This window comes from Thermococcus waiotapuensis (assembly GCF_055384795.1).
Genome location: NZ_AP042429.1, coordinates 1588871 through 1642300, shown reverse-complemented (window position 1 = coordinate 1642300; position 53430 = coordinate 1588871). Strand labels below are relative to the sequence as shown.

61 protein-coding genes and 1 tRNA gene (2 of these 62 only partly in view) are annotated in these 53430 nt (G+C 53.8%); 23 read left to right on the top strand and 39 right to left on the bottom strand.

Annotation, left to right across the window (positions count from 1 at the left end; all coding sequences use genetic code 11):
* Positions 1-410 carry the beginning of an MBL fold metallo-hydrolase gene (locus ACZ47M_RS09065; RefSeq protein ID WP_315341664.1) on the bottom strand. Its footprint begins 490 nt before the window's first position, so the window shows 410 of its 900 coding nt (coding positions 1-410); it begins with the start codon at positions 408-410; its stop codon lies beyond the left edge, outside the window.
* A 126-nt stretch (positions 411-536) separates the two neighbouring features.
* On the opposite strand from ACZ47M_RS09065, the gene ACZ47M_RS09060 reads away from it, so the two are divergent.
* Complete coding sequence (locus tag ACZ47M_RS09060; RefSeq protein ID WP_315341666.1) at positions 537-1001, top strand: hypothetical protein; 465 nt, start codon at positions 537-539, stop codon at positions 999-1001.
* Positions 1002-1013: 12 nt separating this feature from the next.
* Here ACZ47M_RS09060 and gltA read toward each other — a convergent pair whose 3' ends face one another.
* Together gltA and ACZ47M_RS09050 are read right to left on the bottom strand one after the other, a co-directional pair.
* A complete protein-coding gene (gene gltA, locus ACZ47M_RS09055) occupies positions 1014-2459 on the bottom strand; it encodes an NADPH-dependent glutamate synthase (RefSeq protein ID WP_315341668.1) in 1446 nt (481 codons plus the stop codon).
* Positions 2460-3308 (bottom strand): sulfide/dihydroorotate dehydrogenase-like FAD/NAD-binding protein, encoded by an 849-nt coding sequence (locus tag ACZ47M_RS09050; protein ID WP_315341671.1) that lies wholly within the window; start codon positions 3306-3308, stop codon positions 2460-2462.
* A 182-nt stretch (positions 3309-3490) separates the two neighbouring features.
* On the opposite strand from ACZ47M_RS09050, the gene ACZ47M_RS09045 reads away from it, so the two are divergent.
* Positions 3491-4273, top strand: a complete 783-nt coding sequence (locus tag ACZ47M_RS09045) for a 4-phosphopantoate--beta-alanine ligase (RefSeq protein WP_315341674.1) — start codon at positions 3491-3493, stop codon at positions 4271-4273.
* On the opposite strand, the gene ACZ47M_RS09040 is transcribed toward ACZ47M_RS09045, so the two are convergent.
* The 3 genes from ACZ47M_RS09040 to ACZ47M_RS09030 form a co-directional block, all read right to left on the bottom strand.
* On the bottom strand, positions 4270-5001 hold the full coding sequence (locus ACZ47M_RS09040) for a helix-turn-helix domain-containing protein (RefSeq protein ID WP_315341676.1): 732 nt from the start codon (positions 4999-5001) through the stop codon (positions 4270-4272). The two genes, ACZ47M_RS09045 and ACZ47M_RS09040, sit on opposite strands and share 4 nt — an antisense overlap.
* Before the next feature lie 101 nt (positions 5002-5102).
* Positions 5103-5179, bottom strand: a tRNA-Thr gene (locus tag ACZ47M_RS09035).
* Between the two features lie 26 nt (positions 5180-5205).
* Positions 5206-5814, bottom strand: a complete 609-nt coding sequence (locus tag ACZ47M_RS09030; protein WP_315342238.1) for an RNA ligase partner protein — start codon at positions 5812-5814, stop codon at positions 5206-5208.
* A 52-nt stretch (positions 5815-5866) separates the two neighbouring features.
* Between ACZ47M_RS09030 and ACZ47M_RS09025 the strand changes: the two genes are divergently transcribed.
* Both ACZ47M_RS09025 and ACZ47M_RS09020 read left to right on the top strand, forming a co-directional pair.
* Positions 5867-7075: a hypothetical protein gene (locus ACZ47M_RS09025; protein ID WP_315341678.1), complete on the top strand. Its 1209-nt coding sequence runs from the start codon at positions 5867-5869 to the stop codon at positions 7073-7075.
* 56 nt (positions 7076-7131) lie between these two features.
* On the top strand, positions 7132-7305 hold the full coding sequence (locus tag ACZ47M_RS09020) for a class III signal peptide-containing protein (protein WP_315341680.1): 174 nt from the start codon (positions 7132-7134) through the stop codon (positions 7303-7305).
* Positions 7306-7317: 12 nt separating this feature from the next.
* Here ACZ47M_RS09020 and rbcL read toward each other — a convergent pair whose 3' ends face one another.
* The gene (gene rbcL, locus ACZ47M_RS09015; RefSeq protein WP_315341684.1) at positions 7318-8652 is read right to left on the bottom strand and encodes a type III ribulose-bisphosphate carboxylase; all 1335 of its coding nucleotides are present in this window, start codon (positions 8650-8652) and stop codon (positions 7318-7320) included.
* Between the two features lie 367 nt (positions 8653-9019).
* Between rbcL and hpkB the strand changes: the two genes are divergently transcribed.
* On the top strand, positions 9020-9223 hold the full coding sequence (gene hpkB / locus ACZ47M_RS09010; RefSeq protein ID WP_010480157.1) for an archaeal histone HpkB: 204 nt from the start codon (positions 9020-9022) through the stop codon (positions 9221-9223).
* A gap of 30 nt (positions 9224-9253) precedes the next feature.
* Here the strand turns inward: hpkB and ACZ47M_RS09005 are convergent, their stop codons facing one another.
* Genes ACZ47M_RS09005 through ACZ47M_RS08995 form a run of 3 tightly spaced genes read right to left on the bottom strand, consistent with a single transcriptional unit; the run spans position 9254 to position 10970 of the window.
* Entirely contained in the window at positions 9254-9748 is a 495-nt protein-coding gene (locus ACZ47M_RS09005; RefSeq protein ID WP_315341687.1) for a metallophosphoesterase, read from the bottom strand.
* Between the two features lie 4 nt (positions 9749-9752).
* Positions 9753-10664: a transcription initiation factor IIB gene (locus ACZ47M_RS09000; protein ID WP_315341690.1), complete on the bottom strand. Its 912-nt coding sequence runs from the start codon at positions 10662-10664 to the stop codon at positions 9753-9755.
* A 6-nt stretch (positions 10665-10670) separates the two neighbouring features.
* The gene (locus tag ACZ47M_RS08995) at positions 10671-10970 is read right to left on the bottom strand and encodes a Gar1/Naf1 family protein (RefSeq protein WP_315341692.1); all 300 of its coding nucleotides are present in this window, start codon (positions 10968-10970) and stop codon (positions 10671-10673) included.
* A gap of 240 nt (positions 10971-11210) precedes the next feature.
* Between ACZ47M_RS08995 and ACZ47M_RS08990 the strand changes: the two genes are divergently transcribed.
* Positions 11211-12545 (top strand): NCS2 family permease, encoded by a 1335-nt coding sequence (locus ACZ47M_RS08990; RefSeq protein ID WP_315341695.1) that lies wholly within the window; start codon positions 11211-11213, stop codon positions 12543-12545.
* On the opposite strand, the gene ACZ47M_RS08985 is transcribed toward ACZ47M_RS08990, so the two are convergent.
* From ACZ47M_RS08985 to ACZ47M_RS08970, 4 genes are read right to left on the bottom strand one after another with little or no spacing between them, the layout of a single operon-like run.
* Positions 12524-12976, bottom strand: a complete 453-nt coding sequence (locus ACZ47M_RS08985; protein ID WP_315342240.1) for a metal-dependent transcriptional regulator — start codon at positions 12974-12976, stop codon at positions 12524-12526. The two genes, ACZ47M_RS08990 and ACZ47M_RS08985, sit on opposite strands and share 22 nt — an antisense overlap.
* Positions 12977-13025: 49 nt before the next feature.
* A complete protein-coding gene (locus tag ACZ47M_RS08980; protein WP_315341697.1) occupies positions 13026-13400 on the bottom strand; it encodes a Mov34/MPN/PAD-1 family protein in 375 nt (124 codons plus the stop codon).
* A 24-nt stretch (positions 13401-13424) separates the two neighbouring features.
* Positions 13425-13808 (bottom strand): Rid family detoxifying hydrolase, encoded by a 384-nt coding sequence (locus tag ACZ47M_RS08975; RefSeq protein ID WP_315341699.1) that lies wholly within the window; start codon positions 13806-13808, stop codon positions 13425-13427.
* Positions 13809-13835: 27 nt separating this feature from the next.
* Positions 13836-14633: a DUF2666 domain-containing protein gene (locus ACZ47M_RS08970; protein WP_315342243.1), complete on the bottom strand. Its 798-nt coding sequence runs from the start codon at positions 14631-14633 to the stop codon at positions 13836-13838.
* Between the two features lie 128 nt (positions 14634-14761).
* Here ACZ47M_RS08970 and lonB point away from each other — a divergent pair, with 128 nt between their 5' ends.
* The 3 genes from lonB (at position 14762) to ACZ47M_RS08955 (ending at position 19536) form a co-directional block, all read left to right on the top strand.
* On the top strand, positions 14762-17938 hold the full coding sequence (lonB, locus tag ACZ47M_RS08965; protein ID WP_315341702.1) for an ATP-dependent protease LonB: 3177 nt from the start codon (positions 14762-14764) through the stop codon (positions 17936-17938).
* 272 nt (positions 17939-18210) lie between these two features.
* The gene (locus ACZ47M_RS08960) at positions 18211-18666 is read left to right on the top strand and encodes an Lrp/AsnC family transcriptional regulator (protein ID WP_315341705.1); all 456 of its coding nucleotides are present in this window, start codon (positions 18211-18213) and stop codon (positions 18664-18666) included.
* Positions 18667-18816: 150 nt separating this feature from the next.
* Positions 18817-19536, top strand: a complete 720-nt coding sequence (locus ACZ47M_RS08955; protein ID WP_315341707.1) for a DUF92 domain-containing protein — start codon at positions 18817-18819, stop codon at positions 19534-19536.
* A 112-nt stretch (positions 19537-19648) separates the two neighbouring features.
* Here ACZ47M_RS08955 and ACZ47M_RS08950 read toward each other — a convergent pair whose 3' ends face one another.
* Positions 19649-20710, bottom strand: a complete 1062-nt coding sequence (locus ACZ47M_RS08950; RefSeq protein ID WP_315342244.1) for an SPOUT family RNA methylase — start codon at positions 20708-20710, stop codon at positions 19649-19651.
* A gap of 105 nt (positions 20711-20815) precedes the next feature.
* Here ACZ47M_RS08950 and ACZ47M_RS08945 point away from each other — a divergent pair, with 105 nt between their 5' ends.
* The 6 genes from ACZ47M_RS08945 to ACZ47M_RS08920 all read left to right on the top strand — a co-directional run bounded on the left by ACZ47M_RS08945 (position 20816) and on the right by ACZ47M_RS08920 (position 25927).
* Entirely contained in the window at positions 20816-22093 is a 1278-nt protein-coding gene (locus ACZ47M_RS08945) for a C/D box methylation guide ribonucleoprotein complex aNOP56 subunit (protein WP_315341710.1), read from the top strand.
* Between the two features lie 5 nt (positions 22094-22098).
* Complete coding sequence (locus tag ACZ47M_RS08940; RefSeq protein ID WP_315341712.1) at positions 22099-22779, top strand: fibrillarin-like rRNA/tRNA 2'-O-methyltransferase; 681 nt, start codon at positions 22099-22101, stop codon at positions 22777-22779.
* A gap of 117 nt (positions 22780-22896) precedes the next feature.
* Positions 22897-23949 carry a hydroxymethylglutaryl-CoA synthase gene (locus ACZ47M_RS08935; RefSeq protein WP_315342246.1) on the top strand — a complete coding sequence of 351 codons (1053 nt, stop codon included), beginning with the start codon at positions 22897-22899 and terminating at the stop codon, positions 23947-23949.
* A gap of 10 nt (positions 23950-23959) precedes the next feature.
* Positions 23960-25126: a thiolase domain-containing protein gene (locus ACZ47M_RS08930; protein ID WP_315341718.1), complete on the top strand. Its 1167-nt coding sequence runs from the start codon at positions 23960-23962 to the stop codon at positions 25124-25126.
* Position 25127: 1 nt separating this feature from the next.
* The gene (locus ACZ47M_RS08925; RefSeq protein ID WP_315341720.1) at positions 25128-25532 is read left to right on the top strand and encodes a Zn-ribbon domain-containing OB-fold protein; all 405 of its coding nucleotides are present in this window, start codon (positions 25128-25130) and stop codon (positions 25530-25532) included.
* Between the two features lie 119 nt (positions 25533-25651).
* Complete coding sequence (locus ACZ47M_RS08920) at positions 25652-25927, top strand: PIN domain-containing protein (RefSeq protein ID WP_315341723.1); 276 nt, start codon at positions 25652-25654, stop codon at positions 25925-25927.
* A 148-nt stretch (positions 25928-26075) separates the two neighbouring features.
* Here ACZ47M_RS08920 and ACZ47M_RS08915 read toward each other — a convergent pair whose 3' ends face one another.
* On the bottom strand, positions 26076-26369 hold the full coding sequence (locus tag ACZ47M_RS08915; RefSeq protein WP_315341725.1) for a hypothetical protein: 294 nt from the start codon (positions 26367-26369) through the stop codon (positions 26076-26078).
* 12 nt (positions 26370-26381) lie between these two features.
* Entirely contained in the window at positions 26382-26879 is a 498-nt protein-coding gene (locus ACZ47M_RS08910; RefSeq protein ID WP_315341728.1) for a GNAT family N-acetyltransferase, read from the bottom strand.
* A gap of 70 nt (positions 26880-26949) precedes the next feature.
* On the opposite strand from ACZ47M_RS08910, the gene ACZ47M_RS08905 reads away from it, so the two are divergent.
* Positions 26950-27489, top strand: a complete 540-nt coding sequence (locus ACZ47M_RS08905) for a multiprotein bridging factor aMBF1 (RefSeq protein WP_315341730.1) — start codon at positions 26950-26952, stop codon at positions 27487-27489.
* Positions 27490-27653: 164 nt separating this feature from the next.
* Positions 27654-27791: a PIN domain-containing protein gene (locus ACZ47M_RS08900; RefSeq protein ID WP_464883398.1), complete on the top strand. Its 138-nt coding sequence runs from the start codon at positions 27654-27656 to the stop codon at positions 27789-27791.
* Here ACZ47M_RS08900 and ACZ47M_RS08895 read toward each other — a convergent pair.
* Positions 27777-28202, bottom strand: coding sequence for a DUF356 domain-containing protein (locus ACZ47M_RS08895; protein WP_315341732.1), 426 nt, complete (start codon positions 28200-28202; stop codon positions 27777-27779). The two genes, ACZ47M_RS08900 and ACZ47M_RS08895, sit on opposite strands and share 15 nt — an antisense overlap.
* Before the next feature lie 97 nt (positions 28203-28299).
* On the opposite strand from ACZ47M_RS08895, the gene ACZ47M_RS08890 reads away from it, so the two are divergent.
* Both ACZ47M_RS08890 and ACZ47M_RS08885 read left to right on the top strand, forming a co-directional pair.
* Entirely contained in the window at positions 28300-29142 is an 843-nt protein-coding gene (locus tag ACZ47M_RS08890) for an SDH family Clp fold serine proteinase (protein WP_315342252.1), read from the top strand.
* A 131-nt stretch (positions 29143-29273) separates the two neighbouring features.
* Complete coding sequence (locus ACZ47M_RS08885; protein ID WP_315341734.1) at positions 29274-29849, top strand: TATA-box-binding protein; 576 nt, start codon at positions 29274-29276, stop codon at positions 29847-29849.
* 21 nt (positions 29850-29870) lie between these two features.
* On the opposite strand, the gene ACZ47M_RS08880 is transcribed toward ACZ47M_RS08885, so the two are convergent.
* From ACZ47M_RS08880 to ACZ47M_RS08830, 11 genes are all read right to left on the bottom strand, one after another.
* The gene (locus tag ACZ47M_RS08880) at positions 29871-30680 is read right to left on the bottom strand and encodes a WYL domain-containing protein (protein ID WP_315342254.1); all 810 of its coding nucleotides are present in this window, start codon (positions 30678-30680) and stop codon (positions 29871-29873) included.
* A 2-nt stretch (positions 30681-30682) separates the two neighbouring features.
* Positions 30683-31732 carry an AmmeMemoRadiSam system radical SAM enzyme gene (amrS, locus tag ACZ47M_RS08875; RefSeq protein ID WP_315341736.1) on the bottom strand — a complete coding sequence of 350 codons (1050 nt, stop codon included), beginning with the start codon at positions 31730-31732 and terminating at the stop codon, positions 30683-30685.
* A 22-nt stretch (positions 31733-31754) separates the two neighbouring features.
* Positions 31755-32477, bottom strand: coding sequence for a polysaccharide deacetylase family protein (locus tag ACZ47M_RS08870; protein ID WP_315341738.1), 723 nt, complete (start codon positions 32475-32477; stop codon positions 31755-31757).
* Entirely contained in the window at positions 32474-33700 is a 1227-nt protein-coding gene (locus ACZ47M_RS08865) for a glycosyltransferase family 4 protein (RefSeq protein WP_315341740.1), read from the bottom strand. The genes ACZ47M_RS08870 and ACZ47M_RS08865 overlap by 4 nt, the downstream gene beginning before the upstream one ends.
* Entirely contained in the window at positions 33676-34554 is an 879-nt protein-coding gene (locus ACZ47M_RS08860) for a lysylphosphatidylglycerol synthase transmembrane domain-containing protein (RefSeq protein WP_315342256.1), read from the bottom strand. Before ACZ47M_RS08860 ends, ACZ47M_RS08865 begins: the two co-directional genes overlap by 25 nt.
* Positions 34555-34657: 103 nt before the next feature.
* Positions 34658-34939 carry a MazG nucleotide pyrophosphohydrolase domain-containing protein gene (locus tag ACZ47M_RS08855; RefSeq protein WP_315341741.1) on the bottom strand — a complete coding sequence of 94 codons (282 nt, stop codon included), beginning with the start codon at positions 34937-34939 and terminating at the stop codon, positions 34658-34660.
* Positions 34940-34944: 5 nt separating this feature from the next.
* Positions 34945-35325: an ArsR/SmtB family transcription factor gene (locus tag ACZ47M_RS08850; protein ID WP_315341742.1), complete on the bottom strand. Its 381-nt coding sequence runs from the start codon at positions 35323-35325 to the stop codon at positions 34945-34947.
* A gap of 32 nt (positions 35326-35357) precedes the next feature.
* Positions 35358-36296: a thiamine-phosphate kinase gene (locus tag ACZ47M_RS08845; protein ID WP_315341744.1), complete on the bottom strand. Its 939-nt coding sequence runs from the start codon at positions 36294-36296 to the stop codon at positions 35358-35360.
* The gene (locus ACZ47M_RS08840) at positions 36293-36703 is read right to left on the bottom strand and encodes a putative toxin-antitoxin system toxin component, PIN family (RefSeq protein ID WP_315341746.1); all 411 of its coding nucleotides are present in this window, start codon (positions 36701-36703) and stop codon (positions 36293-36295) included. The genes ACZ47M_RS08845 and ACZ47M_RS08840 overlap by 4 nt, the downstream gene beginning before the upstream one ends.
* On the bottom strand, positions 36700-36945 hold the full coding sequence (locus ACZ47M_RS08835) for an AbrB/MazE/SpoVT family DNA-binding domain-containing protein (protein WP_315341748.1): 246 nt from the start codon (positions 36943-36945) through the stop codon (positions 36700-36702). Before ACZ47M_RS08835 ends, ACZ47M_RS08840 begins: the two co-directional genes overlap by 4 nt.
* 31 nt (positions 36946-36976) lie before the next feature.
* A complete protein-coding gene (locus tag ACZ47M_RS08830; protein WP_315341750.1) occupies positions 36977-38233 on the bottom strand; it encodes a TIGR00375 family protein in 1257 nt (418 codons plus the stop codon).
* A 117-nt stretch (positions 38234-38350) separates the two neighbouring features.
* Here ACZ47M_RS08830 and ACZ47M_RS08825 point away from each other — a divergent pair, with 117 nt between their 5' ends.
* Entirely contained in the window at positions 38351-38821 is a 471-nt protein-coding gene (locus tag ACZ47M_RS08825) for a hypothetical protein (protein ID WP_315342259.1), read from the top strand.
* Between the two features lie 15 nt (positions 38822-38836).
* Here the strand turns inward: ACZ47M_RS08825 and ACZ47M_RS08820 are convergent, their stop codons facing one another.
* From ACZ47M_RS08820 to speB, 3 genes are all read right to left on the bottom strand, one after another.
* The gene (locus tag ACZ47M_RS08820; protein WP_315341753.1) at positions 38837-40156 is read right to left on the bottom strand and encodes a cation:proton antiporter; all 1320 of its coding nucleotides are present in this window, start codon (positions 40154-40156) and stop codon (positions 38837-38839) included.
* Positions 40144-40638, bottom strand: a complete 495-nt coding sequence (locus ACZ47M_RS08815) for a CBS domain-containing protein (protein WP_315341756.1) — start codon at positions 40636-40638, stop codon at positions 40144-40146. The genes ACZ47M_RS08820 and ACZ47M_RS08815 overlap by 13 nt, the downstream gene beginning before the upstream one ends.
* A 104-nt stretch (positions 40639-40742) precedes the next feature.
* Positions 40743-41609 carry an agmatinase gene (gene speB, locus ACZ47M_RS08810; protein ID WP_315341758.1) on the bottom strand — a complete coding sequence of 289 codons (867 nt, stop codon included), beginning with the start codon at positions 41607-41609 and terminating at the stop codon, positions 40743-40745.
* A gap of 95 nt (positions 41610-41704) precedes the next feature.
* Between speB and ACZ47M_RS08805 the strand changes: the two genes are divergently transcribed.
* Both ACZ47M_RS08805 and ACZ47M_RS08800 read left to right on the top strand, forming a co-directional pair.
* A complete protein-coding gene (locus tag ACZ47M_RS08805) occupies positions 41705-42304 on the top strand; it encodes a DUF8183 domain-containing protein (RefSeq protein WP_315341761.1) in 600 nt (199 codons plus the stop codon).
* On the top strand, positions 42305-43306 hold the full coding sequence (locus ACZ47M_RS08800; RefSeq protein WP_315341762.1) for a histone deacetylase family protein: 1002 nt from the start codon (positions 42305-42307) through the stop codon (positions 43304-43306).
* 34 nt (positions 43307-43340) lie between these two features.
* Here ACZ47M_RS08800 and ACZ47M_RS08795 read toward each other — a convergent pair whose 3' ends face one another.
* The 7 genes from ACZ47M_RS08795 to ACZ47M_RS08765 all read right to left on the bottom strand — a co-directional run bounded on the left by ACZ47M_RS08795 (position 43341) and on the right by ACZ47M_RS08765 (position 52918).
* Positions 43341-44432, bottom strand: a complete 1092-nt coding sequence (locus tag ACZ47M_RS08795) for an AAA family ATPase (RefSeq protein WP_315341764.1) — start codon at positions 44430-44432, stop codon at positions 43341-43343.
* Between the two features lie 60 nt (positions 44433-44492).
* Positions 44493-46751, bottom strand: a complete 2259-nt coding sequence (locus ACZ47M_RS08790) for an McrB family protein (protein WP_315341767.1) — start codon at positions 46749-46751, stop codon at positions 44493-44495.
* The gene (locus ACZ47M_RS08785) at positions 46748-48352 is read right to left on the bottom strand and encodes a DUF2357 domain-containing protein (protein WP_315341768.1); all 1605 of its coding nucleotides are present in this window, start codon (positions 48350-48352) and stop codon (positions 46748-46750) included. Before ACZ47M_RS08785 ends, ACZ47M_RS08790 begins: the two co-directional genes overlap by 4 nt.
* A gap of 56 nt (positions 48353-48408) precedes the next feature.
* Positions 48409-49017 (bottom strand): indolepyruvate oxidoreductase subunit beta, encoded by a 609-nt coding sequence (locus tag ACZ47M_RS08780; protein WP_315341771.1) that lies wholly within the window; start codon positions 49015-49017, stop codon positions 48409-48411.
* A gap of 1 nt (position 49018) precedes the next feature.
* Complete coding sequence (gene iorA, locus ACZ47M_RS08775; protein WP_315341774.1) at positions 49019-50962, bottom strand: indolepyruvate ferredoxin oxidoreductase subunit alpha; 1944 nt, start codon at positions 50960-50962, stop codon at positions 49019-49021.
* Positions 50963-51412, bottom strand: coding sequence for a type II toxin-antitoxin system VapC family toxin (locus ACZ47M_RS08770; RefSeq protein ID WP_315341776.1), 450 nt, complete (start codon positions 51410-51412; stop codon positions 50963-50965).
* Positions 51413-51544: 132 nt separating this feature from the next.
* Positions 51545-52918, bottom strand: a complete 1374-nt coding sequence (locus ACZ47M_RS08765) for an acetate--CoA ligase family protein (protein WP_315342261.1) — start codon at positions 52916-52918, stop codon at positions 51545-51547.
* 162 nt (positions 52919-53080) lie between these two features.
* Here ACZ47M_RS08765 and ACZ47M_RS08760 point away from each other — a divergent pair, with 162 nt between their 5' ends.
* Positions 53081-53430: the 5' portion of a metal-dependent hydrolase gene (locus ACZ47M_RS08760; protein ID WP_315341779.1), read on the top strand. Its footprint extends 328 nt past the window's final position; 350 of the gene's 678 nt are visible here — the first part of the coding sequence; it begins with the start codon at positions 53081-53083; the stop codon falls past the right edge of the window.

Sequence of the window (53430 nt, the reverse complement as noted above, 5' to 3'; positions counted from 1 at the left end):
AACTCTATTTTCTTCGCTATTGGCTCCGCGCTTTTGAGAAAAGCCCAGGCCCTCTCCCTCTGGCTGAAGTTGATGTTCTCCCGGGGATGCTTGACGAAGAGGAGCTTTCCACCGTAGATCTCCCTCGCGTATTCCTCGCTCGAGCTCTCGTAGAGGCCCTCGAAGAAGGGCGTATGGTGGTCGTAGTGGTAGTGGGAGACGGTCACCACGTCCGCCCTCCTCGCATAGCCCTGGAGCTTCCTCCTCATATGCTGAAGGGTCTCCAGCTCTATTTTCGCCGGGGGAAGGCCGTAGCGCTCCGGCCCGAGGGCGACGCCCGGGTCGATGAGGATTTTTAGGCCAGATGCTTCCACGAACGTCGCCAGGCTTCTCACGCCGAGGCTCTCGCTTGCTATGGGGATGACGCGCATCTTATCACCTGGGTATGGTTGAGCTAAAGGTTTAATAAGCCCTCTCCATTAGTGAAAGTTAGCCGATGAAGAGTGTCATCCCTCCTGATCCGAGATGATGACATTATCCCCACCTGAGGTGGTCCGATGTTTGGTTTCAGAAGGAATAGAGAAAGGCACGGGCCCTTCGTATACCTGAGCGAGCCGACTTTCCTGTACCACACCAGAACGGAGAAGGCCATAGTGGAGATTATAAGGGAAAAGCTTGACTCCACCAACGTCCTCGTGCCCTCAAAATACGGCCTAAAAGACACGAGCGAAAGAATTAAAGAGGCCAAATACTTCGTTGCGGTCGCGCCGCTCGGCAAATTTACCTCGCTCGTCGGCAGGGAAGTGAAGATGGCCCAGGAGCTCGGCGTCGAGGTTTTCACCCTTCTCATCGCCAGGGAGGAGGATGAGCTCGTCTACCTCTGGGTCGAGGGCATCCCGGAGGAGGTGGAGTGGCTCTCGCCCGAGGAGACAGAGGAGTTCATGAAGACATTCCTCAACAGCGAATTCATCGACTACATGAAGAACGCCTTTCTGCTCGGCTCGAGAAAAAGGGCATGGTAACAAAAGAAAAGCTCAAGCTCCGGCCTTTCTCTTCCTTTCTATGTAATCGCATATCGCCTTTGCCGCCTTCTTTCCGTCGCCCATCGCTAAGATAACCGTCGCCTCGCCCCTTATCGCGTCTCCACCTGCGAAAACCCCGGGAATGCTCGTCATGAGGTTCTCATCAACGACGAGCGTTCCGTCGGGGTTGACCTTCAGCCCGGTAGCCGCTTCGCTTATTATCCTGTTGGGCTCGAGGCCTATCGCTATTATCACGGTGTCAGCTTCAAGGGTCACGTACTCGCCGGTGCTGATTATCTTCCTCTTGCCTTTGGAATCCCTCTCCTCGAGAGGCTTCATCTTCTCGAATTTAACAGCCTTCACCCTCCCGTTTCCGTCGCCTATGAACTCCACGGGGTTGAGGAAGAACTCGAACTTCACGCCCTCCTCTTCAGCATGCTGGATTTCCTCGATACGGGCCGTCATGTCCTCCCTTCCGCGGCGGTATGCTATCGTAACTTCCGCGCCCAGCCTCAGCGCGGAGCGGGCGGCGTCCATTGCCGTGTTGCCAGCCCCAATAACGATGACCTTCCTACCAACGGCTATAGGAGTGTCATACTCCGGGAACTCGTGGGCCTTCATGAGGTTGACCCTCGTCAAGAACTCGTTGGCGCTGTAAATCCTGTCGAGGAGGATTCCCGGGATGTTGAGGAGCTTTGGCGTTCCAGCACCGGTTCCGATGAAGACCGCGTCGTACTCCTGAAGAAGCTCCTCCAGCGTTACAGTTTTCCCGACGACATGGTCGGTGAGTATTTTAACGCCGAGCTTCCTCAGCTTGTCGAGTTCCTTCTCAAGTATCTCCTTGGGGAGCCTGAACTCTGGAATTCCGTAGACTAAGACTCCGCCAGGCTTGTGGAGGGCCTCGAAGATTGTAACGTCATAACCCAGCTTCGCAAGCTCACCGGCGCAGGTGAGTCCGGCGGGACCGGCCCCGACGACGGCAACCTTACCCTTCCCGCACACCGAAGGCTTCATCTCCTCAAGGAGCTCATCCTCTATGCCGTGCTTCCTCGCGTAGTCGGCAACAAAGCGCTCGAGCTTGCCAATGTTTATTGGGTCGCCCACTTTGCCCATGACACAGTTCATCTCACACTGATCCTCCTGCGGGCAGACCCTACCCGTTATCGCTGGGAGGGTGTTGTCAGTCCAGATTATCCTCAAAGCTTCCTTGACGGCCCTGTCAGGGTCATCGCGGTGCTCAAGGAGTTTTCCAATGAAGCCAGGAATGTTGATGTGAACGGGACAGCCCTTGATGCAGGGCGCATACTCGGGCGGGCACTGCAGGCAGCGCTCCGCTTCCTTCACTGCGGAGGCAAAGTCATAACCGAGGTTGACCTCAACGAAGCTCTTAACGCGCTCCTCAACGGGTCTCTCAGGCGTTGGGACGCGCTCCTTGATGAGCTTCCTTTTAACGGCCATTCAGATCACCCCCTTTGCCCTGAGCTTCTCAAGATACCTCTCCCTGGCCAGGTTCTGCTGTTCGACGAAGCGGGAGTCCCTCCTTATCACGTCCGCCCAGTCAACCTTGTGGGCATCAAACATTGGGCCATCCCTGCAGGCGAACTTGATCTCGTTTCCGTAGAGTATCCTGCACGAGCCGCACATCCCTGTCCCGTCGACCATTATCTGCCTGACGGTGACGATTGTGGGGATTCCGTAGGGCCTCGTCAGCTCGGCCAGCTTCGCGAGCGTCCCGAGCTTCCCGCCGGCGAAGACTATGTCCACCTTGTCCTTCTCTATGAGCTCCTTGACCACGTCCAGGTAGTGGCCCTTTCTTCCAACGCTACCGTCCTCGGTGGTGAGGTAGTGCTCATCAGCCACAGGTTTCGCCAGGAACCTCTCCGGGTAAACGTTGTCCCTGTTCTCGAAGCTCTGTATTGCTATCGTGTAGTTGCCGGCTTCCTTCATTGCCTTAAGCGTGGCGTAGCACTCCGCCTGGGCACAGACGGCATCGGCCGCGAAGACAACGTTGCCGTAGTATTTCACATCAATCGGCCTTCCGAGCGGGCCCGCGATGCTTACTATCTCGTCTCCCACCTGCTTCTCGTACCAGAGCTTGAAGGTCGTGACCCCGTGGCGCCTTACGAACATGCCCACCTTTCCGTCCTCGGCGTAGTAGACCGACATCGGAACCCTTTCGCCCTTCTCGTCAGCAATCAAAACGACGAACTGGCCCGGCTTCCAGGAACGGGCCACGTGGGGTGCTTCAACCTCCATGAAAAAGTCAATCGCGGAGAGGTTCTCCTTCTTTGTTATCCTATACCCCATGGTGCACCACCCTGTGCATGTGGACAGCGTTGTTCACCACAAGTTTGAACCTCGGGTTTATACGGCTTTCTTAAACCAAAGGTTTGGAACCGCCCCACGCTAAGAAGGCGGGAGATTGCCCCTTCAGAGGCGTTTAGGAAGCTTTTTAGGGTGCATCCCCAAGGCGTTGGGGGTGATATGCGATGGTGAACATACCTAAGAGCCATCCACGCTACTGGAGCCTCTACTACAGGGAGAAGATTATCGGGGGAATGGAGAAAGGCATGACCGCGAAAGCGGGCCTGATAGCCCACGGCCGCGGCGAGGCCTTCGACTACATAATCGGAGAGAAGACGATAGAGCCAGCTGAAAGAGCCATGAAGGCCGCGGTGGCTAAGCTCCTTCTGGCAGAACATCCGGTCATCTCAGTCAACGGGAACGTCGCCGCTTTAGTTCCAAAGGAGACCATAGAGCTCGCCAAAGCCCTTAACGCAAAGATAGAGATAAACCTCTTTTACAGAACTGAGGAGAGGGTTAAGGCCATAGCAGAAGAGCTGAGGAACTATGACCCGGAGATAGAGCTCCTCGGCATAAACCCGACGAAGAGGATTCCGGGTCTGGAGCACGAGCGCGGGAAAGTTGACGAGAACGGGATATGGAAAGCTGACGTCGTCGTTGTACCCCTCGAGGACGGGGACAGGACGGAGGCACTGGTGAAAATGGGCAAGTTCGTGATAACGATAGACCTCAACCCGCTCTCGAGAAGCGCCAGGATGGCGGACATAACGATAGTGGACAACATCGTCAGAGCCTACCCGAGGATGATTGAGCTCGCCAGAGAAATGAAGAACCTTCCGAGGGAAGAGCTCGAAGGGATTGTAAATGGTTACGACAACGGAAAAACCCTGAGCGATGTTCTGATCCACATGAGAGACAGATTAACCAAACTGGCCGAAGAAGGGGTATGGAGGCGGAAAGAGCTTTAGACTTCTTTTTCCGTTCTTTCCGCAAGTTTTCTGAGGCTGTTTATAAGCTCGGGTTCCCCTTCGATCCTCGAGACTATCAGCGGTATCCTCTCCCTCTGGGCCAGCTTTACAGCCAGCTCATCCAGTTTTTTGACCCCGTGGAGGACTATAACAGCCGGTTTCAGACCCTGAACGCGCACCGCAACCATGGGGCTTCTTCCGGTGCTGACCTTCGTAAAGACCAGGGCCCTCTCGGTTGTCCAGCCGTAGAGCTTGAGGAACTCCTCGCTGCTCATCTCAAGTATGGCCTGGATGCTGTCGACGACGGTGTAGCCGTATATTACCCTGTTCACCGCTTCCTCGCAGGCGACGACTTCGCCTTTAACGGCTTCGATTAGCTCTTCAACCGTAATTGGAACTGCAAACTCCCTGATGTCGAGTATCGCTGATGTCGGCAGTTCAACGTCTATCGTCCTGCTGAAGGCCCTTATCACGTTGCCGCCGCGCGCCTCATCGATCTTTAGAAGGGCCTCGACAAACTTCTTTATCGTGCCCGCACCGGGGCTCTTTCTCCTCCCGCCCTCGTAGTCGCTTATCACCGAGGAGGAAACGCCGAGGTGCTCCGCCAGCTCCGTCTGGCTTACTCCGAATATCTCCCTCCACTTTCTCATCGTTTTGCCGGGGTCGGAGGAGAGGGTTATTTCGCCCGCTATTCTTCTCGCAAGGGCCTCTTTCTCTTTCTCAAGCATGGCACTGGTTACAGTCAAGCTGTTATAAACCTATCGTCAATTGCAGAGAATTCAAAGGTTAAAACCGAACTGTGAGAATCAAAACACGACGAGAAAGGTTATGGAGCCCCGGGCGGGGTTTGAACCCGCGACCTGCCGCTTACCAAGCGGCCGCTCCACCAGGCTGAGCCACCGGGGCGTCGATTACATCATGAGGTCAGGCATTTATAAATTTTTCTCTCGCCCGATTTTCTCCACGAGTTCTTCCAGGACATCCCTGAACCTGGCGGCGTCTACCCACTTTATTCCCATCTTCTGGGCCCACGTCAGTATTCCCACATCGGCAGACACTATTACCGCGTCAAGCTCTTTTGCCAGCAGGATAAGTTCAAAATCCTCTTTGCTATCAACAATGCCCTCACGAAGGGCCTTTCTGTAGTTTCTCCTTAACTTCTGGATGATTCTATCGACGTTGTCTGTCTCAAGGACGCTCTCCCTAACGGCTTTTTCCGCAACCCGGAGCCCCTTGTCAATCCTCCGGCGAATATCGTCTATTAGCTCATAGACAACGAAGGCCGGTATCTTGATGTTGTGCACATCGGGGGGCTTTTTGATGATGTAGAGCTCGATGTCGGGTGAGACTTCCTCCACATCTACGAAGTTCATGACCTCCCGGTATATTCCGGCGGGCATGTAAAACTCAACTCTCCCAAAGAGCTTCCCGGCATATTCAAGAAAAGCCTTCATGGCACTGGTCGGATCGCTTCCAAAAGAGGAGCGTATCTCGGGGTTTACAAAGATGCTGGTGTCCAGGACGAACTTTATCAGCGCCATGTTCACCACAAGGTTATTATAAGCCCCGGAATTTAAAAAGTTAGGTGAAAGTATGAAAGTGGGAGTTATTTTCGGGATCAGCGAACTCGCCAGCCCAAAGACCTTCGAGGGGAAGGTCTCCGGTTTTATAACAAAACTCGCCCAAGAGTTCGACGTTTCCGGGGGGTTTATCGTATCTACCAAGGCAGAATTCAAAGAGGCAAAAAACCAAGTCAACTTCAACGACGTTGATGTCCTTCTGCTGTACCCCCTAACCGGGGGAACGGAAGGCGTCCTTAAGGAGTTCGCTGTTTTCAGGAGGCCAACCGTGATATACGGAGACCCATACAACAACTCCCTGGCGGCGGGAATAGAGCTCAGGGAGTATTTCAGGGAAAGACTGATACCAACAACCTTAGTAAAGAGCTTCGAAGAACTTAAAGCGGCTTTTCTGGCTTACGATGACCTAAAAGAAACTCTCGAAAAGTTCCTACGAATGAGGATTGGCCTGATAGGCAGGATATCTCCGTGGTTGATCAACGAAAAGCTCGACATACCCTACACCGGGGTAAGCCTGAAGAAGTTTTACGAGTATTATGAAAAAACTACCGAGGAAGAGGGCCTGAAGGCCATCGAGGAAAAGGTGGAAAAGGCAACTGAGATAAAAGAACCGTCCAAAAAAGACCTTGCAATTGCAGGCAGAGTATATTTAGCCATAAAACGCATCCTTGAGGATTACAGGCTTGAGGGGTTCACAATCGGGTGCTTCGATCTCATTGAAAAGCTTGGGGGAACACCGTGTCTCGCTCTGGCCATGTTCAACGCCGAGGGAATTCCGGCAGCGTGTGAAGGAGAGCTGAACTCCCTACTCGGCATGATGATCATCAGAAAGTTCTTTGGCAAGCCTGCCTTCATGGGGAACGTTGCGGATTATGGCGAGGACTACTTGATATTGACCCACTGCACGGCTCCCCTCATTGGAAGATACGTTCTCAGGTCGCACTTCGAAAGCGGCAAAGGTGTCGGCGTGGAAGTAGAACTTCCCGGGGGTAAGGCCTCACTCTTCAAGATCAGGGGAAGAAGAGCCGTGGTTGCCGGAGTTGAGGTAACCGGCAGAGAAAGGAACGAAAACAGGTGTAGGACCCAGGTTAGACTAAAAATCGAAGATGCCCCGGAGTTCATAGACGGAACCCTCGGAAACCACCACCTTTTGGCTTATGTTGACAGCGAAGAACTTGCTGATCTGCTCAGCGAGCTTGGGTTCGATGTTATGCTCTATTGAAACGCGACCAAAGTTTTAAATATTTTTTCGCGAATTTAATAACAGGAGGTGATGATATGAGAAGGGCACAGGCCGCGATAGAGTACTTAATGATGGTAGCTGTGGCCCTTATGATGGTTGCATTGGTAATAAGGTACGTAAAGCAGGCGGCCGAGCAGGCCGGAAAGACAATAAATGAATCAACCAAAAAAATAGCCAGTTATGTAAACGAAAGCTGGAAGGACGTTTAAAAGGGAAAGAAATCAAACTGGAGTAACATGGCCCCACTTCTCCAGGGCCCTGGCGAGCTCTTTGTGAGTTTTAGCGTATTCATCAAGCGGTATTCCCTGCATTATAGCATCTATGGCCTGTCTGACGGCTCTGGCCCCTGCGGCAGGCCCATCGGGGTGGCCCAGGGTTCCACCGCCGAGCTGTAGAACTATGTCCTTTCCTAAGGCCTCTATAACAGGCTCGATGTTGCCCGGGTGAAGCCCTCCGGAGCTCGTCGGGAACGCTGGCTTTATACCATAGAACTTCTGCTCCAGGTGGAAGACGTCGTTCTCATCCGGCCTGTAGTGCTCCTCCTTTAGTATCCTGGCGTTCTGGATGACGTCCCACTTGCCGCCCTCGAGCTTGCCCGCTCCAGCGGTTCCTACGTGGAGCTGGTCTACACCAACGAGCCTGTAGAGCTTGGCCAAAACGAACATCGAGATGCCGTGGTAGGGGTTCCTCGTGAAAGCGGCATGCATCGCCCTGTGGCCATGGACAGCCAGGCCGTAGTCAGCTGCAAGCTCGGTTATGTACTCGAGCGCACCCCAGCCGGTAATGACGACATCCACCATCGCATGCTTGAGCCCGAGTTCGGAGAGGACCTCAAGCCTGCGCTCCATTTCAAGAAGCGGTGCCGTTATGTTGGCGAACCACGTCTTCTTTTCTCCGGTCTCGTTCTCGACCTTCTCTATGATCCTCGCCATTATCTCGGCCCTCTCGTCAAAGAGGTTATACCACGGGCTGGTGAGGTTCTCGTCGTCCTTCATGTAGTCTGCACCGTTCATGAGGAGTTCCGTGGCGAGCTTTTCAAATTCCTCGGGTGAATAGCCGACCTTTGGCTTTGGAACAACGCCGTAGATGGGCCTGTCCTTTATCTCAAGCATCCTCCTTACTCCCTCGATACCGAAGGCGGGGCCTCTGAACTCCCTTATGACCTTCTCCGGGAGGTAAAGGTCCTCGAGCCTTAACCCTTTGACGCGCTTCATGCCAAAAACGTTGCCAGCTATGCTCGCGACCAGTCCTGGCAGGTTTGCCTCTTCGAAGGCATGGAACGGGTATGCAATCCTGACTATCCAGCTTCCATCCTTCATGTCAACGAAGTCGTAGGCCTTGGCTGAAAGGTCCGCCCAGCGCTCCTCCTCGTACCAGGGATAGAGGGTCGTCCAGGTTCCGGTTGAGCTCTCCGCAGCAACTCCACCCGCTGCTTGCTCGATGGTATATCCTTCCGCCGGAGTAATGCGGAAAACGGCTATTATGTCCCTCTTTTTGTTCGGCTCGTAGCCCTTGTCTACGTAGTAGTCGTATATCTCGTCAAACCTCTCGGGCATTTTCCCACCTCCACTTTTTGGGTAAATAACAGCTTATCGGGGAGCTATAAAAAATTTATTGGTCAGATCTAGGCAATAAAGGACAAAAAATTGGGCAGGATTAAGGCAAGCTTACGCCGTTTCGGGCAACACGGAAGGTGTTTCCAAAACACGCAGAGATATCCCCCACCTCACCCCCAACAGGTTGAGGCCACCCAGTTCTAACCACCATCATCCAGCACGTCTTTTTGGCCTAAGTTCTAACTCACCAATCTAAAACCGGCTGAAATATGCTCTAAAAACAGCGCTTTTCCGAAAAGTTTATATATGCCTTTGCTCCTAATTTAAAACGCAGGTATCTGCAAACAATGGATGGGAGGTGTTGTGGATGGCCGAGCTTCCAATTGCCCCGGTTGACAGGCTTATAAGGAAGGCAGGCGCCGCCCGCGTTAGTGAGGACGCCGCCAAGGCCCTCGCCGAGCACCTTGAGGAGAAAGCCATTGAGATCGCCAAGAAGGCCGTCGACCTTGCCCACCACGCCGGCAGGAAGACCGTTAAGGCCGAGGACATCAAGCTCGCCCTCAAGGGCTGATGGTGCTTCCTTTTTTCTTCCACTATTTGGCTACCAGAACTCTATTCTTCTGACGCTGATGTTCTCTCCAGCCATCTCAAGGACGGCGAATCCTGAGGAGTCCAAACGGGGAAAGACTGGCGAACCGGGGTTTAGAAGATGAACAATTCTCCCATGGAGGGAGTAGGTGTCATAATAAAACCTATGGGTGTGCCCGAAAACGAGAACGTCGGCGCCCATCTCAAGGGCTTTAAGGGTGAGGAAATGGGCGTTTAGGGAGATGAACTGGTGACCGTGGATCATTCCAAGTGAGAAGTCACCAAACCTCTCAACCCTCTCCTCCGGTAGGTTCATTCTGTCGGTGTTCCCTCTGACTGCCAGTGTAGGAGAGATTTCCTCAAGCTTTTCAAGGAGCTCGGGAGCGGTAATATCGCCCGCATGAAGAATAACATCGGGAGAAATCTTTTTGAGATGATCAAAGAGAAAAAAGGGGAGGTTCTTTGTCTTATCGCCGTAGTGAGTATCGCTGACGACTGCAAGCTTCATATTCTCACATCGGCACATTTATGCCGAGCTTTTCAACGAGCTCTTTATAGCGATTTCTGACAGTTACCTCGGTAACGTTTGCAACTTCGGCGACTTCCCTCTGGGTCTTTTTCTCACCCTCGAGCAGGGAAGCAAGGTAAAGGGCAGCCGCGGCAAGACCCGTAGGCCCCTTTCCACTCGTGATGCCCACTCTTATAGCTTCCTGCAGTATCTCCTTGGCCCTTTTCTTTGTCCGTGCACTCACACCGAGAGCGTCCCCAAAGCGGTCAACGTAATCTATTGGATTAGTAGGATGGAGGTTCAAACCAAGTCCCCGGGCCATGAAGCGATAACTTCTTCCAATCTCCTTTTTGGTGACCTTCGAAAACCGCGCTATCTCATCCAGTGTTCTTGGAATGCCCTCCATCCTGCAGGCCGCGTAAAGTGCAGCAGACACCATTCCCTCAATAGAACGGCCCCGGATGAGCTTTTTCATGACGGCCTTTCTATACAGTGCGGCCGCCTGCTCCTTTACTCTCTTTGGAAGTCCCATCTGAGCGGCCATTCTGTCGAGCTCGCTGAGTGCGAAGGCAAGGTTCCTCTCGGCGGCATCGTTTATGCGCATCCTTCTCTGCCACATTCTGAGGCGTCTCATCTTGTTTCGGTACATGCCGGTTATCGGGTTCCCGTGTACGTCCTTATCACGCCAGTCTATGTCGGTGGAGAGACCCTTATCGTGGATCATCAGGGTCGTTGGGGGGCCAGTTCTGGCGCGCTTTTCCCTCTGCTCCGGCTCAAATGCCCTCCATTCTCGCTTTTCATCGACTATGTTATACTCAATAACGTAGCCGCACTTGGCGCAGAAGATTTCCCCCACGTGGGGGTCGTATATAAACTCCGTTGAACCACAATTGGGACACACCCATATATCAGCCAAAGGCCTTCACCCCCTCTTCGCGGGGGCGGGGCGTTTCTTAACGTGCCTGGATTGCTTTTCCTTCCCCTGACCCTTGGCCTTCTTGGTATCAACGTAGAGCACAGCACCAACGTAATCGGAGGGATTCCTGACACTCGGCTTAACCGCTATAAACGGAGCCTCCACTGGACCAAAAACATCCTTAACGACACCCACAAAGTTCAGGTTCTTATCAACAACTCGATCGTTGAGATTGGGCACCCAGGAACTGCGAAGGATCAAAAAGCCCTGCCTGGCATAGTGAGAAACCTGGCCCAGTCTCTTCATGGCCCCACCCCAGAAAGACATACCCTCATAAATTTTATTGGTTAATGACCTTATAAACGTTTCGGCCCCCTGCAAAAAGTTTTTAAGAGGTAAATAGATAGCAATGAAATTTAGACCACCCATACAGAGGCAATTTTCGCTTTGTACACGGGTGGCGCTGAGTTTAACAAATTTATGTCAAAAAAACGCTTATAAATCGATTCTATTATCAGCAACCAGTCAACACGGAGGGTGAAACCCATGGGATGGTTTGAAAAGTACTTCGAATTTGAAAGGTACGGCACCGACATGAAGACCGAGGTTTTAGCCGGGGTTACTACTTTCATGACGATGGCCTACATCCTCTTTGTCAACCCCAGTATACTCAGCAATGCCATGGGGAAAGAGGCCTTCAACTCTCTCGTAGCCGTCACCGCCCTTGCGGCCGGAATAAGCACCATTATAATGGCCCTCTACGCCAGGAAGCCCTTTGCACTGGCACCGGGCATGGGCCTGAACGGTTATTTCACCTACAGCGTCGTTCTCGGCATGGGCTACGACTGGCGCGTCGCCCTGGCAGCGGTTTTCGTTGAGGGCGTGATATTTATCCTTCTCAGCGTCACCAGGGTCAGGAGCGCGGTAATTCACGCCATTCCGCTCAGCCAGAAGTACGCCGTTGGAGCTGGAATAGGCCTTTTCCTGACTTTCATAGGCCTCAACGACGTCGAACTCATAAATGCGGCAACAGATAAAGGTGTTCTCCTCTTTACGGAACTCAACGCTCACGCCCTGATAAGCAAGCCCGGCCTGCTCTTCCTCTTTGGCCTTCTCTTTGCTGCCATTCTCATAGCCCACCGCATAAAGGGCGCCCTCCTCATTTCGATCCTCACCACCGCGGTGCTCGGGTGGGTAACGGGTGTCGCACCCTGGCCCAGCCACCTGTTTTCAACCCCGGACATAAGTTACACCTTCCTACAGCTCGACTTCAAGGGACTCCTAAACATCGGAGCACTGGGAGTCATCTTCGCCTTCTTCATGGTGGACTTCTTTGACACCCTCGGAACCGTTACCGGGCTGAGCGCCAAGGCAGGCTACCTGACGAAGGACGGAAAAGTCCCGGACGCCGAGAAGGTTCTCCTCACCGACGCCATAGGAACTACCCTGGGAGCGCTCCTCGGGACTTCCACGGTGACCACTTACATAGAGAGCGCCGCGGGAATAGAAGAGGGAGGAAGGACGGGAATGACTGCGCTCGTTACGGGACTGCTCTTCCTCGGCATAGGCCTCTTCATAGCGCCCCTCGCCGGGGCAATACCATCCTTTGCAACAGCTCCAGCGCTCGTCATAGTGGGTTACTACATGATGAGCACCATAAAAGAATTAGACTTCAGCGATCCAGCCGAGGCTATCCCCGCCTTCCTCGTGATCATGTCGATACCCCTCACTTACTCTATCTCAGTCGGAATAGGCCTTGGGTTCGTAAGCTACGCCGTGATAAAAGCCTTCAAAGGAGAATGGAGGGACGTGCACCCGCTTATGTGGGTGCTCGCTGTCATCTTCGCCCTCTACTTTGCCTACCTCGGGGGAGCTTTCTGATTTTCGCTGTTCTTTTCTAACTTCTCTTTCAGAAACTGCTTGAGAACGTATGGACACTGTTCACGAATAAACTGGGCGAATTCCCGGATCCTCTCAACGGTTATATCGTGAACATAGTGCTCAAACTGACAGGCGTCATGTTCGGCTATCTCGGGCGGGATCCCAAGAACTTCAATGAAAAACTCCGTTAGAAGCCCATGTTTTAGATAGGTACTTTCCGCGATCTCCCTACCCTTGTCCGTCAGCAGTATGCGGTCGTACTTCTCGTATTCAACTAACCCTTTTTCGCTGAGCTTTTTGAGGGCGTCAACAACGCTCGGGGGCTTCACGCGAAGGGCCCTTGCTATGTCCTTGACCCGGATTACTCCCTTATTCCTGTGGAGCAGGTAAATGGTCTCAAGGTACTCCTCTTCCCTCTTGGTTATTTCCAATCCCACCACCTGGATTTAGGATAGCCAAAAATGTTTAAGTAGTTTTCGTTCACGGGACTACCTCAATCTCCACCGGATTGCCCTCGCTGTCGTATGCCCTGACGTCCTCCGGGGAATAGGGGTAGCATATTATGAGGTGAAAGCCCCCGAACTTCGAGAAGAACCAGAGGTCCTGCGGCGATGGCTGACAAACGTGGTCCGGGTGGGAGTGGACGGTTCCCTTTATCTCCCCGTCCAGAGGCAGGAGCCAGGTGTTGAAGAAAGCAGAAGCCGGGCCGAAATGTCCTCCTGGCGCTATCAAGACCTCTTCTAAGATACCATCTTTCTCCCGGAGAAATCCAGCAAACTCGTTCGGGTAAAAGTCCCTGGATAGTTCCAGAAGGTACTCCAAAAGCTCCCCACGGATTCGCACTTTAACGACCATCAGCTTCACCTTCAAAAATAGAAATCAAAACACCGCTATGGCCTCCACCTCGATGTCCACACCCCTGGGAAGGTTTGAAACCTCAACTACCGCTCTGACGGGCTTGGATTCACTGAAAAACTCTGAGTAAACCCTGTTGAACTCATCGTACTTCCCAATGTCCCTGAGGTATACCGTTACCTTTACCACGTTCTCGGCACTCCCTCCAGCACCTTCAACGACCGAGAGGAGGTTTCTCAGAGTCTGTCTGACTTTCTCCTCAAAGCTGCCCTCAACGAGCTTTCCTGTTGCGGGGTCAACTGGGATCTGGCCCGAAACGAAGAGAAGCCTCCCGGAGGCAAGGATCCCCGGACTGTACGGCCCGATGGGAGAGGGGGCCCCGGGAGGGATCACGATTTGCTTCTCCATTTTCACCACCTCAGCGCATTCCTGGCGTCATTTCTTTTCCAGATACTTCTCAAGGCTCTTAGCCGGAACGTCCAGGGGGAGGTCTATAACCTCAAGTGCCTTTCTGAGGGCATAAACCCTCGCGTGCCCTTCAAATTCCGCCGAAGCAAAGGATGAGGGCTGGAAGTGAAGGTATTTCTCAATAACGGCTGGGATCTCCGACTTTTTAACCTTCTTAAGGCCGCCAAACCACTCCTCGATCCCCTCAAGGTCTATATTGGCATATACAGGTATTTTAAGGGTCGTTGTCTCGTTTATGCTGGCGAGGAGCCTCGCGACTTCAACCATGGGCGTTGCGTCGTCTATTATGAGCCTTTTAACGACTATCCACTCCCCGTGTTTGACCGTGAAATTAACGTGATCATCCGGGAAGGGAAAGACAACCTTGACCTCTGCCAGCTCCCCCTCTGGATAAGAGACCGGGGCGAACTTGGAAAGCGTCATCCTGACGAGAACAGCCCTGGCCACGTCCACCAGGAGCTTCTTGAGAGTCTTATCGTCCTCAAAGACAAGGTCACCGAGCTTCTTGGAAGTTCCCGGAGACTTAAGGGAAGAGACCACCTTCGTAAGGTCACCCCTCGCCAGCTCCTCGGCAAGGCTCATTATCCCGGCGACGTTCACAACCCCGGTGAGGTACTCCGGGATCTTCGAGTTGACGGTGTTGGAAACCATCGCCAGGAAGTGGGCAATCTTGGCCCTATCGTCTACGTCCAGCAACTTATCGGCGACCTTCCAGCTACCGTGTTTCGCGGTGAACATTACGTGATCTTCAACGCTCCTTGACATTGTCTCCACCAACTAAACCTTGACCGCCGAGGTATTTTAGCTTTTTTCGCTGGTCATCAAAAGATAAAGTTATAAGCCTGCCCGGGCATCCACCATCAGTGTGAGAAATGAGCTTAAGAGGGATGCACATGGAGGATGAGAGGGCCGTCACCTCCAGTCAAAGCGGTGAGAGCCTGGATTTAGGTCTCGAGTTTTCAACGACGGAGGAGATAAAAGTACCCGAAAAGCTTATCGATCAGGTTATTGGCCAGGAGCATGCCGTTGAGGTCATAAAGACCGCCGCTGGTCAGAAGAGACACGTACTCCTCATAGGCGAGCCAGGAACAGGAAAGTCCATGCTCGGGCAAGCCATGGCAGAGCTATTGCCAACGGAGAACCTGGAGGATATCCTCGTCTTCCCGAACCCTGAAGACGAGAACATGCCGAAAATAAAGACCGTTCCCGCCTGCCAGGGGAGGAAAATAGTCGAGCACTACCGCGAGAAGGCCAGAAGCCAGGAGAACATAAAGTCCTACCTTCTAATGGCCGTAGTTTTCATGGTCATGATGGCGATTCTCATAGACTACAGCACCACGAACTTCCTAATGGGTCTCTTCGTAATAATCCTCACAATGATGGTTCTCTCCAACATGAGGATGAGGACCAGCGTCCTCGTCCCAAAGCTTCTAGTGGACAACTGCGGAAGGACAAAAGCACCATTCGTCGATGCAACCGGGGCACACGCCGGAGCCCTGCTCGGAGATGTGAGACACGACCCCTTCCAGTGCTTTAGCGGAAAAGAGAGTGTCATCGTCAGGGAAGACGGCAAAATAAAGGCCCTCAAGCTCGAAGACTTCGTGGAGGAGGCCCTAAAAACCCCCTCCGGTGAGGGAATGGACGGGGAAATTAAGGTCATTTACCATGACTTCAGGAGCAAAAATGTCGAGATCCTCACAAAGGAAGGCTTTACGAAGCTCCTCTACGCCAACAAGAGGCTCGGAAAGCAGAAGCTAAGGCGCGTGGTGAACTTGAATAAGGACTACTGGTTCGCGCTGACACCGGAGCACAAAGTTTACACAGCTGAGGGCCTCAAAGAGGCAGGCGATATAACAGTAAAAGACGAGCCCATCAGGGTTCCGGTTAATGTTCTCGACGAGTTCGCAATAGCGAGAACCTACGACGAGGAGGAAAAGCTCAGGGAGTACCCCAAACGGTTGGGGAAGGGAGCAACGCCGAAGTCTCTGAAGATGATCGAAGAACTTAAAGCCCTCAACCTGCTCCCGCTCACGAGCGATGATGAGAGACTTGAGAAGGCCGCACTCCTCCTCGGCGCTCTATTTAGGGGTGGCAACATAGACGGGAACCTTAGAACTTTAAGCTTCGCCTCCAGCGAAAGGGAAGCCGTTGAAAGGTTCGTCGAAACACTCAAAGAGCTCTTCGGCGAGTTCAACTACGAAATCAGAGAAAACCGCAAGGCAGGGGGAAGCATACTCTTCCGGACCCGGGACAGGAGGATAATCAGTTTCTTCGTGGCTTTAGGGGCCCCCGTCGGAAAAGAGATAAAGCCGGAACTCCCGTGGTGGATCCGGCTCAAGCCCTCGCTATTCTTAGCCTTCTTCGACGGCCTTTACAGCGGAGATAATGAGGAGGGCACAAAATTCAGTGGGCCCCTTGAGGTTGCCCGGCCGACGGATGAACCCGAAAAGGAGCTGCCCTTCTTCCAGGAGCTCGCATGGCATCTTAACATCTTCGGCATCGAGGCAGAGGTCCGGGTTGATGAAGCTACCGAGGAGCACAGAGTCGGATTAGTCCTTTCCCAATCGGTAGACAGCCTCTTGAACCTCCTCGAATTTGTGCCCATGACTCTCTCGCCGGCAAAGAGGGCAAAACTCCTGGAGGATGTCAAGAAGGCCCTCGAGGAAGCGGGAGGGGGGGCAGAGAGGCTCGAGAGGATACTAAAAGGCGAGAGAAGGGCCTTCATAGAGAGCTGGGAAGAAGTTGAGGTAACCTACAACCTCACCACGGAGGAAGGCAACCTGCTCGCCAGCGGCCTCTTCGTCAAAAACTCAGGCGGGCTCGGCACGCCAGCCCATGAGCGCGTTGAGCCAGGCATGATCCACCGCGCCCACAAGGGCGTCCTCTTCATAGACGAGATAGCAACGCTAAGCCTGAAGATGCAGCAGAGCCTTCTCACTGCCATGCAGGAGAAGAAGTTCCCGATAACCGGCCAGAGCGAGCTCTCAAGCGGCGCAATGGTGAGAACGGAGCCAGTGCCCTGTGATTTCATACTTGTGGCTGCTGGAAACCTTGATACGGTTGATAAGATGCATCCCGCTTTGCGCTCCCGCATCAGGGGCTACGGTTACGAGGTCTACATGAGAACGACAATGCCGGACACACCAGAAAACAGGAGAAAGCTCGTCCAGTTTGTGGCTCAAGAGGTAAAGCGCGATGGCAAAATACCCCACTTCACCCGCGATGCAGTCGAGGAGATAGTTAGAGAGGCCCAGAAGAGGGCAGGAAGAAAGGGCCACCTCACCCTGCGCCTTAGGGATCTCGGCGGAATAGTAAGGGCCGCTGGAGACATAGCCATCAAGAAGGGTAAAAAGTACGTTGACAGGGAAGACGTGCTGGAGGCAATGAAAATAGCCAAACCCCTTGAAAAGCAGCTCGCCGACTGGTACATAGAGAACAAGAAGGAGTATCAGGTCATAAAGACCGAAGGCGGCGAGATCGGGAGGGTCAACGGTCTGGCCGTAATAGGTGAGCAGAGCGGCATAGTGCTTCCGATTGAAGCCGTCGTTGCCCCCGCCGCCAGCAAGGAAGAGGGGAAGATAATCGTCACCGGAAAGCTGGGCGAGATAGCCAAGGAGGCCGTACAGAACGTTTCGGCAATAATCAAGCGCTACAAGGGGGAAGACATAAGCCAGTACGACATCCACGTCCAGTTCCTCCAGACATACGAGGGGGTTGAGGGCGATTCAGCCAGCATAAGCGTTGCCACAGCCGTCATCTCCGCCCTGGAGGAGATACCGATAAGACAGGACGTGGCCATGACGGGCTCCCTCAGCGTCCGCGGCGAGGTTCTGCCAATAGGAGGTGCCACACCCAAGATCGAAGCGGCCATCGAAGCGGGCATAAAGACGGTCATAATACCTAAATCCAACGAGAAGGACGTCTTCCTCAGCCCGGATAGGGCGGCGAAAATAAGGATAATGCCAGTGGAGACCATTGACGAGGTACTCGAGATAGCGCTCGCGGACTCGCCCAAGAAGGAGGAACTCCTGAGGAAGATCAGGGAGAGCCTTCCGCTGAAGAAGGCCTGACCTCTTATTTCTTTCATTCCCCGGGCAGGAGGTGCCTATTTTTTACTAATTACGAAGGTAATACACAACTCAGCAAAGTTTTTTGAGCTAATTACATTGCAATTTTGGTACATAATGGCGCAGGCATATCCCAAAAAGTCAAGAATTTCCCTCACTATTCATAACGTTGTGGGACATGAAAAGTGGGACAACACCAACATGTTGAAAATTTTCCGAAAGTCTTATAACCCCTCCCGGGTTAGCACAATGGAAGATTACCGGAGGGATATGACATGAAGGGTAGGGCTAAAATTGACCCAATAGACCTCAGGATAATCGAGCTCCTGTCCAAGAACGCGAGGATGACTTACAAAGAGCTCGCAGAAGCTCTCGGGACGACCCGGCAGAGGATTTCACGCAGGATGGAGAAACTCGAGCGCATGGGCGTTATCCAGAAGTACACGGTGGTTCCGAACTTTGACCTCCTGGGCTACTCTTACGTACTGCTCGGCATAACCCTGAAAGCAGGGGTCAGCATTGACGAGGCCATAGGGAAGCTGAAAGAGGTCAAACACGTAACAATAATACAGAAGGCCCTCGGAACTCACAACCTCGTGGTGCACGTGGTCGCTCCCAAGGACATGAAGGAGATACAGGCCATAATAGAGGAGATATCAAAAGCCGTGCCTGGCGTGGAACACATGGACGTTACTTTCATCACAGAGACCTGCAAATACGAGCTTTTCTGAACCCCGCTCATTCTTGCTCTTTCTCTTCAAAGCCCCTCCCCCAAGGCAGGAGGAACGGCCTTTCGGCGATGGTCGATGGAAAGAGTAATAAACGGTTACTCCCTCTTAGTCCAACAAAGGCACCGTTTCATTCAGCCAGGGGTGGCAGTAATGCAGGACGCAGTTCACCCGCTCATCACAGGGATTTTGATATCCCTGCTTGGGATCGCCGCCTATAAGTCCCGGGCCCTCGACGGCAGGGGAGCCCTGCTCTCGACAGTCTTAGGTATAGTGGTTATCCATCTAGGCGGGATTTACACATTCCTGGCACTGTCAATATTCCTGGTTCTCGGTGTCCTGGCCACCAGGCATCGCTTTGAGGAGAAAGTCCGGCTCGGCTTTTCATCCAGGAGCGAAAAAACGAGAGGTGCGGGCAACGTTTTGGGAAACGGGCTTGCCGCTCTCCTTTTCCTGGTGGTTGAGGCCATAACACGGCAGGACATCTTCTGGGCGGCAACTTTCTCGGCCATAGCAACAGTCAACGGTGACACCCTTGCCAGCGAGCTGGGGAAAGTCTATGGAAAGAGGCCAAGGCTCATAACGAACTTTAAGCCGGTCACGCCCGGTACAAACGGGGGGGTCTCCTTAGCGGGTGAGGTATTCGCGCTACTTGGATCCCTGGTGATAGCGCCCTTTGCCCTTCCCCTCACCTCCTACAGGCTTCCCATGGTAGTGGCCATAACACTCGGGGGATTTATTGGCGTCAACCTCGACAGTTTAATAGGCGCAACCCTGGAGAACAGGGGGATAACAGACAATAACTCTACAAACTTCCTGGCTTCTCTCCTCGGCGGTATAACAGGTGCCGGCCTCTTTTATCTAATCGCGTGAGGGTTCTGGAAACTCCCAGCGGATGATGACTACGGCGGATTCCCGAGGGGTGAGGACGACCTTAGGGTCTGACGCTGGCTCAAAACTCAAGGATAAGCAGTAAAAGCCAGAATCACTCCCCCTTTTCCCTGCCCCTCAAGTACTCTTCATAGACCTCCCAGAGCGAGACAAGCGCCGCGGGAATGCCATGCTCGGTTGCAAACGTCATGTATGGGGCCAGGTCGACCACGTAGTCCGCGAACCGGAAGAGGCCGCGCGGGATGCCCTCCCGTGAACCGATGAAGACAACGATTTCCTTCGCGTAGAACATATCCCTCGCAAGCCGGTCCTTAACCTCAGCCAGCGTCGGCCCCTTTGGATCCGTGATTATGAGCAACCTTTTGTCCCTCTTCTTATCCCTAACGACCTGGTGGAGATCCCACACCGAAACGGGAACCTTATCGACTTTCCATGGGTATGCCTCCCTCTGGATCTGATGTCTGCTCTCCTGACCTATCCTCACACCCTTTATGAACTCGGCCAGTTCGAAAGCGTCCATCTTCTCCTTCGGGGCTATGATAAGCTCTTTAACCTCAAAGGCCTGTGCGGCCCTGCCTATTTTCTCGCCAAAGGAGCGGCAGGCTTTGTAGTCGCCCCAATAGGGCATCTGGACTACGGTGAGCTTGCGGAAGAGCTCCCTGGCGTCTATCTTATCCGGAGTAAACTTCCTGAACTCTTCCCCCGGAACGACGGAGATGTACGCTTTATCCCCTATTATCTCAACCTGAACAACCTTATCGGGCCAGCTTAAGTCCACGTCAGCCTTCGTTAGCTCCTGGATTCTGGCCCCTAAAGCGCGGTTAACATCGATGCTCGAGAAGTCATGCTTTCCTCTCCGCGTAGTTTTGACTGCAAAAGTCTCGTTCTCACCTATCATAGGGGCCGCTAACTCTGCAGTCTTGACTATTTCATCGAGAACCGCAGGAACTTCGGCAACAACCGGGATCACCCTCTCGACCTCAGGAATCCCCTCTATCCTCTCCAGGGCTGTTTCATCCCCGCTCTCGACCAAAACAAGACCGGAATAGCCAAGTGGAGAAGCCCAAACTTTGGCATCGCTCAGAGCTTCCCTAATATAATTGGCGGCAACGCTTTCCATGCCCTTCTGGGTTTTCACTATAAACTTCTTTCCCATACCCACCACCGGAGCGAGTTGAGGAACAAGCTTATAGCCTTTGTTCCGCAACGTTTAAGTTCATAGGACCCAACAACTTACAGCTACAAACCGGAGGGAGAGCTGATGAAAGCTTACATAGGAGAAAACGTGAGGGGCATTTACGCCTTTGACGAAAGCGGAAAGCCCATCTCAAGCAGGCCCTTCAGCGGGAAGCCCGAGGAGAGCCTGGACAAGCTCCTGAAAGGCGAGCCGAGTGACGAACTTCTCGCACTGCTTGACGAGCTTAAGAAAAAAGGCTACGACGAGTTCATCGTTGAGGACGCCGAGCTCAGCAGAAAACTGAAGGATCTCGGCTACAACGCTACCGCCGAGCTCCCCAATTTAGCCGGCGAAAAGCTCCGCTCAAATCCAGAAGAGTTCCTCGGGAAGGACTGGTTCAGCGAGTACTATAATGCCGGCGTAGCCTTAACGAGACTCCGCATACAGGAGCAGAGCGGGGCAAGGGACAAGATGATAATCCAGGCCATTGAGGCTCTGGACGACATCGACAAGGTCACGAACCTGCTCGTTTCAAGACTAAGGGAGTGGTACGGCCTCCACTTCCCGGAGCTGGACGAGATTCTGCCGAAGCACGAGCAGTACGTCGCCTTCGTCAAGGAGATAGGCCCGAGGGAAAATGCAACGAGAGAAAAGCTGGAAAAGCTGGGCTTCCCCGAGGGAAAAATCGAGAGTATACTCAACGCGGCGGAGAAGTCAATGGGCGCTCCCCTCGGAAAGTTCGACAGCGAAATCATAAGGAAGCTCGCGAGCGAGATAAACGACCTCTACAAGCTGAGGGACCAGGTGGAGGACTACCTTGAAACAGCGATGGACGAAGTCGCTCCAAACCTTAAGGCTTTGGTCGGTGCCAAGCTCGCGGCGAGGCTCATGAGCATTGCCGGCGGGCTTAAAGAGCTGGCCATGATGCCTGCCTCCACGATACAGGTTCTTGGAGCTGAGAAGGCCCTCTTTAGGCACCTCAGGAGCGGGGCAAAGCCGCCCAAGCATGGGGTTATCTTCCAGTATCCTGCAATCAACCGCTCGCCCTGGTGGCAGAGGGGCAAGATAGCGAGGGCCCTGGCTGGAAAGCTGGCCATTGCAGCGAGGGTTGACTACTTCTCGGGCGAATACATAGGCGAGGAGCTCAAAAAGGAGCTCGAGCAGAGGATACAGGAGATTAAAGAGAAGTACCCGAACCCGCCGAAGAAGAAGGCCAAGCCCGAGAAGAAGGACAAGGAGAAGTTCAAGGGAAAGACGTTCAAGGGTGGGAAGCACGAAAAGGGCAGGGAGTTTGAGAAGAAGGGAAAGGGTGGCGGGGACAGGAAGTTCATGAAAAAGAAACACAAGGGCGAGAAGAGGTGATGTGAATGAAGGTTAAAAAGCACAGGTTCCCAGGCGTTTACATAGTTGTTGAGGACGACGGGAGCGAGAGGATAGCCACAAAGAACCTCGTTCCCGGGCAGAGGGTTTACGGTGAAAGGACCGTCAAGTTCGAGGGGGACGAATACAGAATCTGGAACCCGAACAGGTCGAAGCTGGGTGCGGCAATTCTCAACGGGCTGGAGAACTTCCCGATTAAGCCCGGTTCAACAGTCCTCTATCTCGGAATAGCGAGCGGAACCACAGCTTCACACGTCAGCGACATAGTGGGCTGGGAAGGCAAAATCTTCGGTGTCGAGTTCTCGCCGAGGGTTCTGAGGGAGCTGGTTCCAATCGTCGAGGAAAGGAGGAACATCGTGCCGATACTCGGCGACGCCACCAGGCCCGAGGGCTACCGCGCGCTCGTTCCGAAGGTGGATGTCATCTTCGAGGACGTTGCCCAGCCGACCCAGGCGAAAATCCTCATAGACAACGCCAGGGTTTACCTGAAGAGCGGTGGCTACGGAATGATTTCGGTCAAGAGCAGGAGCATCGACGTGACGAAAGAGCCCGAGCAGGTCTTCAAGGAGGTTGAAAAGGAGCTCTCCGAATACTTCGAGGTCGTTGAGAGGCTTTCACTTGAGCCCTACGAGAAGGACCACGCGCTCTTCGTCGTCAGGAAGCCCTGAGCTTCCCGCCCTTTTATCGTTTATCGTCGAAAGGCATTTTTACTCTCACCGAAAGGCTTTTATAACCGCCCCCTGAACCTTAGGCGGAGCTACCTTCAACTTTTGCGGGTGATGTCCATGGGAAAACTGTTGAGGCCAAACCGCGAGGTTGGTATCGCTGGCTACGGGGCCTATGTCCCTATGTATAGAATCAAGGCGGAGGAAATAGAGAGGGTCTGGGAAGTCTCGGACCCCCCGATTCAGGAGAAGTCCGTTCCCGGCTTAGATGAGGACGCAATAACGATAGGCATTGAAGCGGCCAGAAACGCCCTCAAGAGGGCTCAAATTGACCCCAAACTTATCAGGGCCGTTTGGTTTGGAACCGAGAGCAAGCCATACGCCGTCAAGCCGAGCGGAACGGTTGTGGCGGCCGCCATCGGAGCAACCCCCGATGTGAATGCAGCTGACTTTGAGTTTGCGTGCAAGGCAGGAACTGAAGCTATTCAAGCTGCCATAGGCTTCGTCGGCTCCGGAATGGCCGACTACGCCATGGCCATCGGCGCCGACACCTCCCAGGGAAGGCCCGGGGACCACCTCGAGTTCACCGCTTCCGCCGGAGGTGCCGCGTACATCCTTGCCCCGAAGAGCTCTGAAACGGTCGCCTACTTCGAGGCGAGCTATTCCTACGTTACAGACACGCCGGACTTCTGGAGGAGGCAGCACGAGCACTACCCAAGGCACGGCAACCGCTTCACCGGCGAGCCGGCGTACTTCCACCAGATACTGAGCGCCGCCAAGACGCTCATGGAGGAGCTCAACTACTCCCCGGGCGACTTTGATTACGCGGTCTTCCACCAGCCCAACGTCAAGTTCCCGCTCACCGTTGCCGAGATACTGGGAATCCCGAGGGAGAAGGTTCTCCCGGGACTGCTCAGCGGGATAATAGGAAACACCTACAGCGGGGCAACTCTCGTCGGTGTTTCGGCAGTCCTCGACATAGCGAAGCCAGGCGACAGGATCCTCTGGGTCTCCTTCGGTTCGGGAGCGGGGAGCGACGCCTTCAGCCTCGTTGTGCAGGATGCAATTGAGGAGAAGAGGGATCTGGCACCCAGAACCATGGACTACGTGAACAGGAAGAAGTACCTTGACTACGCGCTCTATGCCAAGCACAGGGGCAAGTACATAATGTGAGGTGGTCGGAATGGAGAAACCCGTCATTATTGGAGTTGGCATGGTTCCTGTCGGCGAGCACTGGAGGGTGTCACTTAGGGACATGGCCGTGGAGGCCCTGCTCAATGCAATGGACGATGCTGGAATAGACAGGGTGGATTCCCTCTACGTCGGAAACATGGCCTCCGGTTCCTTCATAGAGCAGGAGAACCTTGGAGCTTTAATAGCAGACTGGGCTGGCTTGGGCAACATACCGGCCATTAAGGTTGAAGCGGCATGCGGTAGCGGGGGTGCGGCAGTTCAGGAGGGAGCGAAGGCAGTCATGTCGGGCCTTGAGGACGTTGTTGCGGTAGTTGGCGTCGAGAAGATGACCGACGCCTGGCCGAGCGATGCGACACGCTATTTAGCTTACGCCGCCGATGCCGAGTGGGAGCTCTTCCACGGGGCCAGCTTTGTGGCTTTGAACGCGCTCGTCATGAGGCTTTACATGAAGGAATACGGCTACACTGAGGAGGATTTTGCCCTCTTCGCCCTCAACGCCCACAGGAACGGGGCTAAAAACCCGTACGCGATGTTCAAGAAGGAGATAAAGCTCGACACTGTTCTCAAGAGCCCCTACGTCGCCGACCCGATAAAGCTCTTTGATGCCGCACCGATGTGCGACGGTGCCGCGGCCGTCATAATAACCTCAAAGGAGAAGGCGAAGGAGCTCGGCATTCCGAAGGAGAAATGGGTTGAACTGGCAGGCTTCTGGAGGGCCACGGACACCATCAACCTCGCCAACAGGAAGGACTTCCTGACTTTGACGGCGGCAAAAGTGGCCGCTGAAAAAGCCTACAGAATGGCAGGGGTCACTGCCAGGGACATCGACTTCTTTGAGGTTCACGACGCCTTCACGATAATGGCCGCTTTAAGCTTGGAAGCCCTCGGCGTTGCCGAGAAGGGCAAGGGCGTAATGCTCGCCAAGGAGGGCCAGATTGCCATAGACGGTGATTACCCGATACAGACTATGGGCGGACTTAAGGCCAGAGGACATCCAGTTGGGGCCACCGGCGTTTACCAGACGGTTGAGGCTGCTCTCCAGCTCCGCGGCGAGGCTCCGGAAGGGATACAGGTGCCCGGGGCTGAGGTAGGCCTGACCCAGAACATAGGTGGAACTGGCTCGAACATAACGGTTACAGTCCTGAGGAGGGTCTGAAATGGGGAAGCCGATGCAGGTTGCGAGGCACTGGAGGCACTTTGAAGAGAAATACGCCCTGATTGGAGGTAAGTGCGAGAACGGTCATCTGATGTTCCCGCACAGGGAGGTCTGCCCGGTCTGCGGTAGCAGGAACGTGGAGAAGTACAAGTTCAGCGGAAAGGGTAAGGTGCTGAGCTGGACAATAGTGAGGAACCCGCCGAGCGGCTTCGAGTACTACAAGCCGTATCCCCTGGCCCTGGTTCAGCTCGAGGAAGGGCCCGTCGTTATGGCCCAGCTCACGGACGTTGAGCCCAACGAGATAGACTTCGGCATGGAGGTCGAGATGGTAACGAGGAAGGTCAGGGAGTTCGACGAGGACGGGATAATTCTCTACGCCTACAAGTTCAGGCCGGTTTTGAAGTGAGCGCAAGCCTTGTCTACTTTTTCTTTCAACCTTTAATGGTGGGATGATGGAGGTAGTTGAGATTAAAGCTCCCCTCAGCGAGGAGGATCTCAAGAGGATTCTAAAGGGAAAGAAAAAGCATGGAGTCTGGTCAAATAGTCATCCCCGACACCTCAGCTATCGTTGAACTGATCAGGGGCAGCGACACGGGAAAAGCAGCCAAGGAAATCTTAAACGGTTCTGAGCTTGTGCTGATCCCTACTCTTGTCTTGGCAGAGTTGCAGAGCTTCCTTGAGCGGAACAATTTAGATGCCTCGATAGTTGATATCGTAGCGGAGAGCGGTTTCGTCGTCCCACTGGAGAAAGACGTTGCGATAAACGCAGGAGCGCTCCATGCAAAGGTCAAGAAAAAATAAGAACGTGTCCCTCGCCTGATTGCATAATAGTGGAAACCGCAAGAAAATACGGTGCAGTAGTCCTAACGACGGACCACCACTTCAAGCTCCTCGGAAACGCGATAATACTAGAACGCTGAGGGACTGAAGTCTGAAAAATCAAGAGGCCTCAGGCCTTCTCTATTCTCATCTTATCTCCGTTCTCGAACTCCATTTCGAGCTTTCCGCGTTGCATCAGGATTTTCACTCCATCGACAGTGGCCTCTATCCTGTCGTTTTCGGCCTCGACGCCGAGCATCCCGGCAACTTCCTCAACGCTCTTCAGCGAGCCGCTGATGACAGCTTCAAGCCTCTCATTCCCGCTCTCGATGACCACTCTGAGCTTACCTTTGCCCCCACGTATGAAGCTCTCTTCCCTCAATCCCTCGACATCCTCCGGCTGGGGCGGCTTTATGCACGGCATTTTTTCACCCGCCTAACTTTCCCCCTGGCCCTTATCATCCTTTCGCATAATCATTCTCACCCATATCCCGCTCCGGCCCACTTTCCTGAAGCCGTACTCCTCGTAGAAACGCATGGCCCCTTCGTTCTTCTCTCCCACCCAGAGCTCTATCCTGTCGCTTGATTCCCCCAGGTACTCAAGGCATTTTTCCATTAACTTGTGCCCTATTCCCTGTCCCTGGAACTTCTTGTCCACCACGAACTCGTGGATGGCCCCAACTTTTCGTCCCTCGTATCTGCTGTACCAGTCTTTGTCGCAGACGATGAAGCCAGCTATCTCATCCCCCACCTTCGCCACGAAGAAGCCGTCCTTGGCCTTTCCCCAGCACCACCTGAGATAGCGCTTCGCGTAGCTTTCGCCCTCGCCGCCGTACTCCCGCAGCCCCTCGTAGCCGCGCATGTAAATCTCTACCAGCCTCTCAAGGATCTCCTGGTTGAACTCCTGGAGCTTCTCCACTTTTACCTCGGTCATCGGTATAAGCTCATCGTGGGGTTTAAAAAGCCTGACCCCGAGCTTTAAATGGAGCAAGAGGGTGGTAAAGATGGGAAAGGAGACGCCAAGCTACTGCGAGATATGCGGTGCACCGATAAAAGGGCCGGGCCACAGGATAAGGGTTGAGGGTGCGGAGGTTCTCGTCTGCGATAGGTGCTATGAGAAATATGGAGGCAAAAAGCCCGGCACGTTCAGCATCATGCCAACCGGGAGACAGCCAAGAAGAACCGAGAGACCCGTCTCAAGGCCCAAGCCCCAGCCAAAACCCCAACACGAGAGGCCACTCGTCACCGAGGAAATAGTGGAGGACTACGCTGAGAGGGTTTACCAAGCAATACAGAAGAGCGGAAAGAGCTACGAAGAGCTGTCCCACGAGGTAGGTCTTTCGGTCAACGACCTCCGCGCGATAGCCCACGGCTACCGCGAGCCAACCATAAAGGAGGCCAGGAAGCTCGAGAAGTACTTCAGGATAAAGCTCATTGAGAGCGGAACCGAAGAGCCCATCGAGGAGAAAAGGACGCTCCCGCGGGACTACGAGCCAACCCTGGGGGACATCGCCAACATAAGGATCAAGAAGCGGGAGAAGTGAAGGTTTAAATTTCCCTTACCTATTCACTAGTGGCGAGGGTAGGGGAGAGATAGTGATAAACGTGCCCAACGGACTTGAGAAGGTCATTTGGCGGAAGATAGCCATACTCCTTAAAGGAGGGCAAAAAAGGTGTCAAAAGGCAAATCCTGGAAAAGTACCTGGGAATGATGCGGGCACACAATCTCCTGCCAAACGACGCGATTATCCTCGCATCATGCAAGATAAACGAAATTAAAACACTGGCAACATTAGACGAAGACCTGAAGAGAGCTGCTTTGAAAGAAGGATTAAAACTCCTCTAACTCCCGCTCTCCATCCGCCTTTTTCTCCTGTTTCCGCTTGAGATCCTCTGTCTTTGTTCTCTTAGGCGGATGAAAGCCCCTGAGCTTCTCAAAAGTTCCCCACAGGCGCATCAGCTCCCCCCAGACTCCGGTATCGGGGGGGATTACGAGGACGTGGGCGGGTGGATGTATGTCCATCAGCCTGCCTATCGCCTTAGCGGGCGGCAGGTCTATCTGTGCGGCAACGTGCGCCCTGAACTTCTTCTTCGGTTTCTCACCCATTATCTGCTCAAAGGCCCAGTCAGACAAAGCCGGAGGGATTATCCTGGGGTCACCGCGAATCCTCATACCTCCATAGCGGACGAGGTCGGCTAAAGCCACGCTCGCCTTCTGAAAGCTGTCTGTCCTCACCAGAACGATCGTGTTTCTCATTGTTTCACCGGAACTTGCTCGGACGCTCCGACTTATAAACGTTGGCGGGCAAAAGGTTTAATTGTCACTAAACATCAAACCAAACCGGGTGAAAAACATGGACCCCCTCAGCGGGTTTTTTGGCTCCCTGCTGTGGTGGCTGTTCTTCCTCTACCTGCTGATGTGGCCCCAGCTTCAATTCAGGGCGCTCCAGGCGGCAAGGATTAAGCTCATGGCCCAGCTCGCTAAAAAGAGGAACTCAACGGTAATAGCCATGATACACAGGCAGGAGAGCGTCGGGCTCTTCGGAATACCGGTTTACAAGTTCATAAGCATTGAAGACAGCGAGGAGATTCTGAGGGCAATAAGGATGGCACCGAAGGACAGGCCGATCGATTTAATAATCCACACACCGGGCGGACTCGTTCTCGCCGCAACCCAGATTGCCAAGGCACTGAAGGAACACCCCGCCGAGACCCGCGTCATAGTTCCCCACTACGCCATGAGCGGAGGAACCCTGATTGCCCTGGCCGCTGACAGGATCATAATGGATCCGCACGCTGTTCTTGGGCCCGTTGACCCGCAGCTCGGCCAGTACCCAGCCCCGAGCATACTAAGGGCGGTAGAAAGGAAGGGCCCGGAGAAAGTGGACGACCAGACCCTCATCCTGGCTGACGTGACGGAAAAGGCGATAAAGCAGGTTAGGGACTTCGTTTACAGCCTCCTTAAGGACAAATACGGCGAGGAGAAGGCCAGGGAACTGGCTCAAACACTCACCGAGGGCAGGTGGACACATGACTATCCGATAACCGTTGACCACGCCAGGGAGCTGGGCCTCCACGTCGAGACAGATGTTCCAGAGGAAGTTTACGCCCTCATGGAGCTCTACAAGCAACCGATCAAACAGAGAGGTACGGTAGAGTTCATGCCCTATCCAGTAAGGCAGGAGGGCAAAAAGTGACCCTTTCCCTTTTTTCAATGGACAAAAGAACGCATTGGAACGATTTTTCATGCACCTCTGACCTAAACCTTTAAAAACTTCGCCCTTCATTTATAAAGGGGTTTTAAACCCACCACCCGGAGGTGTAAGCCTTGGTAGACATGAGCAGGGTCAAACTAAGGATTGAAAATATAGTCGCTTCTGTGGATTTGTTCGCCCAGCTGAACCTTGAGAAAGTTATAGAAATCTGCCCGAACTCCAAGTACAACCCGGAGGAGTTTCCAGGCATTATCTGCCGTTTTGATGACCCTAAGGTCGCTCTGCTGATATTCAGCTCAGGCAAGCTCGTCGTTACCGGGGCAAAAAGTGTTGACGACATAAAGATGGGTGTCAACAAGCTTATAGAGCTGCTCTCGAAGAAGGTTGGCACAAAATTCACAAAACCGCCCCAGATAGACATTCAGAACATGGTTTTTAGTGGGGACATAGGAATGGAGTTTAACTTAGATGCTGTTGCTTTAAGCCTGCCCAACTGTGAGTACGAGCCCGAACAGTTCCCGGGAGTTATATACCGCGTAAAGGACCCGAAAGCCGTGATCCTGCTGTTCTCATCGGGTAAGATAGTCTGCTCCGGGGCCAAAAGCGAAAACGATGCCTGGGAAGCCGTAAAGAGGCTCATACGCGAGCTCGAGAAATACGACCTCATAGAAGAGGAAGAGGAATGGTAAACTTTCCCTGCCTTTTAAGTTTCATTTCAGGTTAGGTGAAAGACTAAAGGAGAAGACGTCCTTTTCGTAGGCATCCCCCAGATCCTCCCTCATTCTAATTGAAGAGACAAAGGAGCCCACATCACTGAGACAGTTCTGGAGTTCCTGTGCGGTTATGTCCACGATCCCCGGTTCCAAAACTTTAACCGACTCAGGCAGATACCTTAGGAGCAACCCCACCAGCGACTCCAGGGGAGAAACCGCCTCCACTTCCGCCACCAGTCCTCCGTCCCCGGGATAAAGCTCCACTGAATTAACTCCCGCTCCTTCCAGCAGAAAGAGCTTTGGGATTATCTCTCTGGCCAGGGTTTCGTTCCCGGTCGAGAACCTAAGTCTGACCGAGTAGAGCAGGCTCCTTCCCTCATCAATCAGCTCCCACAGTTCCTCATCGTCAAACCCAATCTTTGGCTCGGGCAATTCCTTAACGTCAGGAACTGCAGGAACGTAACCTTTTTCCTTCGCGACCTTCCTGATCTCCCGTATCAGGTCATTCAGCAGGGAAGAAAGTTCCTCTGCCGGAAGCTCAATTTTTCCGGGCGAGAGGACTTCAACCATCGTCGGAGAGTACTCCGCCACCCTCTTAAAGAGGGCATCCAGCGGTGCTTTCAGGGTGACCTCCACAAGGGAGGAGAAGCGAAGTGGATCCATTGAGGGATCCTCGATTATCTCCCCCACCTCAAGTCTCTCCCCGGCCAACCCGCGCTTGACACGCTCAAGCCTCTCCTCAACGGCCTTTCTGCTTCTGCCTAAAATCTCCAGGTAGAGCTTTGCCTTGACCTCGGGAAGGGCCATGTTCACCACCACATGCCGGGATAACGCTTTTTCTGGTAAGTTCCAACGATCGGGATCTTCTCACCACAGTATCTGCACCTTCCATCGTTGGTAAGGTTGTACTCAGCTATCTCAAACCCATAGCGGACTATTAAAGGTTTGCCACACTTCGGGCAGTATGTGTTCTCCCCCTCGTGGCCCGGGACGTTCCCGATGTAGACGAACTTTAAGCCCTCCTCCTTAGCGACGCGGTGGGCCATTTCAACGGTCTCAAGCGGCGTTGGTGGAAGGTGTGTCAGCCTGTAGTGCGGGAAGAAGCGCGAGAAGTGGACGGGGGTATCATCACCGAGTTCTTCAACCACCCAGCGGGCGAAGGCGCGTATCTCCTCTTCCCCGTCGTTGAGCGTCGGAATTATAAGGTAGGTGAGCTCGACGTGGATTCCAAATTCTTTCTTCGCTATCACAGCAGTCCTCTTGCTGGGTTCCACGCCTGGAACGCCCGATATCTTCATGTAAAACTCGTCGCTGAAGGCCTTGATGTCTATGTTCATGGCATCTATGTAGGGAGCCAGCCCCCTGAGGGGTTCCTCGTTGATGTAGCCGTTGGTTATGAGGAGGTTGTATATCCCCTCCTTCCTGGCGAGCTTTGCCGTATCGAGCACGAACTCGTACCATATCGTCGGCTCGTTGTAGGTGTAGGCTATGCTCTCGCAGCCGTAGCGCTTTGCCATTGAAACTACCGTCTCCGGGCTCATGTCGTGAAGGTAGGGAAAGCTCTCATCCGCCTGGCTTATCTCCCAGTTCTGGCAGTGCTTGCAGTGCATGTTGCAACCGACGGTGCTTATCGAGAGGGCGCAGGAACCCGGCCAGAAGTGGAAGAGGGGCTTCTTCTCTACCGGGTCAGCCGCGATAGCGGAGACTTTACCATAGTTGAGCGTGTAGAGCTTTCCCCCGATGTTCTTCCTAACCCTGCAGGAGCCGCGCTTTCCCTCGTTGATTATGCAGTTGAGGGGGCAGAGTTTACAGCGGACCTTTCCCCCATCGAGCGGCTCCCAGTACATGGCTTCTCTCATGCTCTCACCAGTGAAAATAGGCTCAATCACGTTTAAGGTTTCCGTAAAGGGGGTAATACTCACGCATGGTGAGGAACTTTGCATTCTGAGACTTGTAGTGGTCTATGAGCATCCCGAGGAGCTCTATGGCCTTATCCCCGGTGTTGAACCTGCAGTCCCACCGTATCTTTTCCTTCCTCATCGACACGAACTCCCAGGGGTGGGCGAAGTAAACCCTGGGCTCCCTGAGGCGGGAGTGGATTATCCTCTGGAGCCTCCAGGGGAGCCTTATCACGGAGCTGGTCGTGGAAGCAGGCACCTCCAGAACGCTCCCGAAGAACTTTACACCGTCCCCGTAACCTTTATAGGTTGCCCTGGAGGAGTCGACGAGGACGCCGTTCTTCTCGAGGACTCCGTAATAGTAGTCGGGGAACTGCAGGTTGGGGGCGCGGAAAGAGACCACATCGCCAAATTCCCTGAGGACTTTGAGGGACTTCTCTATGGCTTTGGCTCCTTCATCCCTGGACAGCTTGTCGAGCCTTTCGTGGTTGTAGTTGTGGCTCCCGAGCTCATGCCCCCCGTCAACGACTCGTTTCGCTAAGTCAGGAAAGCGCTTCGCAACCTCAGCGGTGAAAAAGAAGGTCGCCTTTACCCGCTTCTCCTCCAGGAGGTCGAGGAGCTTCGGGAGGCCCTCTTCCATGCCCTTCGTCGTCGTTAAGTACGGCGGGCAGTCCTGCTCCACGTCGAAGGTTATTGAAACGATCATCCAGTGGCCCTCCTCCAGAGCTTATACAGAAGGTACCTCTTGTCGCTTCCATCGGCCATGTCGAGGGTTAGCCTGTAGACGTCGAGGATCCTCTTCAAAACGACTTCCCAGGAGAACTCCCTGGTAACGCGTTCCCTGGCTTTCTTGCCTATCCTTTCAATGAGCTCCGGATCAGCAAGAACATTCCCAAGCTTCTGGGCGATTTCCCCTTCGCTGTTCCCGAGGAAACCGGTTGTTCCGTCCAATACGATATCCGAGAGACCGCTTCCGTTCCTGCCAACCACCATCCTCCCTGTTGCCGAGCCCTCAAGACCGACTATCGAAAAGGCCTCAAGTATGCCTGGTATCAGGACCACGTCGGCCGCCCAGTAGAACTCAAGGAGCCTCTCACGGGGAATGAAATCGAAGACATTTGCACGGGAATCCAGACCGGTCATTTTGAGGTTCTTCTCAAACTCAGCCCTCATCTCCCCGTTGCCAACCGCTATGAGCTTTATCCTATCCTTTGAAACCCCGGAGCTCTTCAGCGCTTGGGCTACTATGAAAGGAATCCTGTGGGCCTGTTTTCTCTTCGTCATCCTGCCGGTGTAGAAGATGACTATCTCATCGGAAAGCCCGAGTTTTCTCCTGGCTTTTTCCCTCTCCTCGGGCTCCGGCGGGCGCCACTTCTCCACGTCGATACCGTTTGGAACAACCAGCACGGGCCTACCGTTCAGTCTCTTCCCGAGCAACCGCTTTGTATCCCTCGCCACTGGAGTGCTCACCGCGACGAAGAAATCCACGCGACTGAGGGAATACCTGAGCATGGGGCCTACTATCCGGTCAGCCCTGGGGTTTCCGTAGAAGGAGTGGTTGGTGGCAACGACCGGCACGTCGCGTATACCCCTGGACAGATTCGCCACGGCTATCGAGAAGGGGGAGTATATGCTGTGAACGTGGGTTATATCGAAGTGAACCTCCTTGTAGAACTGGTTTATCTTCCAGAGCTGGGAAGGGCCGACGCTTATGTGGTGCTTCTTCAGGTATATGGACGAGCCGAACCTGATGACTGGGTAAGGGAACCCGTCGTCCTTCGGGCCGAGGTGGCGGTAGTCGTGGGTTATAACGTAGGGTTCATGCCCGGCCTTTAGCAGGTTGCGGGCGAGCTCATCCATGTGGGTCTCAATTCCACCGATTTTAGGAAAAAACCAGTCACTGGCTATGGCGATTTTAAGGCTCTCCATATCTCCATTCCTCCGGAAGTAACCAGCACAACGAAACCAACGACCGTGCTGAGCACGTAGGACACCAAACGCTCCAAAAGGGTCACCGAGACCGCCATGGCCGGGGGAAGGCCAAAGTGCACCAGAGTACCAACCAGGCCGCCTTCTATGATGCCGACTCCCCCCGGGGTCAAAGCGACTAGGCCAAGGAGAAGGCTGGCTATTGAGATGATGACCAGGACGAGCACCCCCAGGTGAAGCCCGAGGGCGAGGGTTATAAGCTTAAGCCTGACTACATCGAGGATCCATATGACCGAGCTGAGGAGGATCCCCGCGAGGGTTACGCCGTGGCACCTCTTGAGGGACAATATTTGACCCAGCTCCTCCTCGCTCACGGGAGTCTTAAACACCCTGAGCGAGACCCTCACAAAGTCCTCCCATCTTATCCACACGAAGGCAATCCCGAGGAGGCCCAGAACAAAGAGGAAGCCCGGCATTGAGGAGAAGCAGAACATCCCCACGAGGAACAGGATAAACACCGGTACGGCCTCCAGGATGCGCTCGTAGACGATGCTCATAGCGGACAGCCCGGCGGGAACCTTTCCCCTCCGGCTTATCCACGCTATCCTGAGAACTTCACCGCCGCTGCGGCTCATAGGGGTTACGTTGTTCATAAAGATCGACGCGAGGATGGATTTGACGAGTTCGAGGAAGGGAACATCCTTCCCCATACCCCTGAGAACCAGCTTCCAGCGGAGGGCGTAGATTAGAACGCTGAGGTAGTAAACGAAGATAGCGAGCAACAGGTAAGGGAGGGAAACCTGTCCGAGAACTGTGAAGTACTTGTGGCCATCCCCCAAAACGCCCCCAAGCATCAAATTTCAAACCCCCGGGCATTCTCACTTTCTCCTCTGGGGAGGTAATGGATCGGGGGGTTATAAGCTTTATTTCCATAGACATCGAAACGAAAACAAAAGCTCAATCCCCGAGATCCCTGGAACGGTACTTCCCGACGGTTTTCCTGAGGGCCTCCGCCAGGTTTATCCCATAATAGTTGGCGATGGAGGAGAGGGCAAAGAGGACGTCGCCGAGCTCCTCCTCAAGCCTTTCCCTCCCGGCGCCCCCTTTAACGCCCTCCAGTGCAAGCATAACATCGGCCAGCTCGCCGACTTCCTCAACAAGGGCCGCCAGCATCTCGAAGGGCCTCCAGTAGCCACCCATGGACTTTATGAGTTCGTCCACTTCCTTCTGGCCTTCCACCCCAATCACCCGAGGAGCTCTTTCCTAAGGGCCTCGAAGTACCTCTCAACGACGTCCTTCTTTGTGCGGTAAAAACGGAGCTTCCCTTCCCTCCTCTCCTCAAGGAGGTCGAGGCCCTTCAGGGCGCGGAGGTGGTGGCTTACGAGCGTCTGATCCTGCTCAAGCGCCTTGGCGATAAGGCACACGCAGAGCCAGCGACCCCGGAGCATGCGGAGGATGCTGAGTCTCAACGGGTTCGATATGACCTTGGAGAACTCAACGACATCCTTCGGAACCTCCGTGGGGATGTCCTCGTCCAAGTTGACAAGGCCACACTTCTCAGTGCACTTCCCCACGCTCTCCTTCTGCTTTTCCGGAAGCCTCTCTATGAGTTCCCTAACCTTCATCCCCCATCACCTTAGACTAAAACCCCGCTTCACTATTTAAAAATTTCATTTGAAGCCAGATGCTCCCAGCCCCGAGGCCGAATGGGCCTCCCGTCTAAATAGACCCCGCTACCTTCAACGACCCGCCCTATAACTGAGAACTCGAAGTCAACCCCGGAAACCAGCTCTGGGGGGAGCGTGAAGACGAGCTCAAACTCCTCCCCGCTGGCTATGGCTATCTCGATGGGGTTCATCCCGAGGAACTCCGCCGCCTCAAAAACGCTCCCGTGGATAGGTATGCTCGAGGAGCGGATCTCAATGGCTACGCCGCTCATTCTGGATATGAGGTGCAACTCCTTGGCGAGACCATCGCTTATGTCTATGGCGGCACTCGCAACACCGCTCAGGGCCATTCCCTCCCGGACCCTCGCCCTTGGATTGAGGAACTTCTCGTACAGTGAGTTCCTGGTTCCTTCGGGCACTTCAACGCCCTTTTTCCAGACCAGGAGTCCCGCGAGCGCCCTTCCTAAATCCCCAGTAACGCAGACCAGCTCCCCAGGCCTCGCCCCCGAGCGGGTGAGCAACCTTTTCGTAATGCCCAGGGCGATGCCGTCTATGATTAAATCGTCGGTCTCGTTGGTGTCGGCGCTGAGGACGGCTATGTCATAGAACTCTAAGGCTTTCTCGATCCCCCTCGCGACCCCTTCGAGGTAGCTCTCTTCCATATCCCCTGGAACGCCGAGGGAGAAGAGGAAACCCAGGGGCTTTGCCCCCATGGCAGCAACGTCGCTCACGTTCATGGTTACCGCCTTAAAGCCAACCTGCTCGGGCGTCATTATATCCGGAACGTCCGTTTTTCTGACGAGCATGTCGTTTGTGGCAACAAGCCATCCATCACCGAACCTTATCGCGCCAGCATCGTCACCGAGTGGAAGGTCGCCCTGTTTCTTCAGGTGTTTGAGGAACAGCTCGATGATTTCGGATTCCCTCATTTCAGCACCTCCTTTGTCCGGAGAACCTTAAAACAGCTATTCTCAATGCAAAGTAGTTTTTCCTCATCCCTCAGTGATAGAAGGTCGCCGTCTCCAGTGACAAGAGCGTCCACGCCACTTTTAGCACAGGCCCAAAGTATGGGGTTGTCCTTGGGGTCTCTGGAGATTTTAGGGCCGCTACTGGTTTCAATAACCTCTAAAAACGCCGTGAGAATGGATATGTATCGTTCAATGCTTTCTTCCGGAAGGGAAAACTTTTCAATGAGAACCTTTCGCAGTTCGTAAACTACGTAATCTGAGATACAACATTCGTGAGAGCCGCGAAGACAGTCCCAGAGAAGCCTTCTCTTCGCACCCTGCCAGAAGTAAGCTGAGATCAGAACGTTTGTATCCAGAAAGAGCCTCATTTCCCGTACCTCACTTCCTTAATGGCCCTCTTAACGTCCTCAACTGTTATCCCCTGCTTCTTTGCCAATGTCTCCCCTTCCCTAAAAACCGCCTCCAGGTTAACGTCGAGCTTTTTCATTACGATGATGTCCCCCTCCTGGACCAAAAGAAGGTATTCCCCCTCCTTTATGCCCATTTTCTCCCTAACCCTCTTGGGAATGACAACCTGTCCCTTCGAGGATACACGAACGACTTCCATCATACCACCAGTAAGAAATTCTTACATTTTGGATTTAACCTTTTCGGAGGAACTCCGTTATGCTCCTCTGCCTTGGCTTTTCCACAGGGAGCTCAACCTCAACGCTATCAAGCTCGTCTATGGGGGCTTTTCTTATCTCCTCTGGCAGTTTAATCTCGCCGTACTTGCCGCCACCGCCAGGGATTACTATCAGCCTGCCCTCCCGGTGGGCCCACACTGCCTTTGCCACTTCCTCATGAACCCGGGCCAAAGCTTCAACGGGAACATCGACGAGAACCCTTATCTCGCTCCCGAACTCCCTCAGAAAGCGCTCCCAGATAGCCCTCACCGCACCCGTCTCGACGCCCTTCCCGATGACCATCGCTATTATCTCCGCGAGGGGTGCGAGGTGGATGTAGGGCGGCCTGTCCTTCGGCCTCTCCTCAGTGTCGGCCAGCTCGAGGATTCTGTCGTGAACGCCCTTCTTTATCCCGCCGCCGCACTTGGGGCACTTCCAGTGAAAGGCTTTAGCCTCCTCGAGGCTGTACTTTGTATAGCAGCGCGAGCAGGCGGTGAGGTGGTACTTCCCGAGGCGGGGGTCGAGGCCCGCGTTGAGGACGATTCTTCTTCCTCCGCGATTCAGGATCGCCTTTCTGATTTCTTCGAAGGTTATCTCCTCCACCTCAAAGCGGTTGAACTCCCTGCCAAGCCTGTGGGGCATTGGGGAGTGAGCGTCGCTGTTGCTGAGGTAAGTGAGCTCATGGTGAGCCTTTATCATGTCAGCCATCCCGCTGTCGGCTGAGAGGCCAAGCTCGAGGAAGTGGATTTTTGTATCGCCGTAAGCTTCCTTAAGGCTGTCATACTCCTTGTAGAGGCTCGTCCAGGGTGTAAAAGCGTGGGCAGGACCGATGAGAACGTCCAGCTCGCTGGCTAGCTCGGCTATCTCCACAGCTGAGAGGCTCACGTGCGGCCGTCCTTCGGTCTCGATGTCGCTCGAATAGGGCCTCAGCCTTTCCCGCATCTCCCGCACTGCCTCTATGCTCGGGAAGATTAGGAGGTGGTGAACCCTCCTACTGTCCTCGACCTCCGCCGTGAGGAGAAACCTGATTCCGTTCCTCTCGTACGTCCCCTCGTCGACTTTTTCCGTGTATTTGAGCAGTTCCTCCTCCCACCTCGGGTTCAGTATATCCCCCGTCCCGACCAGGCCGAGACCCTTGAAGCGGGCGTTTTCAGCCAGGTTGGGGATCGTCATGGCCCTTGAGACCGCCTTTGAGTACCGCGAGTGAACGTGAAGGTCGGCATCAACCTGCATGAAACCACCTCTTCTTAATCTCCGGTAGCAGGCGCGGTATATTGTCAGGCCTTATCTTTTTCGGTGGGGACACTTAAGCTTTTATATCCGACTTCCCAACCTGGAACGGTGAACGCTGTGAAGGTTGAAGGGTTCATCGCCTCTCTCAAAAACGCCGAGACCATCGGCGAGCTGTTCAAGATACTCCAGGGAAAGGGCGCTCCAGTCGTTGAGCTCGACGGCCAGAGGTTCCTCATCGTCGTCGAAGGCGACTTCGAGGGAAGGAGGTTCTGGACCGAGATAAACGGTGAGAAGGCCAACCTGGCCCTTGGCGATGCGATGCTGAACTCGTCAAGCTTCCCCTTCCAGTGCAAGAGGCCCTACACCGGTGGGAACGTCATCTTCGTGAACTTCGATGACATCGAGGTTGAGAGGTTCCTGGTTGCCTACCGCGACCCGGACTACGGGGTTTTCTACCCCGTTGAGGGCGGGGAGGCAAAAGAGATAACGAAGGAGGAGTACGAGAGGCTTCTCCCCGAAATGCCCGAGTTCAAAATAAAAAGCATGAGCGAAGAGCAGATGGAGACGATGGGAGCCTTCTTCGGGTGAAATGGAGAAAGGGCCTCACTGGGAGCCCTTTAGCTCCTTTATCTTCTCCTTGGTTTCCCTTATTCTCTCCGCCTTCTGTGCTGCCTTGCTTGCCCTGGCCTCCTCCATCTCCTTCCTGAAGGCCCACTTAAGGAGGGGCGGCGTTATCAGGACTGACACTGTGATGAATATCAGCGTCGCCGCTATGAACTTCGGGACGTTCTCTGGGCTTATGGCACCGCCGTGGATGGCCACCGTCAGGTCGACGAGGGCAACTTCAGTCCTCGGAACCGAGCCAATGCCCATCTGGAGCGACATCCAGGCGTTCTCCCTTGTAAAGAGAAAGTCCCTCCCCCTGCCCCAGGCCGTTATCCAGGCTCCAAAACCCCTGCCCAATACTTTTCCGACCACGGCTATAGTGGTTAGCACTGCCGCCAAAACGAGGGCATCCCCGTGCCCAAAAACCCTGAGGTCGAGCATTGCACCGGTATGCACGAAGAAGAATGGAATGAGCAGGCCGTAGCCTATAGCCCTGAGGTCCTCCATGAGGCGCTTTCCTTCCGGGAGCTTCGAGAGGATGAGACCCATCATGAAGGAGCCTTCGATGGCAGCGGCAAACCAGCCCTCCGCCAGGGCCGCGAAGAGGAACATCATCCCAATGACCATCCCGAGGATGCCCTTCTCGACGTGGAGCCTCTCCGCGAACTTAACATAGTAGTCTATGAAGTACCACCCGAGGACGCCGGTTATTATGAAGAAGACCACGATTTTAATGCTTAGATCCATCAAACTGCCGCTTCCAACGGCAAACACAATCAGGGCTATGCCGAGGAAGTCGTCCATGACGCTCGCGCTCAGCGAAGCCGCTCCGACCTCGCTCCTGAGAACGCCCAGATCCATCATCACCCTGACGGTCAGGCCTATGCTCGTGGCGGTCAGGAGGATACCACCGGCGAAGGCTTCTTTACTTGTGTAACCCATCACCCTCAGGGCGTACCAGCCGAGGGCTAACGGGACGAAAACTCCCAGGACGGTGGACACGGTCGCCGTAACGCCGGTTCTCTTTAGCTGTTCTATATCAGTATCGAGGGCACCGAGGAAGAGCAGGAAAATTATCCCCAGCTTTGCCAGGAACTCGGATATCTGAAAGATATCGGTGGTAAAACCCTGCCCGCTGACGATGGGCAGGTACTGGGGAGCGACGAGACCGAAGTAAACGAGGTTCCCGAGAAGTATACCCATTATAAGCTCGCCGAGAACGCCAGGAAGCTTAAAACGTTCGATTATGCTGTCCCCGATTTTGGCAAAGATTAGGGCAATACCGATCGTCGCCATGAGCCATGCTACTCCTTCCATTGGGCACCACCCACTTTCAACAGCCTCAAGAGCTCGTCTATCAGTATCCTCAGGCTCACTTCGCCGACCAGCTTTCCCCCCTCAACGACGGCCAGAACCTGGGCCCTGTATACTTTCATTTTTTTGAGCGTATCAAGCACCGTGGCGTCTCTTTCTATGGTGAGCGGATGCTTCTCTGCAACGTCCTCGGCCTTTGCGGCTCCACCGAGGAGGGACTTCATGCTTTTGCTCGTCATCCCCAGCTTGAACCCGTGTAATTCGGGAGGAAGGAGTATGTCGATTACGTCAAGGTACTTTATAATCCCGACCAGCTCCATGCTCTCCCAGTCCCTGACGACCCACACGTGGTGCCTGGCTCTGAGGATCTTCAGAACGTTTAGAAGGTCAGAATCAACAGTGACGACGGGCATCGTGGTCATTGAGGGTATTAAATCGGTCAACTTCATGGAGTAAAACTTTCCAAGGGCCGCCTCAACGTCCATAGCAATCCCCGCCTGAAATTTGGAGAGGTTTTTTTAAGGGTTTCTCCTAAAAGCAGAAGGGCACAGAAGAATTCACCCCTCTACGGATGTGTGAATAGAAAAAGCTAGCGGCTGAATTTTGCCACCGCACCGATGAAGTAGAAAAGCAGCTTTGCCGCAGCCAACGCTGTGGGATCCCCCAGCCTTTCGCCGGCCACTTCCATTATGTCAAAGCCGGCTATCCTCTTCTTTTTGGCAAGCCACTCAATGGCCTCAACGACGTCCCAAAAAGCCAGGCCACCCGCCTCGGGTGTCCCAGTTGATGGAACCACCGAGAGGTCAAAGACGTCTATGTCAACGGAGAGGTAAACCGGCTCCGGAAGAGAAGAGACGATGTCAACGAAGGCTTCAAAGCTGTAGTCCCTCGCGTGAACCCAGCGTATTCCGTTCTTTTCGGCGAACTCCACCTCCTCCCTGGTGCCGCTCCTTATACCGAACATCGCCTCCTTAACGCCGAGCTCGCTTATCCTTCTGGCAACGCAGGCGTGGTTGTAGGGGTTATCCTCATAGCTGTCGCGCAGGTCGAGGTGAGCGTCGAAGACGACGTAGCTCGCTGGCCTTAACGCTTCAACGGCGCCAAGGGTCTGGGAGTGTTCGCCGCCGAGGAGTATCGGAAGGGCACCCGGGTTGGCCCTCTTTATCCCTTCAATCGTCTCGCGCACCCTGTCGGCAGTTCTCCTGGAGTCACCGGCTACAACCGCGATATCGCCTACATCAGCTATGGAGAGCTCAGCTATGTCAACGTCGTAATCCAAAATGTAGCTCTCGAGGTTCAGCGTTGCTTGCCTTATGAGGGTCGGCCCAAAGCGGGCTCCGGCCTTGAAACTCGTTGTCCCGTCAAAGGGGACGCCCAGGATTATGAAACTGGCCCTTTCAGGCTCGACCAGGGGAAACTCAAGCTTAAGGGTCTCGTAGGTGTAGAGGAACTCCATGCCCTCACCTCCAGCCGGGGGAAAGGCACCACCTAAAAAAGCTTTCGGGCAAAAATTATTTTTACCCCTTCGTCGTAGCTTTAAAGGTGGTCCCCATGCAAAACCAGGTGTTGGAGTGGCTGCAGACTGGAAGGGATGATGCCGAGGACATAGTGGACCTCCCCTGGAGCGTTAAGCAGGTTGGGGAAAACCACTACGTGGCTGAACACCCGAAGATACCCTTCATGCTTAACGTCCTCTTCATGGACGGCTTCGTAAGGCTCGTGGTTCCCTCAGGGATTGAAACGATAGCCATGGAGCTCGGGGACAGGGTCAAAACTTACCACACCCTCCTCGTCCTCAACGAGAGGATGAACATGCTCAAGTTCACCCTGAGCGGCATGAACGACGAAATAACCCTCCGCGTCGATCTTGATGAAAAAAGCCTTGGAAAGGAGGAGTTCAACGACGCCCTGACGGCCCTCCTGGTGGGAATGAACGTCCTCATGGACGCCCTGGGCCTAACCGAGGAGTTCCAGGAGGCGATATTCGAGAGGCTCAGCATGATGATAATCGAGAGGATCCAGAAGGGCGCCAGCGAGAGGGAAATAATCGACTTCCTGACCAGGAAGGTGGGCATGCCGGAAAGCGAGGCCAGAACTCTCCTGAGCGAAATAAAGAAGGCGATGAAAGGGGACGATAGGGGGTACTTCTGAGTGGAGCCCGGAGTGCTCTACTCCCCAGTTTTTCTCGAACACAGGCCGAAAAATTATCACCCCGAGAATCCCGGGAGGCTTGAGAAGGCAGTTGAGAGCCTCAGGAAAGCGGGGCTCTGGAGGCCACTCGAGCCAGAGCCCGTTCCTGAAGAAGAGCTCCTCAGGGTTCACAGTGAAGACTACGTTGAGCTCGTGAAATCGCTCGGAGAAAGGTTCACTTACATCGACCCGGACACCTACGTTTCTCCGGGTACTTTCAAAGCCGCCCTTACTGCCTTCGGCGCATCAAAAACGGCTGTTGAGCTTGCATTAGAGAAGAAAGGGCTTTACCTGGCTTTAGTAAGACCGCCCGGCCACCACGCCGGAGAATCCGGTAGGGCCTTTAACGCCCCGACCCTCGGCTTCTGTATATTCAACAACGCTGCCTATGCTGCCAAGGTGGCAGAGGAAAAGGCAGGAAAGGTTCTGGTTATAGACTTCGACGCCCACCACGGCAACGGCACCCAGGAGATACTCTGGAACGACGAGAAAGCTGTCCACATAGACCTCCACGAGAGGGATATCTACCCGATGAGCGGTTACGAACACGAGGTCGGTGGAAAAGATGCCGAAGGGACGAAAATCAACATCCCGATGCCGCATTACGCCGGCGACGACGACTACATCTACGCCTGGGAGGAAATAGTTCTTCCAGTAATGGCCCAGCTCAGGCCAAGGCTTATAATTATTTCAGCCGGCTTCGACGGCTTTCTCGGCGAGGGCCTCACAACGCTCCGCCTCAGCGAGGCCTTCTTTGCCTACGCCGGCTCAACGCTATCCCGCTATCCGCTCGCGGTCATCCTGGAGGGCGGCTATTCTATCGGCCTCGAAAAAGGCCTGCCAGCTTTCATCGGGGGCTACCTCTCGGGGGAGATAAGGGAAGTCCCCGTTACGCCGTCCTACGGGGCCTTAACGACGGTCTCGGCGGTAAAGGAAGTGCAGGGGCAGTGGTGGGAGCTCTAGCTTACCCGCCGGAAGTTACTTACCCCGGGATAAGTTAAAGGTTCTTCACGACCTCCTTAACGACGGGGTCCGGAATAGAATATTCGTTTCCTCTCTTTTCAAGGTAGCCGTACTTGAGGAGGTTCTTCAGGAGGGTGGAGAACTTCGCGTCGTTTACCGGCCCCATCTTAAACTCAACGTACTCCTTTATGGTGCTCCATCCTGTATTTCCCATGGCGACGGCTTTCAGTATAACTCCATATCTCCGGCTGTTCTGGATAAGGGACGAAAGTTCCTCTCGGATTAACTTTTCTGCCATATTAAAGAGCTCATCCATGGCCTCGGAGTGGGAAAGTCCCCTAACTCCACGGAGATAACCGTACATCGTGAGCCAGCCGACTATACCGTCGAGTCTCTCAACGGCCTCCTCGATCTCCTTCTCAGCAGGTTCGATGCCTATCTCCCCAAACCCCTTTCTGAGGAAGTCCACACTCTCTTCCCGTTTGAACCTCTGGAGCACTATCTCCCTCGCATACCTGCCGAAGAGGGGTTTTTTGGGGTCTTCAAGGCCAATGAAATCTTGGAGCATTCCCACCTCAGATCCCGTGAGTACAAAGGTTATCGCGGGCAGAGTGTCCACCGCATAGGCTATCAGACCGTCGTACCTGATTCCGGAAAGCCTGAGGTACTGGGCCTCGCCGAAGGCAATTATCGCCCGCAGGTTCTCATTCTCGGCCCAGGAGTTTATCTTTTCAAGGATTTCAGCGAGGTCTGATTTCCTGTCGAACTCCACACTCAGGCCCGAGATTCTAAGGCCCCTGATAGAGGACAGCGTTTTTTCGAGCCTCAACAGGAGGGATTTATGTGGCTTAACCATTGAGAGTAAGGAACCCAAAATTTTCTGTGCCAGAATCCCCTGAGGTATTGAACCGTGGGTAAAGTAGAGGGAGCGAACATCTATTTTTGCATAGGGGAATCCCGACTCAGCGAGGGCGACGTTCAGGAGGGAGCTCTTTCCGAGACGCCTTGTGCCAAGCAGAAGGATCAGATTTTCACCCAGGTTTGCAGCATTCTGAAACTCTTTCAGCTCATTCTCCCTGTCATACAGGTCCTCACGCCGGGCTTTGGGCTGAAGGTCGAACAGCAACTTACCCCACCGTAAGTTACTTACCCCCGGGTAAGTTATAAAGGTTTCGAAAGGGAAAGGTCAGCTGAAGCTCGCAAAGCCTATTTCATGGAGCTGCCTGAGCATGCGGAGGACTTTCCTGGCGGTGTGCTTGAAGCGGAAGTTTGTTTTCTGGTTTTCCCAGTCTCCAAGTATTTTGACGATATCCGCACTTTTAAGCTCGTCAACGTTTAGTTTTGAGTCCTTCGCGAGACATAGCTTTAATGCCTCCTTAAGGGGGTCTTCAAGCTTCTTCCTGTTGCCGTGGAACTTGGGCAGGACTTTCATGAGTATGGCAAGGTCAAAGATTTCGTCATCGTTCTCGAATTCAACAATGCCCTTCTCCTTACTTTCCTTTGCGATCTTGAAGAAGAGTGCAATCTCGTCAACGACACGGTAGCCGAAGTGCATGTCGTAGGGTTCAAGGGCTTTGTTGAGGGTTACCAGGGTATCCCAGTAGTCCGAATGCTTGCCCTTGAATTCCCTTACAGCTTCGTTTAGCTCGTCCTTTGAGCGGGCAAGGAACTCTCCGTTAGGCCCTTTTAAGTCTTGAAGGACCGTTTGTTTAAGGCTTTCTATGGCTTCTGAGGTAGGTTCATAGGGTTCTGGAGGGTACTCTTCAAGGTCAACATCGTGGAACTCCACCACAAAGGCCCTGTCAAGGACTTTCGGGCTGAAGGCGTAGGTGGTCTCGTCCATGTTGACCGTTCCAATGATGTAGAGGTTCGGCGGGAGGTAGATTTCTTTGGGAATCCCCCATTTCTCAACCTCGTCCACGTCGTGGAGCCTAAGCGGTTCTCTCGTGAATCCTTCTTCGTCCCTGCCGCTCTCAAGGACGCTCAGGAAGTCGGCGAAGTAGTACTCGACGTGGGCCAGGTTCATCTCATCGAGGAGAACGAAATAGGGCCTTGCATTCCTCCGCTTCTGCTCATAGTCCTTCTTGGCTTCTAAGATAAACTCAAGGAGTTCAGTCCTGTAGTATTTTTGGTTTAGCCAGTTATAGTAGCCAAGTAGAGCTTTGGAATCGCGCCAGTCCGGGCGGACGGATAGGAAGAGGAAGTTTTTCCCGGAATCGTCCAATAACTCTGCGAGTTCCTGGGCGATCTTTGTCTTTCCTGTCCCTGTGAGGCCCGAGAGGATAACGAAGCCCTTGGTTTTGAGGGCGGTGTAAAACTGGGCGACTAGATATGAGGGGTAGAGATAGCCTTTTGAGGCAAGATACTCGCCCAACTTAGTGACCGTTGTATCAACACTTTTCGAGACTATCCCTAGATTATACAGGACTTTGGGCGATATATCTATCAGATACACCCCCTGAAGTTTGCTTGAAGCGGGTAAACCTTCCACATCGGCGTATCTAACAGGTTTCTCTAGTTTCTTAAAGTCGCCAAGTTTAACAACATAAAACTTCCCATTTTGGGACTTTTTGAACCATTTTTCTGCAAACTCCTTGTACTCTTCATCCCAAATACCAGTTTTTTCAAAGAGTTCCATAACCTCCTCTTTTGTTAGCTCTTTAGGGGGCTCTGCTACGACTGAATATCCGATAATCTCTCTACGAACATCATGGAGAATTATATCCCCCACATTTAAGAGGCCCATTTTCCCGTAGCGACCATTCCAATATTTTTCATCTGCAGGAGACCAGAGAAGGCGACCAACATGGTTCTCTTCATGTGGTTTTCCAGGGGGTTTTGTTATTTCTAGGTAAACATGAGTTCTCCCATTACTGCTGTTGTCTCTTCTGTTTCTGAGCCACCAGCCAAAGTGATCTACAAGAACAAAGTTAATGTCCTGATTGACACATTCTTCTTTGAATAGCCTTTTCAATTCTCTAAGCCGGGAGAGAACCTCTGAATATTTAGTTGGCCTTCCCCATCCCAGTTCCCGGAAGTACCAGTCAACAGTGTTGTTCCAGGGAACAAAATAATCGGGATAATAAAAAGCCAGTGATTCAGAAATAAGGCCTTTTCCTGCCCCCCGTATCTTTTTCCATTTTTTAAAGCGTTCGTCAATGTTCTTTAGAAGTTCCTCCGGAGGGGTTTCCACAACCTCCCTGAGGAACTTTTCCCAGATGTTCTCCAAATCAGATGAGGTCTTGATGTGAAGCTTAAGGACTGTTTCACCAGAATACAGATAACGGAGGGCATCTCTTAGAAGCTCATAATTGCCTGTGTTCTTGATTTCGCTGAGGGTCTTCCTGAACTCTTGAATATTCTTGTAAGCCCATTCCTTTGCCTTGTTAAGTTCGGTATGGCAGTACTCTCTAATTAATTCTCTAAGCTCAGCTTCCTCAATCATGTTTTCACCTCCGGAACAAACCTCAAATAGCCAACGCCATTCAGTTCTCCAGTCAAAACGTCTTCTAAGTCAAATTCTTCAACCTTACCCCTATTCGTGTCAAAAAACACACTCCTCTCCCCCGGATAAACCACGACCGCAAACCTGCACCCTGAGGCATCTCTGTAAGTGTGCATTTTGTAAACGTCCTCCAGCTTTGCCCAGGTCTCGTAATTTCCCGTTTTTTCTGCAGTTTCAGTTTCCTCATCGAATTCTTCTATCTCCTCTTGCTCATTTACCACGTCGAGCTTGAACTTCGCGTCGAAGACCCCGATGAGCTCTGTGCCTTTCTCTGATGGGTCCCCGTTAAAGAGCGAAAAATCCGGTCTGAGCGCCACCGAGTAGCTCCACCTTCCCGGAGTCAGGCGCTTGTTGTAGTAAAGCCTCCATCCGTTGTCGAATTCAGCGTAAACGTCTCCCCTCTCGGAGAGCTTTCCGGCGGGGAGAACGCGAATCCTGAGTCTCTTCTTTCCAAAAATCTTTCCAAGCTCTTCTACAAGCCTGAAGAAGGCCCAGTATTCATAGAGCTTGGCGATGTCTTTGTTGTCCATCGCCTTCCTTAGTTCCTCAAAGAATGGCACGTAGGCTGTGAATTCTCTGTAAAGTTCCAGAAGGTCGCGGTAGCCGTCGCCCTTCAGAAGGGTCTGCGAGGTGTATGGGAAGAGCGTCATCTCGCCAACGTCGTCCCAGAGCCCGTCGCTTCCTATAAACTCAAGCTCCCCGAGGAGTTCTTTAATCGGTTCCAGATTTGCCATCCCACTGAAGGTTTCTATAACCCTCTCACTCCACTCAATGAGTAAGTTAAGAAAATACTTGGCAAAGCGGTTCTCTGGAGTGTCGAAGCTTTCGTACTTCCTGTGTCCCAAGACCTTGGTTGGAGCATATCCTTTCAGGTAATCCGCTATCAGAACGCCCTCTCCCGCAGGGGCCAGGTATTCCGGGTGCTGAACGGTTGAGAGAAGGACTTCTGGAGTTATCTCATCAACCTCGTCAGACCCCAGTAATTCTTCTTCAACCACGAGCTTCCTTTTCATTCTGCGAAGTACAGCCTCAAAGGCCTCGACGGTTCTTTCACGGTTCGAGCGGAGGAAGTGGTAGGCAAAAAGCTCGTTAATCGGCTCGTCGCTCTCCACGGTCGAGAACCCGGTTGGGGCCTCCAAGGAGAAGGGAAGGCTGGAAGAGATTTCCAGAAGGTTCTCCGTCAGAGTGTTTGCTACGTGCTCAAAAGCTCCCACGAGCTCTCCAACTTTATCGAGAGGCACGCATTCTAAAATCTTGAACATCTTTCCTATCTTCTTTGACAGAATAAGGACAGGCAAGCTGCCCCCGTCATTGAATCTGACCTCGGAAATGCCCACATAGTTTGAGAACTTAAAGAGATAGCCATCCCCGAGTTTTTCAACGTCCAACCCGGGTATCTCGAAACCACGGGATGATTTTACGTAGTAGTCTACCCACTCGAAAAGGACTAACCTATTCCCATCGTAGAAAGCCTGAGAGCACTCCCCCTTGGAGTGTACCTCAAAGCCATCCAGAACCTTTTGAACAGGTTCCCAGGGCATTTTAGCACCTTATGTACTTTGCCCTACAAGGTTAAAAATGTTGTGAAGTGGGGCAATCAAAGCCCCAGCATCTCCCTCGCGGCCTTAACGCCGAGGTCAAAGGCCCTCATGTTCACATCGACGGCCTTGGGCGGGACGCTGACCTTGATGACCTCCTTCACGTGCTCAGCCGATAACGGGAAGCCCGGCGTCTGGGTTAGGGCCCCAATGAGGACGACGTTGGTAGTAACGATGTTCCCTGCCTCCATGGCGAGCTTCTCTGCATCAAAGGCCATGAACCTGCCACCGAAGTCCTCCTCGATGATCTTCCTCATCTCCTCAAGGGAAGGATAGGTGGCGAGCCCCATCGAGACCTGAACCGGTGGAATTGGCCTGGAGTTCGTGAAGACCAGGCCGCCCTTCCTGAGGTAGTTGATGTACCTCAAAGCTTCCACGGGCTCGAAGGAGAGTATAACATCCCCCTTCCCCTCCGGAACCATGGCGCCGTAAACGTCCTCGCCGAAGCGGACGTAGGCGATAACGCTCCCAAAGCGCTGGCTCATGCCGTGAACCTCGCCGACGCGGACTTTGTAGCCAGCGCGGAGGGCCGCCCAGCCGAGCAGGTTCGCCGCCGTCAGGATTCCCTGGCCGCCTACTCCGGTGATAACGACGTTGTACTCCCTCATCTCACTCACCCTCCTTCACGGGCTCGAAGGCTCCAAATGGACATACCTGGGCACAGCCACCGCAGCCCCAGCACATCGTCGGGTCAACCCTGGCCTTCTTGCTCTCAGGATCCCAGTAGATGGCCGGACAGCCGTAGGCGTTGATGCAGACCTTACAGCCGGTGCACTTGTCCTCGACGACGTGGTAGATCGGCCACTTCATGTTCCTCCTTCTCATCTGGCCTACCTTGTAGAGCGCACACACCTGTCTGGAAACGACCACGCTCACGCCGTCGACAGCTAGAGCCTCCCTGATGGCCTCCTCAGTTGCCTTTATGTCGTAGGGATCAACTACCTTGACGAAGTCGGCCCCCATCGCTTTAGCCACGTCCTCTATGGGGATCCTCTTGCCCATGCCGTGCGGCGTCTGGCCGGTGCTCGGGTTGGGCTGGTCGCCTGTCATTGCCGTGACGAGGTTGTCGAGGATTACTATAAGCACGTTGGAGCGGTTGTAGATGGCATTTGCTAAAGCCGGAAGACCTGTGTGGTAGAAGGTTGAATCACCTATTGTGGCAACGATGATCTGCTTTTCCTTGCCCTTCCTGTGCTCACTCTCCGTCATGCTCCCGTTCATTGCCACGCTGAGGCCGTGGGCCATTCCTATCGAGCCGCCCATCGCTATGGTCGTGTCAACGGTCTTAAGCGGCGGGAGGACGCCGAGGGTGTAACAGCCTATGTCGCTCGGGAATATAGCCTTCGGTCCAGCCGCCTTTCTTATGGCGAAGAACGTGTTCCTGTGGGGGCACGCCGGACAGAGGCTCGGGGGCCTCGGCGGGACTATCTTCAGGACTTTCTCATACTTCCTGTCGATCTCGCCAAAGTCTACCGGCGTTTCCATGCCGAGGAATTTGGCCATTGCCTCAACTGCCACCCTCGTCGTCATCTCGTAAACCCTCGGCACGAGGTCTTTTCCGTGGATTGGGATCTTCAAGCCCTTGTCGTAGGCCCAAACCTTAACCTGCTCCTCAACGACAGGCTCAAGCTCCTCAACGATGAGTACCCTCTCAAGTCCCTCCAAGAACTTCTCGAGCAGGCCGTAGGGAACCGGGTAGGGCGTTCCGAGCTTGAGTATCTTCACGTTCTCGACGCCGAGCCAGGCCAAGGCCTCCTTCACGTAGGCGTAGCTGAGGCCGGGGGCGATTATTCCGACCTTGGCGTTTTCATCGCCTTCAACCCAGTTGAAGGGGCTCCCGTTGAACTCCTCGCGGAACTTCTCAATCGTTTCAAGCAACCAGGGGTGCTTCTTCTTCTGGAATGCGGGTATGTCAACGTACCTCTCCGGGTTCTTCTTGAAGTTCCCGAACTTCCTCCTGGCCTGCTTTATCTCCTCGGGCAGTTCCCCAAGGACGACTTCGCCGCGCATGTGGGAGCTCCTGGTGGTCGTTCTGAGGATCACCATCTGCTTGTACTTCTCGCTTATCTCGAAGGCGTACTTGACCATGTCCTTGGCTTCCTGGACGCTTGAAGGCTCCAAAACTGGAATTCCAGCGGTCTTGGCTATAGCCCTCGTGTCCTGCTCGTTCTGACTGCTCCACATGCTCGGGTCGTCGGCGACCATAACTATCAGCCCGCCGTCAACGCCCATGTAGCTTACCGTCATGAAGCTGTCCATGGCAACGTTCAGGCCCACGTGCTTCATGGCCGTCATGGCCCTTAGACCGCTCCACGAGGCAGCTAGAGCCGTCTCAAAGGCAACCTTCTCGTTGGTGGAGTACTCCATGTAGATACCAGCCTCTTTGGCGACCGTTGCCATCGTGTCGGTAAGTTCTGAACTTGGAGTCCCCGGATAAGCCGCAAACACCGCTATGTTGCCCTCCAAAGTCCCCCTTGCTATTGCCTGGTTTCCGAGGAGAAGGACCTTCTCCCCGGGTTTGTCCCACAACACCACGTCTGTAACCTTCGCCATCTAAACCGCACCTCCGGATATCTCATTAAGGTATTCATCAAGTTGGGTTTTGTCCAAAACATAAAATGCTCTAATACCCATCTTCCTGGCACGGGCCACCATATCCTTTAGTATTGCGTTGAACTTCTTGGCGGTGGCTATGAAGTAGGAATCCGCGGCCCTTGGATGAATTTTCCGGGCTATCGTCTTTGCATCCTCGAAGATCCAGTCTTCAGAGACCTGCAGAACCTTTGCCTCAAGGTATTCCATGGTTAAATCAACTGCCCCCTCCTTGCCGGTCAGTCTTTTCGCTAAGCTTATAGTTTCAACTACTCCCAGGCGGGGCATTAGTAGAGGAATCCCCCTGGCCTCAGCCGAGGAGATTGCCTTTCTCGCCAGTCTGTTCCTATCCCCTTTGCCCTTAACCGGAATGATTGAGTCGATGAACACCGATGTGTCAACCACGAGCATTCCTCATCTCCCGCAGGATTTTGTGCGGATCCTCCTTAACTTCACCTACCATTCTTTCGTAGAGGTCAGCTAATAGGGTTGGTGGGGGTTTTGGGAACCTCTCTTATGGGAATCCACTTTAGCCTCCACCACTCACTCCTCCAAAACTCCCCTTGCCTTCGCAAACTCAACCAGAGCGTGGGCACCGGCGGCCACATCTTCCGGCCTCTCGTAGCTCGGAATCCCGTTGGCCTCGAGGATTTCCTTGGCCTTCTCACTGACGTAGCCGGCCATGAAGAGGCCGAGAACGGGCTTCCCGTTGTTTACCTCCTTGACCGCCTTAACAACTCCCTCGGCGTGCTCCGTTGGCGTCATACCAGCGAACGTTGGAACAACACAGATGCTTATGAGCATGTCCACGTTTTTGTCCTGCAGGAGGGCCTTGGCAGTCCTGTAGTAGTCCTCTCCTCTCGCAGAGGCTATCATGTCAACGGGGTTCTTTACCGCCGCCATCGGCGGGAGGAAGGAGCGAAGCTCCTCTATGGTTTTCTCCTCGAGCTCGGCAAGCCTGAGCCCGCGCCTGTCAATCTGGTCAGCGGTTAGAACCCCCGGGCCACCGGCGTTGGTCATTATGGCAACGCGCCTGCCCCTGGGGAGGGGCTGTGTAAAGGCTCTCGCCATGCTGAGCATTTCATCTATGGTCTCAGCTATTAGAACACCACTCTGCTTAAAGGCCGCCTCATAAATCTTCCAGCTCCCGGCTAAGGAGCCGGTGTGGCTTGAAGCCGCTTTAGCGCCGCTCTCGCTCCTCCCGGCCTTGAGGGCTATGACGGGCTTCTTTTTGGTAACGCGCTTAGCAACCTCAATGAACTTCCTTCCATCTCTGATGCCCTCGATGTAGAGGGCTATCGCCTTGTCCTCCTCTGTTTCCGCTAAATACTCCATAAGCTCCGCGAAGTCGAGGTCGGCCATGTTGCCGACGCTTACAAACTTGGAGAAGCCAATCCCCTCCTTCACCGTCTTGTAGACTATTCCTGCCCCGAGAGCACCGCTCTGGCTGACGAAGGCTATGTCACCCTTCTTGGCGTCCATTATGAACGTCGCGTTCATGTCGTTGAGGGTGTTCATTACGCCGACGCAGTTCGGGCCAATAAGTCTCATGCCGTAGCTGTGTGCAATCTCCACCAGCTCGCGCTCCTCTTTCTTGCCTTCTTCATCGACCTCGCCGAAGCCGGCGGTTATAATGACCGCCCCCTTAACGCCCTTCTCGCCGCAGTCGACTACGGTGCCCTTTACGAAGTTCTTCGGGACGACTATTATTGCCAAGTCGACCTCATCTGGAATGTCCTTAACGTTCCTGTAGGCCTTGACTCCCTGGACTTCCTCCTCCTTGACGTTGACCGGGTAGACCTTTCCGCCTTTGTATTTCCTGAGGTTCTTGAAGACCTCGTAGCCGAGCTTGAGGGGGTCGTTGGATGCCCCGATGACAGCTATTGCCTTCGGCCTGAAGAAACAGTCGAGATTCATCAACCTCACCGTTTAAACCTCGGCGGAATCGTATATAAGCTTTCCCAAAACGGTCATCGGAGCATTTTAGGGCATTGTTGGGTCTTTTGAGTCACTAACGAGCTTAACCTGTCATCGAAAGCTTTAAGTAAGCCTGGGTTATTTTAACTTGGGGGTGTAAAGATGGTGAAGGTGCGCTTTTTGGGCCACGCTGCCTTCCTGATAGAGGGGAGCAGGAAGATCCTCATAGACCCGTTCCTGAGCGGCAACCCGAAGGCGGCTGCCAAGCCAGAAGAGCTCGAGGCAGACCTCATACTGGTCACCCACGCCCACGGTGACCACATAGGCGATGCCATAGAGATAGCCAAGAGGACGGGGGCTAAGGTAGTGGCAATGTACGATGTTGCCAACTACATCAGCAAGCAGGCCAAAGGACAGGTTGAGACGGTGGGAATGAACTACGGGCCGACGAAGGTTGAGGGGGTCGAAATAGTGCAGGTTCCGGCCTGGCACTCGAGCAGTGATGGAGTACA

Bases quoted from the DNA above. Each gene is read 5' to 3' on its own strand.
- ACZ47M_RS09060 (WP_315341666.1), top strand. From the start codon at position 537: ATGTTTGGTTTCAGAAGGAATAGAGAAAGGCACGGGCCCTTCGTATAC.
- gltA (WP_315341668.1), bottom strand. From the start codon at position 2,459: ATGGCCGTTAAAAGGAAGCTCATCAAGGAGCGCGTCCCAACGCCTGAG.
- ACZ47M_RS09050 (WP_315341671.1), bottom strand. From the start codon at position 3,308: ATGGGGTATAGGATAACAAAGAAGGAGAACCTCTCCGCGATTGACTTT.
- ACZ47M_RS09045 (WP_315341674.1), top strand. From the start codon at position 3,491: ATGGTGAACATACCTAAGAGCCATCCACGCTACTGGAGCCTCTACTAC.
- ACZ47M_RS09040 (WP_315341676.1), bottom strand. From the start codon at position 5,001: ATGCTTGAGAAAGAGAAAGAGGCCCTTGCGAGAAGAATAGCGGGCGAA.
- ACZ47M_RS09030 (WP_315342238.1), bottom strand. From the start codon at position 5,814: ATGGCGCTGATAAAGTTCGTCCTGGACACCAGCATCTTTGTAAACCCC.
- ACZ47M_RS09025 (WP_315341678.1), top strand. From the start codon at position 5,867: ATGAAAGTGGGAGTTATTTTCGGGATCAGCGAACTCGCCAGCCCAAAG.
- ACZ47M_RS09020 (WP_315341680.1), top strand. From the start codon at position 7,132: ATGAGAAGGGCACAGGCCGCGATAGAGTACTTAATGATGGTAGCTGTG.
- rbcL (WP_315341684.1), bottom strand. From the start codon at position 8,652: ATGCCCGAGAGGTTTGACGAGATATACGACTACTACGTAGACAAGGGC.
- hpkB (WP_010480157.1), top strand. From the start codon at position 9,020: ATGGCCGAGCTTCCAATTGCCCCGGTTGACAGGCTTATAAGGAAGGCA.
- ACZ47M_RS09005 (WP_315341687.1), bottom strand. From the start codon at position 9,748: ATGAAGCTTGCAGTCGTCAGCGATACTCACTACGGCGATAAGACAAAG.
- ACZ47M_RS08995 (WP_315341692.1), bottom strand. From the start codon at position 10,970: ATGAAGAGACTGGGCCAGGTTTCTCACTATGCCAGGCAGGGCTTTTTG.
- ACZ47M_RS08990 (WP_315341695.1), top strand. From the start codon at position 11,211: ATGGGATGGTTTGAAAAGTACTTCGAATTTGAAAGGTACGGCACCGAC.
- ACZ47M_RS08980 (WP_315341697.1), bottom strand. From the start codon at position 13,400: ATGGTCGTTAAAGTGCGAATCCGTGGGGAGCTTTTGGAGTACCTTCTG.
- ACZ47M_RS08975 (WP_315341699.1), bottom strand. From the start codon at position 13,808: ATGGAGAAGCAAATCGTGATCCCTCCCGGGGCCCCCTCTCCCATCGGG.
- ACZ47M_RS08970 (WP_315342243.1), bottom strand. From the start codon at position 14,633: ATGTCAAGGAGCGTTGAAGATCACGTAATGTTCACCGCGAAACACGGT.
- lonB (WP_315341702.1), top strand. From the start codon at position 14,762: ATGGAGGATGAGAGGGCCGTCACCTCCAGTCAAAGCGGTGAGAGCCTG.
- ACZ47M_RS08960 (WP_315341705.1), top strand. From the start codon at position 18,211: ATGAAGGGTAGGGCTAAAATTGACCCAATAGACCTCAGGATAATCGAG.
- ACZ47M_RS08955 (WP_315341707.1), top strand. From the start codon at position 18,817: ATGCAGGACGCAGTTCACCCGCTCATCACAGGGATTTTGATATCCCTG.
- ACZ47M_RS08950 (WP_315342244.1), bottom strand. From the start codon at position 20,710: ATGGGAAAGAAGTTTATAGTGAAAACCCAGAAGGGCATGGAAAGCGTT.
- ACZ47M_RS08945 (WP_315341710.1), top strand. From the start codon at position 20,816: ATGAAAGCTTACATAGGAGAAAACGTGAGGGGCATTTACGCCTTTGAC.
- ACZ47M_RS08940 (WP_315341712.1), top strand. From the start codon at position 22,099: ATGAAGGTTAAAAAGCACAGGTTCCCAGGCGTTTACATAGTTGTTGAG.
- ACZ47M_RS08935 (WP_315342246.1), top strand. From the start codon at position 22,897: ATGGGAAAACTGTTGAGGCCAAACCGCGAGGTTGGTATCGCTGGCTAC.
- ACZ47M_RS08930 (WP_315341718.1), top strand. From the start codon at position 23,960: ATGGAGAAACCCGTCATTATTGGAGTTGGCATGGTTCCTGTCGGCGAG.
- ACZ47M_RS08925 (WP_315341720.1), top strand. From the start codon at position 25,128: ATGGGGAAGCCGATGCAGGTTGCGAGGCACTGGAGGCACTTTGAAGAG.
- ACZ47M_RS08920 (WP_315341723.1), top strand. From the start codon at position 25,652: ATGGAGTCTGGTCAAATAGTCATCCCCGACACCTCAGCTATCGTTGAA.
- ACZ47M_RS08915 (WP_315341725.1), bottom strand. From the start codon at position 26,369: ATGCCGTGCATAAAGCCGCCCCAGCCGGAGGATGTCGAGGGATTGAGG.
- ACZ47M_RS08910 (WP_315341728.1), bottom strand. From the start codon at position 26,879: ATGACCGAGGTAAAAGTGGAGAAGCTCCAGGAGTTCAACCAGGAGATC.
- ACZ47M_RS08905 (WP_315341730.1), top strand. From the start codon at position 26,950: ATGGGAAAGGAGACGCCAAGCTACTGCGAGATATGCGGTGCACCGATA.
- ACZ47M_RS08900 (WP_464883398.1), top strand. From the start codon at position 27,654: ATGATGCGGGCACACAATCTCCTGCCAAACGACGCGATTATCCTCGCA.
- ACZ47M_RS08895 (WP_315341732.1), bottom strand. From the start codon at position 28,202: ATGAGAAACACGATCGTTCTGGTGAGGACAGACAGCTTTCAGAAGGCG.
- ACZ47M_RS08890 (WP_315342252.1), top strand. From the start codon at position 28,300: ATGGACCCCCTCAGCGGGTTTTTTGGCTCCCTGCTGTGGTGGCTGTTC.
- ACZ47M_RS08880 (WP_315342254.1), bottom strand. From the start codon at position 30,680: ATGGCCCTTCCCGAGGTCAAGGCAAAGCTCTACCTGGAGATTTTAGGC.
- amrS (WP_315341736.1), bottom strand. From the start codon at position 31,732: ATGAGAGAAGCCATGTACTGGGAGCCGCTCGATGGGGGAAAGGTCCGC.
- ACZ47M_RS08870 (WP_315341738.1), bottom strand. From the start codon at position 32,477: ATGATCGTTTCAATAACCTTCGACGTGGAGCAGGACTGCCCGCCGTAC.
- ACZ47M_RS08865 (WP_315341740.1), bottom strand. From the start codon at position 33,700: ATGGAGAGCCTTAAAATCGCCATAGCCAGTGACTGGTTTTTTCCTAAA.
- ACZ47M_RS08860 (WP_315342256.1), bottom strand. From the start codon at position 34,554: ATGCTTGGGGGCGTTTTGGGGGATGGCCACAAGTACTTCACAGTTCTC.
- ACZ47M_RS08850 (WP_315341742.1), bottom strand. From the start codon at position 35,325: ATGAAGGTTAGGGAACTCATAGAGAGGCTTCCGGAAAAGCAGAAGGAG.
- ACZ47M_RS08845 (WP_315341744.1), bottom strand. From the start codon at position 36,296: ATGAGGGAATCCGAAATCATCGAGCTGTTCCTCAAACACCTGAAGAAA.
- ACZ47M_RS08840 (WP_315341746.1), bottom strand. From the start codon at position 36,703: ATGAGGCTCTTTCTGGATACAAACGTTCTGATCTCAGCTTACTTCTGG.
- ACZ47M_RS08835 (WP_315341748.1), bottom strand. From the start codon at position 36,945: ATGATGGAAGTCGTTCGTGTATCCTCGAAGGGACAGGTTGTCATTCCC.
- ACZ47M_RS08830 (WP_315341750.1), bottom strand. From the start codon at position 38,233: ATGCAGGTTGATGCCGACCTTCACGTTCACTCGCGGTACTCAAAGGCG.
- ACZ47M_RS08820 (WP_315341753.1), bottom strand. From the start codon at position 40,156: ATGGAAGGAGTAGCATGGCTCATGGCGACGATCGGTATTGCCCTAATC.
- ACZ47M_RS08815 (WP_315341756.1), bottom strand. From the start codon at position 40,638: ATGGACGTTGAGGCGGCCCTTGGAAAGTTTTACTCCATGAAGTTGACC.
- speB (WP_315341758.1), bottom strand. From the start codon at position 41,609: ATGGAGTTCCTCTACACCTACGAGACCCTTAAGCTTGAGTTTCCCCTG.
- ACZ47M_RS08805 (WP_315341761.1), top strand. From the start codon at position 41,705: ATGCAAAACCAGGTGTTGGAGTGGCTGCAGACTGGAAGGGATGATGCC.
- ACZ47M_RS08790 (WP_315341767.1), bottom strand. From the start codon at position 46,751: ATGATTGAGGAAGCTGAGCTTAGAGAATTAATTAGAGAGTACTGCCAT.
- ACZ47M_RS08785 (WP_315341768.1), bottom strand. From the start codon at position 48,352: ATGCCCTGGGAACCTGTTCAAAAGGTTCTGGATGGCTTTGAGGTACAC.
- ACZ47M_RS08780 (WP_315341771.1), bottom strand. From the start codon at position 49,017: ATGAGGGAGTACAACGTCGTTATCACCGGAGTAGGCGGCCAGGGAATC.
- iorA (WP_315341774.1), bottom strand. From the start codon at position 50,962: ATGGCGAAGGTTACAGACGTGGTGTTGTGGGACAAACCCGGGGAGAAG.
- ACZ47M_RS08770 (WP_315341776.1), bottom strand. From the start codon at position 51,412: ATGCTCGTGGTTGACACATCGGTGTTCATCGACTCAATCATTCCGGTT.
- ACZ47M_RS08765 (WP_315342261.1), bottom strand. From the start codon at position 52,918: ATGAATCTCGACTGTTTCTTCAGGCCGAAGGCAATAGCTGTCATCGGG.